Origin of the sequence: Flavobacterium chungangensis (assembly GCF_042654045.1) — a bacterium.
Lineage (GTDB): Bacteria > Bacteroidota > Bacteroidia > Flavobacteriales > Flavobacteriaceae > Flavobacterium > Flavobacterium chungangensis.
Genome location: NZ_JBHSFY010000012.1, coordinates 153741 through 211249 on the forward strand (window position 1 = coordinate 153741; position 57509 = coordinate 211249).

The 57509-nt window shown below is 33.9% G+C and carries 44 protein-coding genes and 1 rRNA gene (1 of these 45 only partly in view); 19 read left to right on the forward strand and 26 right to left on the reverse strand.

Features of this window, described 5'->3' with window-relative positions:
• A protein-coding gene (locus ACFO3N_RS18265; protein ID WP_379800129.1) for an MBL fold metallo-hydrolase crosses the window boundary here: on the forward strand, positions 1-202 show its final stretch. The gene continues 638 nt to the left of window position 1, outside the view; 202 of the gene's 840 nt are visible here — the last part of the coding sequence; the start codon falls outside the window, past its left edge; it ends in the stop codon at positions 200-202.
• Positions 203-439: 237 nt separating this feature from the next.
• Here ACFO3N_RS18265 and ACFO3N_RS18270 read toward each other — a convergent pair whose 3' ends face one another.
• A complete protein-coding gene (locus ACFO3N_RS18270; RefSeq protein ID WP_379800131.1) occupies positions 440-1612 on the reverse strand; it encodes a rhodanese-like domain-containing protein in 1173 nt (390 codons plus the stop codon).
• Between the two features lie 455 nt (positions 1613-2067).
• Here ACFO3N_RS18270 and ACFO3N_RS18275 point away from each other — a divergent pair, with 455 nt between their 5' ends.
• Positions 2068-2766 carry a DJ-1/PfpI family protein gene (locus ACFO3N_RS18275; protein WP_379800133.1) on the forward strand — a complete coding sequence of 233 codons (699 nt, stop codon included), beginning with the start codon at positions 2068-2070 and terminating at the stop codon, positions 2764-2766.
• A gap of 38 nt (positions 2767-2804) precedes the next feature.
• On the opposite strand, the gene ACFO3N_RS18280 is transcribed toward ACFO3N_RS18275, so the two are convergent.
• The gene (locus tag ACFO3N_RS18280) at positions 2805-3650 is read right to left on the reverse strand and encodes an AraC family transcriptional regulator (protein WP_379800136.1); all 846 of its coding nucleotides are present in this window, start codon (positions 3648-3650) and stop codon (positions 2805-2807) included.
• 922 nt (positions 3651-4572) lie between these two features.
• Here ACFO3N_RS18280 and cuyB point away from each other — a divergent pair.
• Together cuyB and ACFO3N_RS18290 are read left to right on the forward strand one after the other, a co-directional pair.
• Positions 4573-5988 carry a cysteate racemase gene (gene cuyB / locus ACFO3N_RS18285; protein WP_379800139.1) on the forward strand — a complete coding sequence of 472 codons (1416 nt, stop codon included), beginning with the start codon at positions 4573-4575 and terminating at the stop codon, positions 5986-5988.
• Between the two features lie 780 nt (positions 5989-6768).
• The gene (locus ACFO3N_RS18290; protein WP_243234129.1) at positions 6769-7146 is read left to right on the forward strand and encodes a nuclear transport factor 2 family protein; all 378 of its coding nucleotides are present in this window, start codon (positions 6769-6771) and stop codon (positions 7144-7146) included.
• 847 nt (positions 7147-7993) lie between these two features.
• Here the strand turns inward: ACFO3N_RS18290 and ACFO3N_RS18295 are convergent.
• Positions 7994-10171 carry a TonB-dependent receptor gene (locus tag ACFO3N_RS18295; protein ID WP_379800142.1) on the reverse strand — a complete coding sequence of 726 codons (2178 nt, stop codon included), beginning with the start codon at positions 10169-10171 and terminating at the stop codon, positions 7994-7996.
• Positions 10172-10247: 76 nt separating this feature from the next.
• The gene (locus ACFO3N_RS18300) at positions 10248-10571 is read right to left on the reverse strand and encodes a DUF6660 family protein (protein WP_379800144.1); all 324 of its coding nucleotides are present in this window, start codon (positions 10569-10571) and stop codon (positions 10248-10250) included.
• A gap of 757 nt (positions 10572-11328) precedes the next feature.
• On the opposite strand from ACFO3N_RS18300, the gene ACFO3N_RS18305 reads away from it, so the two are divergent.
• Positions 11329-11667 (forward strand): helix-turn-helix domain-containing protein, encoded by a 339-nt coding sequence (locus ACFO3N_RS18305; protein WP_379800146.1) that lies wholly within the window; start codon positions 11329-11331, stop codon positions 11665-11667.
• 175 nt (positions 11668-11842) lie between these two features.
• Positions 11843-12226, forward strand: a complete 384-nt coding sequence (locus tag ACFO3N_RS18310; RefSeq protein WP_379800148.1) for a hypothetical protein — start codon at positions 11843-11845, stop codon at positions 12224-12226.
• A gap of 94 nt (positions 12227-12320) precedes the next feature.
• Here the strand turns inward: ACFO3N_RS18310 and ACFO3N_RS18315 are convergent, their stop codons facing one another.
• Positions 12321-12533 (reverse strand): OmpA family protein, encoded by a 213-nt coding sequence (locus tag ACFO3N_RS18315; protein ID WP_379800214.1) that lies wholly within the window; start codon positions 12531-12533, stop codon positions 12321-12323.
• Between the two features lie 231 nt (positions 12534-12764).
• Between ACFO3N_RS18315 and ACFO3N_RS18320 the strand changes: the two genes are divergently transcribed.
• Positions 12765-13793 carry a rod shape-determining protein gene (locus ACFO3N_RS18320; RefSeq protein ID WP_379800150.1) on the forward strand — a complete coding sequence of 343 codons (1029 nt, stop codon included), beginning with the start codon at positions 12765-12767 and terminating at the stop codon, positions 13791-13793.
• 554 nt (positions 13794-14347) lie between these two features.
• Here ACFO3N_RS18320 and ACFO3N_RS18325 read toward each other — a convergent pair.
• Positions 14348-16024: a tetratricopeptide repeat protein gene (locus ACFO3N_RS18325; protein WP_379800152.1), complete on the reverse strand. Its 1677-nt coding sequence runs from the start codon at positions 16022-16024 to the stop codon at positions 14348-14350.
• A 500-nt stretch (positions 16025-16524) separates the two neighbouring features.
• Here ACFO3N_RS18325 and ACFO3N_RS18330 point away from each other — a divergent pair, with 500 nt between their 5' ends.
• The 4 genes from ACFO3N_RS18330 to ACFO3N_RS18345 all read left to right on the forward strand — a co-directional run bounded on the left by ACFO3N_RS18330 (position 16525) and on the right by ACFO3N_RS18345 (position 27332).
• Positions 16525-17406, forward strand: a complete 882-nt coding sequence (locus tag ACFO3N_RS18330) for a tail fiber protein (RefSeq protein ID WP_379800154.1) — start codon at positions 16525-16527, stop codon at positions 17404-17406.
• Between the two features lie 10 nt (positions 17407-17416).
• A complete protein-coding gene (locus tag ACFO3N_RS18335) occupies positions 17417-25975 on the forward strand; it encodes a LamG-like jellyroll fold domain-containing protein (RefSeq protein ID WP_379800157.1) in 8559 nt (2852 codons plus the stop codon).
• 68 nt (positions 25976-26043) lie between these two features.
• Positions 26044-26949 (forward strand): hypothetical protein, encoded by a 906-nt coding sequence (locus tag ACFO3N_RS18340; RefSeq protein WP_379800159.1) that lies wholly within the window; start codon positions 26044-26046, stop codon positions 26947-26949.
• A gap of 2 nt (positions 26950-26951) precedes the next feature.
• Positions 26952-27332: a hypothetical protein gene (locus ACFO3N_RS18345; protein WP_379800161.1), complete on the forward strand. Its 381-nt coding sequence runs from the start codon at positions 26952-26954 to the stop codon at positions 27330-27332.
• 77 nt (positions 27333-27409) lie between these two features.
• Here the strand turns inward: ACFO3N_RS18345 and ACFO3N_RS18350 are convergent, their stop codons facing one another.
• Positions 27410-27877: a GNAT family N-acetyltransferase gene (locus ACFO3N_RS18350; protein WP_379800163.1), complete on the reverse strand. Its 468-nt coding sequence runs from the start codon at positions 27875-27877 to the stop codon at positions 27410-27412.
• Positions 27878-28127: 250 nt separating this feature from the next.
• Here ACFO3N_RS18350 and ACFO3N_RS18355 point away from each other — a divergent pair, with 250 nt between their 5' ends.
• A complete protein-coding gene (locus ACFO3N_RS18355) occupies positions 28128-28580 on the forward strand; it encodes a PLP-dependent aminotransferase family protein (protein WP_379800165.1) in 453 nt (150 codons plus the stop codon).
• Positions 28581-28748: 168 nt separating this feature from the next.
• Here ACFO3N_RS18355 and ACFO3N_RS18360 read toward each other — a convergent pair whose 3' ends face one another.
• Positions 28749-28940, reverse strand: coding sequence for a cold-shock protein (locus ACFO3N_RS18360; RefSeq protein WP_095930400.1), 192 nt, complete (start codon positions 28938-28940; stop codon positions 28749-28751).
• A 285-nt stretch (positions 28941-29225) separates the two neighbouring features.
• Here ACFO3N_RS18360 and ACFO3N_RS18365 point away from each other — a divergent pair, with 285 nt between their 5' ends.
• Entirely contained in the window at positions 29226-30170 is a 945-nt protein-coding gene (locus ACFO3N_RS18365; RefSeq protein ID WP_379800167.1) for an alpha/beta fold hydrolase, read from the forward strand.
• Positions 30171-30328: 158 nt separating this feature from the next.
• On the opposite strand, the gene ACFO3N_RS18370 is transcribed toward ACFO3N_RS18365, so the two are convergent.
• Positions 30329-30634 (reverse strand): hypothetical protein, encoded by a 306-nt coding sequence (locus tag ACFO3N_RS18370; RefSeq protein WP_379800169.1) that lies wholly within the window; start codon positions 30632-30634, stop codon positions 30329-30331.
• A gap of 369 nt (positions 30635-31003) precedes the next feature.
• Between ACFO3N_RS18370 and ACFO3N_RS18375 the strand changes: the two genes are divergently transcribed.
• Positions 31004-31723 carry a hypothetical protein gene (locus ACFO3N_RS18375; protein ID WP_379800171.1) on the forward strand — a complete coding sequence of 240 codons (720 nt, stop codon included), beginning with the start codon at positions 31004-31006 and terminating at the stop codon, positions 31721-31723.
• Between the two features lie 130 nt (positions 31724-31853).
• On the opposite strand, the gene ACFO3N_RS18380 is transcribed toward ACFO3N_RS18375, so the two are convergent.
• From ACFO3N_RS18380 to ACFO3N_RS18445, 14 genes are all read right to left on the reverse strand, one after another.
• Positions 31854-32672 carry an alpha/beta fold hydrolase gene (locus tag ACFO3N_RS18380; RefSeq protein ID WP_379800173.1) on the reverse strand — a complete coding sequence of 273 codons (819 nt, stop codon included), beginning with the start codon at positions 32670-32672 and terminating at the stop codon, positions 31854-31856.
• A 234-nt stretch (positions 32673-32906) separates the two neighbouring features.
• Positions 32907-35273 (reverse strand): FdhF/YdeP family oxidoreductase, encoded by a 2367-nt coding sequence (locus ACFO3N_RS18385; RefSeq protein ID WP_379800175.1) that lies wholly within the window; start codon positions 35271-35273, stop codon positions 32907-32909.
• A gap of 18 nt (positions 35274-35291) precedes the next feature.
• Positions 35292-36164 (reverse strand): formate dehydrogenase accessory sulfurtransferase FdhD, encoded by an 873-nt coding sequence (gene fdhD / locus ACFO3N_RS18390; protein ID WP_379800177.1) that lies wholly within the window; start codon positions 36162-36164, stop codon positions 35292-35294.
• Positions 36165-36279: 115 nt separating this feature from the next.
• Positions 36280-36795 carry a DsbA family protein gene (locus ACFO3N_RS18395; protein ID WP_379800179.1) on the reverse strand — a complete coding sequence of 172 codons (516 nt, stop codon included), beginning with the start codon at positions 36793-36795 and terminating at the stop codon, positions 36280-36282.
• A gap of 13 nt (positions 36796-36808) precedes the next feature.
• Positions 36809-37261, reverse strand: a complete 453-nt coding sequence (locus ACFO3N_RS18400) for a redoxin domain-containing protein (protein WP_379800181.1) — start codon at positions 37259-37261, stop codon at positions 36809-36811.
• Complete coding sequence (locus ACFO3N_RS18405) at positions 37245-37964, reverse strand: YoaK family protein (RefSeq protein ID WP_379800183.1); 720 nt, start codon at positions 37962-37964, stop codon at positions 37245-37247. The genes ACFO3N_RS18400 and ACFO3N_RS18405 overlap by 17 nt, the downstream gene beginning before the upstream one ends.
• Before the next feature lie 11 nt (positions 37965-37975).
• Positions 37976-39016 carry a cupin domain-containing protein gene (locus ACFO3N_RS18410; protein ID WP_208110891.1) on the reverse strand — a complete coding sequence of 347 codons (1041 nt, stop codon included), beginning with the start codon at positions 39014-39016 and terminating at the stop codon, positions 37976-37978.
• A gap of 244 nt (positions 39017-39260) precedes the next feature.
• Entirely contained in the window at positions 39261-39812 is a 552-nt protein-coding gene (locus ACFO3N_RS18415; protein WP_379800185.1) for a putative antibiotic biosynthesis monooxygenase, read from the reverse strand.
• Between the two features lie 45 nt (positions 39813-39857).
• On the reverse strand, positions 39858-40826 hold the full coding sequence (locus ACFO3N_RS18420; protein WP_379800187.1) for an NAD(P)H-quinone oxidoreductase: 969 nt from the start codon (positions 40824-40826) through the stop codon (positions 39858-39860).
• A gap of 11 nt (positions 40827-40837) precedes the next feature.
• Complete coding sequence (locus ACFO3N_RS18425; protein ID WP_379800189.1) at positions 40838-41269, reverse strand: lipocalin-like domain-containing protein; 432 nt, start codon at positions 41267-41269, stop codon at positions 40838-40840.
• Between the two features lie 50 nt (positions 41270-41319).
• A complete protein-coding gene (locus tag ACFO3N_RS18430) occupies positions 41320-41877 on the reverse strand; it encodes a hypothetical protein (RefSeq protein WP_111289319.1) in 558 nt (185 codons plus the stop codon).
• A gap of 421 nt (positions 41878-42298) precedes the next feature.
• Complete coding sequence (locus ACFO3N_RS18435) at positions 42299-44506, reverse strand: ATP-binding protein (RefSeq protein WP_379800191.1); 2208 nt, start codon at positions 44504-44506, stop codon at positions 42299-42301.
• A 78-nt stretch (positions 44507-44584) separates the two neighbouring features.
• Positions 44585-45280: a LytR/AlgR family response regulator transcription factor gene (locus tag ACFO3N_RS18440; RefSeq protein WP_111289323.1), complete on the reverse strand. Its 696-nt coding sequence runs from the start codon at positions 45278-45280 to the stop codon at positions 44585-44587.
• Between the two features lie 46 nt (positions 45281-45326).
• A complete protein-coding gene (locus tag ACFO3N_RS18445) occupies positions 45327-45800 on the reverse strand; it encodes a Dps family protein (RefSeq protein ID WP_250836272.1) in 474 nt (157 codons plus the stop codon).
• A gap of 286 nt (positions 45801-46086) precedes the next feature.
• Between ACFO3N_RS18445 and ACFO3N_RS18450 the strand changes: the two genes are divergently transcribed.
• Positions 46087-49344, forward strand: coding sequence for an AsmA family protein (locus ACFO3N_RS18450; protein ID WP_379800194.1), 3258 nt, complete (start codon positions 46087-46089; stop codon positions 49342-49344).
• A gap of 44 nt (positions 49345-49388) precedes the next feature.
• Here ACFO3N_RS18450 and ACFO3N_RS18455 read toward each other — a convergent pair whose 3' ends face one another.
• On the reverse strand, positions 49389-49994 hold the full coding sequence (locus tag ACFO3N_RS18455) for an NAD(P)-binding domain-containing protein (protein WP_379800196.1): 606 nt from the start codon (positions 49992-49994) through the stop codon (positions 49389-49391).
• A 187-nt stretch (positions 49995-50181) separates the two neighbouring features.
• A complete protein-coding gene (locus tag ACFO3N_RS18460) occupies positions 50182-51468 on the reverse strand; it encodes a hypothetical protein (RefSeq protein WP_379800198.1) in 1287 nt (428 codons plus the stop codon).
• A 307-nt stretch (positions 51469-51775) separates the two neighbouring features.
• Between ACFO3N_RS18460 and ACFO3N_RS18465 the strand changes: the two genes are divergently transcribed.
• Complete coding sequence (locus tag ACFO3N_RS18465; protein WP_379800200.1) at positions 51776-52417, forward strand: hypothetical protein; 642 nt, start codon at positions 51776-51778, stop codon at positions 52415-52417.
• A 259-nt stretch (positions 52418-52676) separates the two neighbouring features.
• Here ACFO3N_RS18465 and ACFO3N_RS18470 read toward each other — a convergent pair whose 3' ends face one another.
• A complete protein-coding gene (locus ACFO3N_RS18470) occupies positions 52677-54083 on the reverse strand; it encodes an alkaline phosphatase (protein ID WP_379800202.1) in 1407 nt (468 codons plus the stop codon).
• Between the two features lie 136 nt (positions 54084-54219).
• Here ACFO3N_RS18470 and ACFO3N_RS18475 point away from each other — a divergent pair, with 136 nt between their 5' ends.
• From ACFO3N_RS18475 to ACFO3N_RS18485, 3 genes are all read left to right on the forward strand, one after another.
• Positions 54220-55656, forward strand: coding sequence for a DUF3108 domain-containing protein (locus ACFO3N_RS18475; protein WP_379800204.1), 1437 nt, complete (start codon positions 54220-54222; stop codon positions 55654-55656).
• Between the two features lie 427 nt (positions 55657-56083).
• Positions 56084-56740, forward strand: coding sequence for an outer membrane beta-barrel protein (locus ACFO3N_RS18480; RefSeq protein ID WP_379800207.1), 657 nt, complete (start codon positions 56084-56086; stop codon positions 56738-56740).
• 657 nt (positions 56741-57397) lie between these two features.
• A 16S ribosomal RNA gene (locus ACFO3N_RS18485) occupies positions 57398-57509 on the forward strand; the annotation flags it as partial.

Genomic DNA, 57509 nt, shown 5'->3' on the forward strand with positions numbered 1-57509 from the left:
TCCAATTATTATGAATGAAGATCAGACAATGAATTTGTTACGTGAAAGCGGTAAGGCAAAAGTTATAGCAGTGCACATGGATGCACTGGATCATTGCCGCACAACAAGAAGTTCTTTAAGCAAGAAAGCAGACGAATTCAAGATAGGTAAAGACAAATTAATAATCCCTCAAGATACCGAAGTGGTGACACTTTCTAATTAAGACCAATTCCATTTTTTTATAGAAGGAAATCAAATCAACAGATTAAATTTTCCAATCTCGCTGCAAAATTTCTTTATAGAATCAGATTAAACAACAAACCCACTAAAATATAGTGGGTTTGTTGATTTTTAGCACTTCTGCAATAGTTTGATCTTCATTAATTGCATTATTAATGAAAGTTTTTAATGTATTGTTTAAGCTTGTTTTTATAAATGTAAAGTATAATTACAGCTTTTGTTAATCCAGTAAGCTCTTTAATTCTATTTTTTGATAATCATAAATCCCTTCTTTAAGCTGATTAATGCCGCCAACAAGTATCTGGAAATCCTTAATCCCGAATTCTTTTAAACGCTTGGCAAACTCATACACATCTTCCTTCATCATCATGTCATAAAGGACAATATTTTTGCCGTTGTAGGCAGTCATTTTTTCTTTACTAAGTGTCTGTAATGGTATGCTGACAGCATTTTTTAGCTTTCCAACGTTTTTCCAGCCATCTTTGGAAGTGCTGTTGTATTCAGGCTCTGTTCTAATATCTATGATAATAGTATTTTTCTTTTTGGAAAGGTTCGCTAATTCTTCAGGCAGAATCATCTGATACTTCGTTTTCAAAAAAGGCCGATCATTGGCTGGAATAGTTCTGGTTAAATTCTCAATGCCAAAAAGCAGCACACTCGTTTTATATCCATTTTCAATTAAATAATTGGCGGCAATTGGACTTAACGTACCTTCATTATCAATTACCAGAATAGTTTTGTTTTTGTCCAGCAACTTTAAATGGTCTTTTATTTTGTTGTAAGGCAAATGAAGAGCAGATTTGATAATTCCAAATGAATTTGCCCTCTCAATATTCGCCTTTCCATAATACAAACTATCTGGTCTTACATCCACGATCTGGCAGTTTTTGTCTTTAAGGGCTTTCGTAAAATCAGACGGGGATGTTAATTTGTATTTTAGGCTGTTGGTGTAATACTTATTTTTATACGGCATTTCGCTTTCAGAAAGGGTATTGAAGTATGATAATCCGCCGTTGATATTTACTACATGTAAAAAGGAACTATCACGGAGTTGTTTGGCTAAATACCTAGATCTTTTACTATGACTGCAATAAAGATAAATCGTGTCATTCTTATGCTTTAAATATTCAGGGTAATGCTTGGCAAAATCAGCAAAATCAGTTTCTATGGCTCCTTTTATTTTACCCTGATTGTAGGGTGCAGCTTTAATGCTGTCGTTTCTTTCGGCTTCAGAGCGTATGTCGTAATAAAAAAGTTTAGGGTTTTGATCCAGCTTTTTAAAGAAGTCATTCCATGAAATAGTCTGATAACGTACATTGTCCGACTTGAAATCCTGGGCATAAAAACAAAAATTTAAAAGAGACAAAATAGTTGTAAGAAGGTATTTACTCATTTTTATCATTTAGATGCGATTATATTCTGATGTTAAATTGTGACATGGATCTTTTTAAAAAGCAGAAGCTAAAAGTCCTTATTAAGGAAAGCAAAGTTGATGGAATTAGAACGAATGGCCAAAAAAGAAAGAAGCAGGAAATATAGATAAACATTCCAGTTAACTTTGATAATAGAGCTTTTTGTATTGGTATTTACACTAATTGTTTTATGCTTTAATATTTGGCTTTAGTTTTTTAGCGCAAGTAATAATTCGGCTTTACATAGTATTCTTTTGAAGTCTATTATAAGCGATTTGCGGCGCAGCATCAAAGTGCAATTAAAGATGCCAAAAGTGTAATTTTTAAAGAAAGAGCTGTGTATACTTTTGCAGCGGCGCACAAATAGCTTAGCCGGCATAAGATATTGCGTCTACACTGAATTATTATATAAAATTAAAAATTTCACATGAAAATAATGCAAACTGCGCTTGCAGTCCTTTCACTTTTCTTTTGTGCACTAAATAGCAATGCACAAAATGGTAATTTCAAAATTCCAAATGATCGTAAGATAAATATAGGAGTTTTAGTATATGATGGAGTAGAGATAGTAGATACGGGAGGTCCAATTGATGTTTTTGTTAAGGCCAATAATATAACTGGGAAATACAAAATATACACTGTATCAGCTACAGAAAAAAAGAAAATAATTATGGATGGAGGAACAGTAAACCTAGTGTCTCAATTTACGATTTTTGATGCTCCTCAATCAGATATCCTGATTATCCCCGGGACATCTCCGGAGATTGTCAGAACTATATCCAAAGACAAAAATATGATGGATTGGATTGTAAAGCAAAATGAAAAGACCCAAATTACAATGTCAGTTTGTACCGGAGGTCTTATACTAGCCAATACGGGTCTGCTTGACGGACGTGCGGCAACTACACACCATTGGTCCTTGGATGAGTTGAGATCACATCCAAAAATAAAAGTAAAGCAAGAGGCAAGATTTGTAGCAGATGGTAAGTTTTTGACCGGTGCAGGAGTTACTTCTGGAATTGATACGGCACTTGAGGCAGTAGAATTGATACATGGTAAAGACTTTGCAGACGAAATTGCTCAAGGAATGGTCTACGATCGTTACAATGATATGGATTTTTTATTAAAAAAATAAGACTCAATCAACTACTGATGAATTCAATTTGTCAGTAGTTATTCTATTTTATTATCAGAATGTTTTCTATGAAACTCCTTGGGAGTTTTACCGGTATGTTTCTTGAAGAACCGGTTGAAGTAACTGTCAGTCTCAAATCCGAGCTGCCACGCAATTTCCTTGACTGATGCCTCTGACCAGTACAGCAGTCTTTTTGCTTCCAGTAATAAGTGGTCATCTATAAGCTGTTTGGGAGTCTTAAAAGTTGAAGATTTTACTAAATTGGCTAATACACGTGTACTTACATTAAGTGTATCGGCGTAGAATTTTACCTGATGCTGTTTTATGAAATTTTCCTTTAAAAGCAATCTAAAGCTATCGTAGCTTCCATTTTTATTCTGCTCAAAAACGGGATATGTTTCTGAAAGATTATTACAGTGGACTATAATGACATGCAGTAATGCTTTAATTAATTCATAATCCTTATTTACTTTTGAACCTTCCCTTGCCATAATCCTGATGATTTCATCGAGTTGAATAAGTTCATCTGAAGAAATATTGATAAATGGTCTGGAAAATACTTTGCTTACTTTTTGTAAAAATTTAGGCTGTTGATCTGAAATGAAATTTGTAGAGAATGCTATCGAAACTATTTTGCAGCCACTCATGTCCGGATGCGTGTGAACCTGGTCTATGTCCAGCATTAAAATTGCTGGAGATGAAACTAGTTCATGCTTGAAATCAGAAAGATGGGCAACCTTGCCCTCGTATAAAAAACTCAGGATATAATAGTCGTGACTGTGAGCATTTAGATCAGAATGCATAAATTGATGCAGATCCTCTTTTTCAAGGAATACAAAATCATTTTTTAAGTTGATGTTATATCTAGGTAAGATATTATCCATTATTTTAAGTTTTCAATTCAGCTAATTAAGGATTTGCTATTTTCTGCATAAAATTCGTTTGAGATACACAATTTTTTTCTTACTGCATTTTTTTGTCATGAAATTGATAGTTTGCGATTTTCAAATTTAGCATTTCTTCGCCAATTTCACAAAATCACTTTTAAAATCTGCATTCTCTTGAATATTTTTTTTGATTCTCTATTTGATTGCATGTTAAATAATTTGAAATAGAATTAATAATATAAGCTGAAATCTTTAAATCTTAAGGTAAGAGGTTACTCAATTCAGGTAGATTTTTTGTTTTCTATAATTTAGTTTTTTTAAAATCGAAGAAAAAATACTCCGGTACCTTCGGTCGGAAACTTTGTGCAGAAAGCAGACAGAATCCTCTAGGATCAATAGTAGAAGAAGGAAAATATAAAATTTCGCAAACTGTTAGTTGATTCTACGAAACCCACAGTTAGAATGGAAAGCCTTTAAAATATAGAATTATGCACGAAGTTTAATACCAATTTCCAAAAGACAGACGAAATGACTATTTTGGATTTAGAATTGCTAAAAAAATAAAAAGAAAAGCAGTTCATTGAAAGTTATTATAGAAAGCTGTGCTAATATTTCCTGACTTACCACTCACAATCTAAACTTAATTATCATAGAATAATAAAAAAAAGCTTCAGATTTCTCTGAAACTTTACTTATAACGGCAAGCATTCAAATATCTAACCACTTTATTAAAGATTTTTATATGATTACTATATTAGCATGTTGATCTTTACTGATTTGAAAAGCTAAGAAAAACTAAAAAATTAACAGAGAGCGGATCTGCTACAGAATGAATTGCAGAATTTCTACCTCTTGCAGAAAGAGGGCATAAATAAAATTATAAATGACTAACTTTACATTTTAGAATTATTATTTAGCAATGGAAAAAATAGCTGTAATTGGAGGACTTGGAACGCTTTCTGGAGGAGATTTGTTTTTTAAACTTCTTAAAAATAAAGAAGTTCTCAGAAATCAGTTAGATTACTATTTTATATTTGAACAACAGCCTTACAATCAAATTAATATGCCGCTGAATGACGAGGCAGATATCAAATCTAGAAAATATTATACTTATAATGTCTGTAAAAATTTTGAAAAAACAGATGTTACAAAAATTCTTCTTCCATGTTTTGCAAGTCATTCTTTCATTGAAGAATTACAAAAAGAAATTGAAATTCCAATTGTCAATATTTTTAATGCTTTAGAGAATCATATTACGACAAAATTTAAAAAAGATACAAAAATTGGGGTACTTACTTCTAATTTTGTAAAAAATCTTCCTATAGATAAAAAATATTTATCTGGATTTCATTTGGTCTTTCCAGATAAACAAGATTTAATAATGGAAGCGATTTATGGAGAAATAGGTATTAAAAATGGATATTTAGATGGTGTTTCGCTTGAGCAGATTACTACCGTCTGTTTGAATCTTTTAGATCAAGGATGTGAAGTTATTCTTCCGATGATTACTGAAATTTCACTTGTTTCAGAACAACTTTGGAAAAGAGGAATACCTGTTATTGATGTAAATCAAATTTATGCAGATTATGCTCTTGGAACTACAAAAAGAAATCTTAAAAAGATTTTTAAATTAGGAATTATGGGTGGTGTAGGACCTGCTGCAACTGTTGATTTCATGAATAAGATCATTGAAAGTACTCCAGCAGAGAAGGATCAGGATCACATAAAAATGATTGTGGAGCAAAATCCGCAGATTCCAGACCGTACTGCAAATTTGGTTCGTAAAGAGACTGATCCAACCATTGCAATGTATTCAACCTGTAAAAGACTAGAAGCTGAGGGAGCAGATGCTATTGCAATTCCTTGCAATACAGCGCATGCATTTGTTGAAAGTATTCAAGAACATTTAAAGATTCCAATTATAAATATGCTCAAAATAACTGCTGAGTTTATTTTAGACAAATTTGGTAGTAAAGCAAAAGTCGGTTTGCTGGCAACATCTGGAACAATTCAAAGTCATGTTTATCATGAAATATTTAAAGAGTTTAATTTCAAAGTAGTTGTACCAGATGAAATGCATCAGCAATTTGTAATGGAAAGTATTTATGGAGATCATGGAGTAAAAGCAGGCTTCCAAAAAGGGGTATGTAAAGATAATATAATGAAAGCGGCTGATCATCTTATTGATAATAATGTAGATATTGTAATTCTGGGGTGTACCGAACTCCCCTTGATGTTCAAAAATGAAACAGAAATAATTAGAGGCAGCAAGCGTATTCCATTGGTAGATCCGACATTAATATTGGCAAAAAAAATAGTCAACATTGTTTTTTAATCTTGGATTTCCAAAAAAGCCTGTTAATAAAGATCAACAAAAATACCTTAGAGCAGGATAGGAAATTAGTGGACAATAGTATATTAAACTGATCGATGGCCATAATTTTTTTAATGATCTGTTTAAAGATCGGATAGAAAAAACGCATAAAGGCGTTTCAGATCCTGAGGCTGAAAAAGAGTATCCTAATTCTGAAAAAAAAAGTATTGGATCATTATGTTTTCCTCTCAAAAATTATCTTTTACGCAATCCGTACTTCAAAATTAAAAAGCAGTGAAGGAATAATTTTCAATGTATCAACAACGTATAAAGAAATCGAAGTCTGAAAATTTTGATAGCTACGAAGAGCATATTTTTACTGATTTTTACGTCATTAAAAAGTCAGATGGATTTTTTGATGAACCTATTTTTTTTATGGATAAATAAATTCTGCAAAAAAGATTTTAGGGGAGTCTAACTCGAAAATATAACTGTTTAAATGATTTTCCAAAGGCTTACATTACTAATAAAAATTATGGAAGCTGTTTAAATTATTTTACTACTGAGTCTTATACTATTTATAATTCAAAAAATAATTTTCAATTTCTGTGACCTATTTAAAGGTAATAATCACCTCAGAATAAGACAATTTTACTGTGATTGAAAAATATTTATGGATTTTTTTTACTGATATTTAATATTTCTAACCATTTGGTAAGTACCTGACTAAAAGGTGTGTATAGGTAGGGTTGACGTTTTTTTCAATAACTTCGTGTAAATAATATTTAAAAATAAAAGAACATGTCACAAGAAGAAAAAAACAAACAGATTGCTATTACAGCTTATCAAAAAATTTTCGGTGATTTAGATACTACTGGAGTAGATGAATATGTGAGTAAGAATTTCGTGCAGCACAATCCGACTATATCTGATGGCCAAGAAGGAGTTAAAAGTCTTGTTGAGATGCTTATATCTCAAGGAGTGCCAAAACAAAAAATAGATTTCAAACACATTGTTGTAGATGACGATATTGTAATTCTTCATTCTCGCTACGAGATGTCTGGAAAAGAATGGAGATTTATAGATATCTATCGTATTGAAAATGGAAAATTAGCGGAACATTGGGATGCTATGATGCAGATGCCCGATAATCGCGCTAATAGTAATCCACTGTTTTAAATTAAAATAGTTATAGATTACATAATTACATTTAAAAAAAATACTAGTTTTATTTCGTGCTCTTTCAAAATAATGCTTTCTAAGAGCATTACGAATTATTAGAAGAAATTTAGAATTTAATTAATGGTTAATCAGGATATTTGGACATCCAATTTGAAATTAAGCTGATAGTCTCATTTGCTTTGGGGATAGCTTTTTAATGGGTAATACTATTATATACTCCAATTTATTATTTAATTGTAATAATATACAGTGCTCTTTTTGGAAAAATTATATATTCAGTTTACTTAAAAAAAGATTCTTTACGGCGATCATTTTGTTGATTTTTTGAGGTGGAAAAGATATAGGGGACACATTTTATACTTATTTCTGGATTAGCTTGAATCTGCTCTCGCAATCCAAATCCATTTTTTGAGAGTAAAGATAATTCAGTATTTCACAGCAGAAAGAGTAAAAAGTATTTTAAAAGAAGAGTTTGGATTAACTGAGATCCCTGATGATTTTGAGAATTTAAAAAAGTATGTCCAGCAATCCATTTTATTTTGCAATCAAAATCAGAGTGCATTTATAAATAAATATTTTAACTCCAAATCAAGAAAATTTATAAAATCAAACTAAACCTAAAAAAAAGTAGAAAAAAGTAAATCGGAACAAAAGTAATTCTGTTCCGATTTAACTAATTTTATATTACTAATCAGGTCAATCTTTTTCAGGACAAATCAGTTCGAAAACTATGTGCCGTTTTTCTATAGCACGTTTCATCTATAAATTTTACCGTTATTTTTAATTCGAATAGCTTAAGAAAAAAAAAGTTTATGATGAACAGATGTAGTTTTAAAAAAAAAAATTAAATTTTTATTTTAATCCCGGCATTTACAACAAATCCATCCAGCGGCGCATAAATATCTTTAAAAACAGGATTTGAAATAGTTCCTGTGTATATGCTTCCAAATTTGGTTTGTCTGGTATCCGTAAAATTCTCAAAGTTTGCGTAGACTGAAAAATTATCCCAAAGTTTTTCCACCATGAAACCAAAAATCCAGTAATCTCTTCCAGTTGTACCATCGCTTAATTTTTGTGGGCTGTAATAATATGCTTCTAATCCGACTTTCCATTTTTCTTCAACTTCATACATCAAAACATTGTTTAATCTGTGTTTAGCTGTTAAAGGATTTTGAGATTTTATTCCGTTATTATCTATGGAAGCATCAGTATAGGTATAACCTAGAAATAATTTAAAGTCTTTATAGCCTAATTTTAAATTTGTTTCAGTTCCTTTTGTGTCCAGATAACCATTGACATTTACAAATTGATAAACCTTATCAGGAAGTGAATTTAAGATCAAAGGATTGTCAACATTGGTATAGAAGAACAACTGATTCCATGATAAGGAAAGATTTTCTGTAATTTTAGTTTTGTAATTTACATCAAAGTTAAAACCGTAACTTCTTTCCAGTTTGTTAAAATCGCTGTTAATCGGAAGTACATTTCGATACTGGATACGCTCGCTTTCTTCTGTAAAAATAGTTGGTGTTTTGTAACCTAAACCGCCGCCGATTCTGGATGTAAATTTAGAATTAATTTTAAACAAAGCAGAAACCCTAGGAAGCAGCGAAAATCCATAATCAAGTACATAATCGCCTCTAAGGCCTGTTTCAATTTCCAGCCATTCTTTTGCTTTAACAGTGTTTTGAATAAAAGCTCCATATGTAATCTGGTTATAATTTCTTAAAGGAAAAGTGGTCTGGCTGTTTTCTGTAAAACTGTCGGTGTATAAATTTCCTCCAGCAACCCATTCTGCAATATCGCCGTTTTTAGAATAGCTTATTTCTGAAAAAGTACTGTTCTGCAAGCCGTCAAAAACATAGTCAGGAATTGTGATAACACGGCTGAAATTATTAAAACTGTTTTTGATGGTTAGAGATTCTCTCTCATTAAATTTATGAGTCAGGGCAAACTGCGTGCTTAATCTCTGGGTTTTATTTTTTTCGAAGTAACTGCCAGGATAACTGCTTTCATCTTTAATATAGTCGATATTTCCGCCGATACGGTTTTCAAAAACAGTATTAATACCAAAGTTAAGTTTGGTATTTTCATTAAAATTGACAAATAATTTTGGATTAAAATTAAAGCGTTCAAATTTAGGAATAGCGGTTAATTGTATATCTGCGGGATCATAGGGAGCATTTCGATCATGAGAAGCAAAAACAGTCAATCCGATTTTGTTAAACTGCTGTGAATAGAAACCATTAATATCCAAACCAAGGGCAGAAGTTCCATTGATTAGAAATCGGAACTCTCTTTCTTCGGTTGGAGTTTTAGAAACAAGATTCACTAAACCAGCAATTGCACCGCCGCCATAAAGAGTCGAAGCCGAACCTTTAATTATTTCAACCTGTTTTAAATCTAATGGGGGAGTCTGCAACAATCCCAGTCCGCTTGACGCACCTGAATAAATGGGAAAACCATCTTTTAAGATTTGTGTATATCGGCCGTCTAATCCCTGAATTCTGATAGACGAGTTACCAGAAGTGGCTGAAGTCTGCTGGGTCTGAATTCCAGTACTTTCGTTAAGCATCATACGAATGTCTCCCGGTTTCATATTGGCCTTTTCTTCCAGTTCTTCTCCGGCAATAAATTCTACTCTGGTCGGAATATTAGTGATTGTTCGATTTCCTCTGGTTGAAGTAACAACGATTTCTTCCATTTCTTCAGCGTCTTCCTCTTGGCTCTGCAATGCAATTTCTATAAAATTAGAGATGGAAGGCACTTTAAAAACTGTTTTATTTGGAGCGTAACCTTCAAGAGAAATTGATAAAGTATAATTTCCATCTTTTAGATTTTCGATAGTGATATTTCCATCATTATCTGATTTGAAAACCGAGCTTGTTTCTTCAATTTTTGCAGATGCTCCTTTTAGAGGTTCGTTAGTTTCAGTATTTTTAAGATGAAATTTGACAGTTTTCTGTGCTTGTGCAGTGCCAATAAACGCAACTGCCACAATTAATAAAATATATTTAAACATTTATGATTTCTTAATATTAATAATAAATAATAGACCCGCATAATGGGATTAATGCAGGGGATAATAAACTTTTATATTAAGAAATTTTAGGAGGCTGCCAGATTTTGCAGATAAAAGAAGAATATACAAATTTGTTGTATGATGGTGTCTGAGAAACTTCATCCAGAGTAAATTCTAATTTTTCATTGATAATTACAGAATTAAAATTTATTGTAAAACCGACGCAGGTTCCGCAGGAATAAAATGGCGAACATTTTCCGCTACATTGATTACCGCAGTCATGAGAATTATCCTCGCAGTTTTTCTCCGTACCGCATTCTGAATGTTTAGCAAACGCGGAGCATGGCACTGTCGAAAGAAACAGTACAATGCACGATAATATTGTTACCCATATTTTCACAAGTCAAATTTATAAATATTTTATTTAATAATTTAATACTATCTATTTTTGCAGGTTAAATAAATACTCTTCGGAATAAATCTTAAATGAATTGTGTCCGCTTCGGGAAAAAGTATTGCTTAGAACTAATAGGTTTGGATCATTATATAAGCTTAAAACGGTCGACCAACATTTTTAGGTCTTCGAGCAAAAAGTTGGAATTCAATCCTTCCAAGGACAGATGAACGGAAAAAACTTTTATTTAATATTTTTGTTTTTTTACTCAGTAGCTATTTATTAGGGATAAATTAGATTTATTTGTACCTTATTTGTACCATATCATTTGTAAAGTATTGGTTTATATATGTTGTTAGTTTTGAAGAAGAAAACTAACTCCTTAAAATTGTAAAATAGTCTACATTATGGACATATTATGTCCATGAAAATTCCAAATATCAATCATACCTTTGGAAAGATAATTAATTGATGCAATTATTTGATTACGAATTAAAAAATGGTAAAAAAGGATACTTTCTTGTTTTGCCAGATTATTGCATATACATTTTATTTAAATGATGATTGTTATGGATGAAAATATTACGAAAGAAGATTTAAGACAGTTTGGACTTCTTATCAAGATATCTTCGGTCCATAACTATCATAAATGCCTTCACGAGTTGGATGAGTATGGCTATCTGTGGTATGAGCCTTCTTTTAAGAAAAAAAGAGGCACCCAGATTTATTTTTTTGATTTTGAAATATCTAAAACACAACTTTTATGAAGCCATTTGCCTTTGAAGATCTGCCTAATATATTGGGTACTCTTATGATGCGCATGGAGAGCATTGAGCGTATGGTTAAGGAGATCAGGGATAAAAGGACTCCTGAAGATTTTGATCCGGGGCTGCTGAACATTCTGGAGGCTTCAAAACTGATTAATCTTTCTGTGGCGACCATTTATTCCAAAGTGTGCCGAAATGAGATTCCGGTCAATAAGCAGGGCAAGAAGCTGTACTTTATAAAGTCAGAGCTTTTGGAGTGGATAAAGTCCGGAAGGGTAAAGACGATTTCAGAACTGCGTTCGGAAGTGGAGCAGCGGCTAAAAAGCAGGGATTGATTTTCCCTGCTTTTTTTATGGGTTTAGTTTTTAATTCCAGGCGGCCTTTGATATATTGGATTTTGATGGAGCAGCATAATTCTGCATTTGATGTTAATGTTAGGATTTGGAACAGTCGGATGCTGTTTTATGTTCCGTTTTGCGGCTAATTTTGCTGTTTTAAATTGCAGAAAACATGACAGCGGAACAAGAACTGGAAGTGGATGCCTATGTGCTGGCATCTTCTGGGCTGCGTATAACATCACGCGGCTATAAGGCATTGAAAACATTATTTGAGCATGGGAATCTCCTGTACTGGTGCATCGGAAAAAATGACACTCTGGAGCTGGCAAAGGTTCTTATCCATTTAAAATTTCCGTATAATCATGTTTCGGGAGGGCTGGAAGTGCTTCCGGAACATAAAAGAGATTTTTATTATCTGGTCATGCACCGTCATGCACAGGTTAGAAAACGGCAGTATCCCAATACTCATTTAAGCGTGGGCAAGTCTGACAGATACAGTGATGGAAGGCCTGGATGGGCCGAGAAGATAATGGCCAATAGAGAATCGGAACAATAGCATTCTGATTCCCATTTTTTTATGGAAGGTGCATATATGTCTGCATTGGAGAACCGGAAAAATTATCTTATAAAAAGGCTTCAGAATTTATCTGTCAACTAATGGAAGAGTAACTCTTTTTGTTCAGCGGTCTATTTTCTGCTGGAGTATTTGGAACCAAAGATTCGCTTTCACCTCTCGAAAATAAGTGCATGTGATTAGATTCAATTCCTTTATTCTGTAAATAATCTGAAACCGCTTGCGCTCTTTTCATTCCAATTTCAAGATTGCGCTCTTCCGTTCCTATATTAAAAGCATATCCTGTAATAGGGAAATTTTTTCACGCCTTTTGTTAAAGCGAATCTCTTTTACATTTGTAGGTAAGCCAACTGTGTTAAAATATTATTTCAAGTAAAAGATTAATTATTGTTTTTTAAAAATCTGAAAATCATTATATTAATATTGTTATGAATATGATTTATATATAAATTGAACCATTGTGTTTTAAGATAAAAGAGAATAAAACTCCCGTAGCGTCGTTTTTTAATAAAACGATACTATGGGTTTATTTGATTTTATGATAGTGGAAATCGCTATGGATTTGGGAACAGCCAACACTTTAATAATTCACGGAGGAAAGATTGTAGTCGACAGTCCTTCAATAGTGGCAAGAGATATCAGGAACGGAAAAATTATTGCCGCGGGTAAGGAAGCCAGTTTAATGCAGGGCAAGACCCACGAGAATATTAAAACTATACGGCCGCTTAAGGACGGGGTCATTGCGGATTTTGATGCTTCGGAAAAAATGATTAGCTGGTTTATCAATAATATACCTGAGATAAAGAAAAATCTTTTTAAGCCTGCACTGCGTATGGTGGTGTGTATTCCAAGCGGCATTACGGAAGTTGAAATGAGAGCCGTAAAAGAGTCCTGCGAAAGGATGAACGGAAAAGAAGTCTTCTTAATTCATGAGCCGATGGCAGCTGCTATAGGAATGGGGCTGGATGTCATGCAGCCCAAAGGGAACATCATTGTGGATATCGGCGGAGGCACCACAGAAATTGCTGTAATTGCGCTTGGAGGAATCATCTGCGACAAATCCATAAAAATTGCGGGAGATGTTTTTACCGGAGATATACTCTATTATATGAGGACGCATCATAATCTCTATATAGGTGAAGCCACCGCTGAACAGATAAAAATAGAAGTGGGGGCAGCAATTGAAGATCTTGAAGATGCTCCAGCTGATATGATGGTGCGCGGAAGGGATCTGCTTACCGGAAAACCCAAAGAGGTGCAGATCACTTCAAGAGAAATTGCAAGAGCTTTAGACAAATCAATACTGCGAATTGAAGATGCCATTATGGTTACGCTTTCAGTGACGCCTCCTGAGCTGGCAGCAGATATTTATAATACAGGACTGTATCTTGCAGGCGGAGGAGCAATGCTGCGCGGTCTTGATAAAAGAATTTCCCAGAAAACAGACCTGCCGGTTTATATTGCAGAAGATCCCCTGCGTGCAGTGGTAAGAGGCACGGGGATCGTTTTGAAAAATATAGGCAAATATAAAAGCGTACTGGTTAAGTAGATGCTGCATATTAATCTATCCGAAGAGAATGTCTTGCTATTCGAGAAATAGATTTAAAGCTATTATTTATTTCAAATATGTGTATTTCCACTTGTTTTTAATGGGAAAATTGGAAGCGTAAAAATAGTATTTTGTTTTGTTTTGCAGGATGTTCCTTTTTTTTATAAAACATTGTGCCATCATCTTGCTTAATAATCTTCAATTGCATAGAAATTTTAAGTGGTGTTTGATGATTTTAATACTATTTATTTTATATTTGCCTCAACTGCTAGATTAAAATGTTCTCTGAAAAGCTATATATTTTTCCAAATTATCGGACACATGACAAATGATGTTTTTTGTAAGATTATATTTTTTAAAATTTGTACCTTATTTGTACCTCGACATTGCTTAAGCCTTATTAAATAAGAAAAGTTAATTTCTGTATTGGCAAGTAGAAGGCGCAAAGAAACGCAAAATAAAAATAACAAAAAGAGCTAAAATGTTGGTAAATAATATTTTAGTTCTTTTTTTATTGATTTTTTTTGAATATCTGTTTGGCTCAGATCGTTATGTCATTTGTATTCTATGATCTCAAATAATAAATCATATCTCTCGCCTAATTTTTTCTTCAATCGTTGTTTGCTTTTTTTGATGGCATCGACTGTAACTCCCAATAAGTTAGATATTTCGGAGTTGTTAAGATCTAATTTTTGCAGCATTATAATCTTAAGATTAGATTCTTTTAATTCTGGAAAATTTTTGACTACATAATTATAAAATTCACCATGCTGTTTTATAAACTCTTTTTTGAAGTTTTTCCAGTTTTCATCTGTCATCAAATGGGAGTCTAATATTTTGTCAAGTTTTGTTTTTTCTTCTTCAGACTGTACCGCTACAGAGTTTCTAATTTCTTCAAGTTCAGTTTCTAGAATAGATATCTGCTTGTTTTTGTTTTTAAGATATTCGTCGAAGGTTTCAATATTATAACTAGCATCACTAAGCTTCTGTTCAAAAAAAAGTCTGTCTTTTTCAAGTGTTATTTTCTTTGTTTTTAATTTTTTGTTCAATGAGGTGTAAGTAACCAGACTTAGCACAATAGTAAGGATTAGAATTAGAATAATTAGGCTTTTTGTTTTTTCGCCTTTCTCTAATTGCAATCGAATTTTCTCATTATCAGTTTCATATTTCTTTTTTTGAATAAGCCAATGAGATTGCTGTAGTACCGTATTGCCATTGGTATTAAGAAGATATTCTTCAATTTGTTTAAGCTGTCGTCTTAGTAAAAGTTCTTTCTGAGGATCTTTACCTCCTAGAACAATAAGTTTTAACTCTATTACTTCTTTTAAAGAACTTCTGTAGTACGACTTTGAGCTTGCAATTTTTCCCGCTTTTTCTAAGATCTCCTCGAGTTCTGCAGTGTCTTTGAGTTTTAAGAGAATTTTAGCCAATATAATAGAAGCATACATCTCATTCTTTTCAATTTTAAATTTTTGAGAATAGAGAATATCTTGTTTTAAAAAGCGCACAGCATCTTTTAAATTTCCTTTTTCTTGGTAAATAAGCGCTTTGTCTCCTAAAATTTTTGCATACCTGATACTGTCGCCTATTTTTAATGCCATAGCTTCTGCATTATTAAAATAATACATGGCATTTGATAAATCTTTGTTTCTGAAATAACTGCTACCAATTGCGTTTAAAACTCCCGCAGATTCTGAAGAAGGGTTTTGCATATACTGCAGCGCTTTTTTATAATAACTTATAGCAGATTTATCTTCGACCGTAGACATTATCCAGCCAAAGAATTTAAAAGTCTCTTCGGGCAAAATCATTTCCGAAGGACCAATCTGATTGCTTTCGTCCATCGTTTTTAGAACGATCGGGATAAGTTTATCAATCTGGCAGTAAAAATATAAGTACTTAGAATAATTTACCTGCGTCCAGATTATAAGACTTAAATCATTGCTTTTTTTAGCTTCTTGAATAGATTTTAAGTAATAATATTCGCTTCTGCTGTTTATTTTATCGAAGAATAAAGAAAAGCCATTTGCAAGTAAGGCACTGTATAAAATCTGTTCGTTTTTGTGTGAAGAATTTTTTAAAAAAGACAGTCGTTTTTGTAGTTCTACAGTGTCTTTTTTAGAATTATTTTCTTTGATAATGATAGCTTCGATTTTCTTAATTGACTCTGCACTAGACGATGATAGTTTTTGAGCGTGCAATTGGGTACAAAAAACAAAGGTGTATAACACAAAAAATAAAACAATTTTTTTTGTACAGAAAATCATTTGGGAATGGGGACTTATTATAGGCTGCTAAACTAAAAAAAATAAACGTTTTACTAAAAAAAAGTTAAAGAGAAAATCATGTTTTTTTGAACTAATGCCTTGAAAATCTTAAATATAAAATTTTTCTTATAAGTTCTAAAAATCTGGTAAGTATTGTACCAATTTAAAGAAAAAACTTTTTCAATGTTTGCCTAATTCTTTGAAAGAAATTTCAATATAATCTTACCGAAAAGAAATCATTGTTTTGTATGGCAGCTCAAGCCTTTTTTTTGCTTTGAAATCTCTTTGCAAATAGTAAATAGAAAAGGATATTTTTTAAATGGCTAAATATTAATGATTTAAAAATTAAAGCCTATTAATTTGTCCTCTTTTTGTCTCTCCCTATTATTTAAGGAATTTTATTTTTTAAAATAAATTCGCTCCTTAACCAACCCCTTAAAATTTTAATTTTTTAAATGATATCTATGAAAACAAAATTACTCTTAATGTTATGTCTTTTTTGCGCATCTATTTCAAATTATGCCCAAAGTTCTGCTTCGCAGTCCGGAATTGCAGTACAGGGAATTGCCAGAGATGCAAACAATACAGCCTTAACAAATCAGACAATTAATCTTACGTTTACGCTGTATTATTTAGACGCTTCAAGTATCGAGCAGTTGATCAACAAAGTTACCAGAAATGTGACTACTGATGCGTTTGGAGTATTCTCTGATGTAATAGATCCAACAGCAGTGAATAACAGCGTAATTGCCAACAATACTGCTTATCTTAGAATTGAGAAAGGTTCAGAAGTTATATCTGACGAAAAACTTCGTCATGTGCCGTATGCAATTGCTGCCAACAACGGTGTTCCAACAGGTTCAATTATGCCTTTTATAGGAACTGTTGCTCCAGAAGGATGGGTGCTTTGCAACGGAGCCGCTCTTCCTACAACTGCTAAAGCTCTGATTGCGTTGGTCGGAAGTAATGCGCCAAACCTACAAGGTATGTTTTTAAGAGGTACTGGAACAAGTCCTGTAAATAATCAACCTGGACCGGCTTTAAAAGGAACACAAAACGATGAAATTAAGAGCCACTCACACGCAAAAGGTTCATTAAGTACCGATACAGCTGGTAACCATAACCACGCAGATGGAATTTTTGATAAAGTTATGAGTATTACTGGAAATAATACTGTTAATGCAGTAGATGGTGATAGTCAATTAGTTCAACCGGATCTTGGTTATGCAAGAACAATGCCAACTACTGGTAATCATACACATAACATAACTGGTTCAACAGCAGATACTGGAGGAACAGAAACTAGACCTGTTAGTTACGGTGTAAATTACATCATTAAATTATAAAGCTGTAATTATGAAAAAAATAATTGCAGTTCTCGGAATGTTTGTTCTGGGAGCGGGACTTTATGCTCAAAACAATAAAGGAGCTAAAGTTGTACCCGTTTCGCAGGCCATTCAAAAAAATGGATTCAACATACAGGTTGGACTTCCATTTTTAGGGCAAAATAAGACTGGACCAAGGAAAACAAACCCTGCAGATATTCGCTTTCCATGGAGTACACTGTATTTGTATCACACATTTGCAGAAGAATCTTTTAGTGTTTCAAAAGGTTTTTATGGTGATAAGGTTTTAATTGCTTGGAATTTAAGAGCCAATGAAAATTTGGTAAAAAGCATTAAGATTTACAGAAGGGTCTACACAGAAACCGGAAATCTTCCTTACAATTTAGTAGTCAGTCTTTCTCCAACAGAAACAAATTATGAAGATAAATATGTAGAAGGGGGAGTTTTGTATGAATATATGGTAGAAGCGCAGGGAATTGCTGCAACTCCAATTCTTTACAGTACTTATATTACCGGAATTGGATACAGAAATCCTACGGCGGTTGTAACAGGAAACATCAGTTATAAAGGCGGAAATCCGGTTAAAGATGTTGTGGTTACCGCAACTCCAAATGGCAGCGGCGCTGTTAAAGGAAGTGGTCTAAATGTTCCTGCTTCTGGTTTTGTAGATTTAAGCGGCTTGAGTACATTAATTTCAAATTCGGCTACTTTTGAGGCTTGGGTAAAACCATCTAGCGCTTATACAAGTGATTCTGAAACAGCGATTCGATTGTTTAACATTTCAAGTTCGACAAGCGCAGATAATCTTGATGTTACTGTAAAATTAAACGCGGTAAGCAAATCTATTGATGTTACTATAGGCGACAGAAAATATACATTGAGAAATTATTTTCCTTCGGGTAATTTAAACTCAAGAGGAAATGATCTGCTTGTACCTGTTTCAGAATTTAATAGATCTTTTGTTCATTTTTCTGTTGTAATCAATGATAATCAAGTTCCGTTGTTATACGTTAACGGAAGACAGATTACACAAGCTTATGTAACAGAAGCTGACAGTAAATTAAGAGGTCTTGATGCGTCTTATACTGCGCCTTATTTTAGTGCTGTAATTCCAACGGGCACCGTAAGACTTTCTGGCGTAACTTGGGATAATGCTAAAGTGGGCGGTGGAAAATCTAGTTATATTGATGAAATCAGAATTTGGAAAGCCGCATTAGAATCGTCTGTTATTAGAACAGATTATTCAAGATTTATAAGCGGAAACGACTCTCGTTTGGTTACGTACTTGAGAGCCAATGAAAAAGCAGGAAGATTTGCGTATGATTTGTCTCGAAGCGGTTTTAATTATAATGAAAATCACGGTAAGCTTTGGGATGCCAATACAGCACAAGGCAATAGAGTATTATGGGCAACAGAAGCAGATAATTACCCAACAACTTCTCAATTGGGTGTTTTAGGAGTAACAGACAGTAAAGGTAATTACCAAATTAGTGCCATTCAGTATTCTGGTACAGGAGAATCTTATAACATTACTCCAATGTACGGCCAGCATAAATTTGAACCTAACCAGCAATTGGTTTATTTAGGTTTGGGTTCTGAGGTGGTTAATAAAATTGATTTTGTCGATCAGTCTTCGTTCAGCTTCAAAGGTGTTGTAGCTTTTGATACAAGAGGCGTTTTTCCATCTTATGTTTCTGTAGACGGCAAATCTGCCCAAAACGAAAATGATGCATGGGTTGGCGGAGGAGCTAATATTCTGGATGAAGGTTATAATTACTATGAAATAAATGGTGAAAAATTTCCTAAAGCTAAATATTGGAAAAATGATGCGGGAACTCCAAATGATAAATCAGACGATTATTTAGATCGTTATGCTTCAATTTACACAACTGGAGCAAATGTATATATTGACGGAAACATCGTTCTGGATGCCAATAACATTCCGGTTGTTACAGACGATAATGGTTATTTTGATGTAAGCGTTCCTATTGGTAAACATTATATTACAATCAAAAAAGACGGACATCAGTTTGTTTATAACGGGCGTTTTCCTGCTGCGACAACTGAGTTTAAAGAGTTTTTTGAAGATGCGAATGAGCCAGTTTACTTTGTAGACAACACTAAAGTAACCGTAGTAGGTAAAGTAGTTGGTGGTTCTGTTGAAGCCGAAAAGCCTATTGGTTTTGGTGGTGAAGGCGTAATGACCAAAACGATAATCGATTCTGGAATCACAAAAAATCTTGAAGTAAGCGCTAAAAATAATATTGGTAAAGCAGATTTTACATTAGGATATGCACCAGTTGGAGCCAATGTGACCAATTATACCAAATTTAATTATACGACTAACACGGCTTCAGGAGAATATAGAGTTGCAGTAATGCCTTTAAAATATAATTTGGAAGCAAATGATTTGGTCATTAAAAGCAATTCGGGCATTTCGTTACTAAAAGCAGGAACTACAGAAACATTTGATTTTTCTGAAATACCGGTTACTAAAACACCTGAATTTAAGTATAAAGAAAATAATGTAGATAAAACCTTAACAGGAACGCCGTATCATTACGAGAAAAGCTTTACGTACAGATCAACTCCTGTATTGCAGGTTATCGAACAAACTTCTGATAAAACGATCGATGTTGCAGGAACAAAAGTATCTACAGAAAACTTTGCAAAACCAATTTACACGCAGTTTATGGCGTACAAAATTGTAATGAATCGTTTTGAACGTTACACCAATAATGATTCAGGAACAGCCGTTGAAGTAAAAGTTCCTGTAAAGGATGGTGAATTGGTGAAAACAAATAATCTTGCTTTACAAGATTCTGAAACCATTACAGCAGATGGAAGTACTTTAACATACGCTTTTAAAGCAGGTGTCCCTTCAATTACACCTCCATTTGAAATCAAAAACAGTTTAAAATACCGATTAAACGAAGTAGATTATCCTGTTGAGAACTTTAATGATATCGGAATCATTTTAGGAGGTGCATCAGATGGCAGCCAAACTTTTGTTACGGAGGCTCCAGATGTTCCTGCCATCATTTTAAGAGACCCACCTGGTTCAAATAGTTTTGCGACTATAGAAAAAGGAGAAAGTATTTCTTTTACCTCTGAAGCATCTTTGTCACATCAGGAAGGATTTACACAAAACGTTAGTGTTCATGCAGGATTGCATTTTGAAGTTAGCGGCGGTATAGTTCCGACACCAGTAGTAGAGGCAACAGCAACAAATAATGTAGATGTTGGAGTTGGACTTAACAATACTTCTAATGATGGTAAAAGCGTCACAAGTACTTTTACTTTCAGCAAGGCAATATCAACTAGTGACGCAACAGATTATGTAGGTTCAGATGGTGATTTATACATCGGAAACTCTAAAAATATGTTTTATGGTACTTTTGATAATATTGAAGCATCTAAAAAAATACCTGTAAAAACGGTAAACGGAGTCACAGTAGAATTGGGAGCTAATGAATATATAAACTTAGGAACTGCTATTGATCCTATTTATGTAAGCAAGCAAAAAGCATTGATTTTAAATGATCAAAACAGTCCTACATTTTTTGTATACTCGCAAAAACATATTTTGAGTACATTAATTCCAGAATATGAGCAATTTATTACTGCAAATCTAAATGGACCAAATCCTGATTCAGAAGAAAATAAAAGGAAAAGGGATCAGTATACTGAAAAAATTAGGTTGTGGAGAAAGATAATACTGGAAAACGAAAAGAATAAATATATTGCAAAAAACTCACCTGAGACATACAAAGCAGGTTTAGCCGGAGTTGTAACCAAGTTTAAAAATGAAATAAGCAGCGTTTATGATAAGGTAAATGATCCAGTTGCTAAACAAAAACTAACAAATCAACTTAATCAATCCAATACAATTAAAAATTTATTGGAATCTAATTTCCTAAAAAATGTTTCATTTGATGCAGGTTTGGGGTCTTATACACAAAGTGTAGAAACAAGTATTGTAGCAGCAGAGCCTACATCTTATAATCTTGTTATAGATCAATCTGTAGCTGCAGAGCTTGGATTCCTTTTTAATAGAGTAGGAGTTGTTAGTAAGACAAACTCTTTCTTTCAACAGGATATTAATTCTACATTATCAGAAGAAAAAGCAACTACTACAAACATAAGTTACACGATTAAAGATAATGATAAAGCCAACTTTTTAAGTGTAAACGTAATCGATGCATTCGATGGTAATGGTCCGATATTTATTAATCAAGGAGGTAGAACTTCTTGTCCTTATGAAGATGCAGAATTAACTCATTTCTATAATAAAAGTGAGTACAGTGCCACCGCACCTGTGATTAATGAACTGCCAGAAGATAAACGTGAAAAGTTAAGTTTTGCTACTCAAAAAGTAGAAGTTCCGGTACTTGCCGTAACAGATAACGATATTACAAATGTAGTTGAAACTAAAAATGCTGAGTTTGAATTAAAGCTTCAAAACAACAGTGTTTCGGGTTCTGATGCTGATTTCTTATTAGTTGTAGATAATACGACTAATCCGAATAATGCCTTAATTAATATTGAACCAAACGGAACAATTGTACATGTGCCTTATGGAAAAGAAGTTATTTATAAACTGACTTTAGGAAAATCTATTTCAGATATTTATGAATATAAAGACATCAAAATCAGACTGCAGTCATTATGTGACGGAGAAGATGTAAGTTCTGAAGTGTTTATTTCGGCAAGTTTCGTTCCATCATGTTCAAGCGTAACGGTAAACGCGCCGCTGAATAATTGGGTTTATAATAGAGAAAAAGCTTTTAATACAGACGGTACAACAAAACCGTTGGCAATAAACTTGAATGGATACAATACCAAGTTTAAGAGCTTCAAAAAAATTGATTTGGAGTATAAATTAGCGACAAGTCCAAATTGGATTCGCCTTCATACGTATTATGGTACTCCAGAATTTTATAATGAAGCAGTAAGCAATAATGAAACTCAAATTTCATCTATTGGTGCTGCAACAAGCTTAACGTATAATTTTGATATTGCTGCTTTACAATTAGCAAATGGAAATTATCAAATTAGAGCCAGAAGTACTTGTAGCAATAATACCGAGTTTATATCTGAAGTTATTTCTGGATTGGTCGATTTAAGTGCGCCTCAGTTATTTGGCACGCCTCTGCCTACAAATGGTATTTTGAGTGCGGGCGAAGACTTGAAAGTAAGCTTTAATGAAAAAATTTTCTACAACCCTGCGGTTAGCACAATTGAGATAAAAGGGCAGACGAATCAGTTAAAAATTGATCACAACGTAAGTTTACGTTTCGAAGGAAGCAACAATACGGCAGTCATCAATAGTCCTCAAATGAGTGCTGGAAATTTAAGTTTTGAATTCTGGATGAATAACGAAACGAAAAGTTCAAGCGCTTCGATTATCTCTCAGGACGGAGGTTTAAACATTGGGTTGAACAGCGGAAATATTTCTTTCTCATTAGGAGATGTTACTGTTCAAGGTGGTTTTAAAAATGATAATTTATTCCACCATTATGCTTTTACATACAACAGCAGTAACGGTGATTATCGAATTTTTGAAGATGATGTCGAAATTGGTGCTAAAAGTGGTAAAGCCAACGCACAATTTGCCAATAACAATGCTTTGGTAATTGGAGGCAATACATTTGTTGGAAACATGCACGATCTTCGTTTATGGAACAAAACATTAACCAGAGAAGAATCGTACGCAAAAATGTACGCTAAATTAATGGGTAACGAAGCTAATCTGGTTGGCTATTGGCCAATGAATGAAGGAAGAGACGCTTTGGCTAAAGATCTAGCAAGATTTAAACATGCGACTGTAAATACGTCATGGGATATCAAACCAAAAGGAACTTCTTACGACTTTAGCAACGGACAATATCTGGCGATGGACCATGTAAATTTTGTTCAAATAACCAAAGAAATGGACGCTACGATGGAGTTTTGGATTAAAACTGGAACTTCACAAGAAGCTACTATTTTCTCAAACGGAAAAGGCGATGGTTCTGATGTTGTTCAAAGCAACGGACTTTCTAATAAATGGTCTGTTGATATGAATAATTCTGGAAATCTTTTGTTAAACAGCGAAGGCAAATCGTATGTTTTAACTACAAAAGGACTTTCTGATAACGGATGGCATCATGTAACGCTATTGTTTAACAGAACGGGATCGCTAAGAACGTATGTAGATACACAATTAGTATCTTCTAACCAAATGACGGCTATTGGAGGTTTCTCTGGAAATAAAATATGGCTTGGAGCGAGAGGAGCTCGTGACCTTGCAGGAAAAGAAACCGTTGATCGTACTTTTACGGGTAAAATAGACGAATTCCGTTTGTGGAATACACTTCGTAATGTCGAACAAATCAATAGAGACAGTTATAATGAAGTTGATGTTGAAAGCATTGGTTTATTACTGTACTCACGAATGAATGTTCCAGATCCGGTTACAGCAAACGGACCGAGATATTATCATGCAGACGCCAATCAGACTGTAGTCGTGAACAATGCCCTTTTAAGCAGCGGAAATGTAAATTATTCTAATGATACACCGGCAATAAAACCAGAACGTCAGCTGGTTAAATTTGTAACCACAAATGTTATTAAAGACGGCGAAATGATTATTGCGCCAGTTATTACAGATTGGGCATCATTAGAAGGACAAATCTTAGATATTACAGTTCATAGAATGTTTGACAGCGCCAACAATATGCAGGAATCTCCTGTTACTTGGACAGCTTATGTAAATCGTAACGAGGTGAGTTGGTTTGCCGAAGGATATAATGAAATTGTAGATCTTACTAAGAATAGTGGCGAAACCAAAAGTTTTGAGATTACATTGGTAAACAAAGGAGGAAAACAACAGCCTTACGTAATTGGCAATGTGCCAAGCTGGTTAAGTTTAAGTAAAACATCTGGAAGTATTGATCCTAATAGTAAAACTATCATCAAAGCAACTGTTGATCAAGATTTTGCTGTTGGAGAATACCTTGAAAATTTATACTTGCAAACTGATTTTGGTTTTGATCAAAAACTACAGATCAAATTAAGAGTATTAGCTCCAGAACCTAACTGGTCAGTAGATCCGACTCATTTTGATTACAGTATGAATATTATCGGAAAAGTAAAAGTAGATGGTGTACTTTCTGCCGATTCTTATGATAAGATTGCTGCTTTTTATAATGACGAAACAAGAGGATCTGCAAAACTGGTTTACAATGAAGCTTATAAGGAATATTTTGCCTTTTTAACCATTTACAGTAATACAAATTCTGGTGAAAATCTGAAATTTAAAATATGGGATGCTTCTCAAGGTAAAATTTTAGAAGCTTCAGTAGAGACTAATCCGTCTATTACTTTTATGAATAATGAAGTCTTAGGAACTTTAAGCAAACCTTACATTTTTGCTAATTCAGGTTTAATAGAGCAAGAAATTAGACTAAACAAAGGATGGACTTGGATTTCTTTAAATACCAATGATGCTAATTTTTCAGATCTAAATGCATTGACGAAGAATCTAAAATTAGAAACTTCAAACCGTATTTTAAGCCATTCTCCTGCTTTATTGGAAACTTATTTTAAAGATAGTTCAAACCCTGCAAATAGTGGCTGGTCTGGAACTATCAGTGCAAATGGAGGACTTTCTTCTTCTAAAATGTATAAAATAAATATAACCGAAGAACAGACTTTAAAAGTAAAAGGAAAAAGTGTAGATGTTGCAACATGGAGTTTCCCTATTAAAGAAAACTGGAACTGGCTTGCTTATCCTTTAGGATCAAATCAGACTACCAATGAGGCTTTGGCTTATTTTGATGCTGCAGATGGGGATGTTATCAAATCGCAGAATTTGTTTGCTATTTACGACCCAGTCATTGGATGGAACGGAACCTTAAAATATTTAGAAGCTGGTAAAGGTTACATGATTAAATCAAGTAAAGTTCAAACTTTTAAATATCCTGATAATTTAGAAAAAAGCAAAACAGGAAAATCGGTTTCAAACCATGAGCAGGAAACAATCGCATCAGAGTTTACACAATATTCTCAAAACATGAATGCTGTTGTTTTACTTCCAGAAGGATATGATGAATTGTTTGTTTATGATACTAAAGGTGTCTTAAAAGGAAAAACCAGAAATCAGATGGTCGATGGAAAAGAGTTGAGTTTCATAACCATTTTTGGTGACGATACCGAAGAATTTTCATTTACGCTTGGAGATGGATTTAATAAAAAAGAAACTTCTAAAGCATTCACTTTTAAAGGAAACGAAGTACTAGGTACAATTGCGAATCCCGTAATTTTAGAAGATGTGTCGAAAACAGAAAACAGTATTTATCCGAATCCATTTGGAACAATTCTGAATCTGGAACTTAATGCTTCTAAAATGCAGGAAGTAAATGTGCAGCTTTATTCTATAAATGGTCAATTGGTATTCAGCCAAAGAGCTGTTATTGAAAATGGTCTCAATCTGATTTCAATTTCTCCATACATCGCTCAAGGAGTATATATTATTGAGGTTGCAGTTGATGGAAAACTAATAAGAACTAAAGTTATTAAAAACTAAGCAAACACTAAATTGAGCTCCTAAAACAGCTGTAAAGGTTTGTTTTAGGAGTTTATAATTAATTAAAAATGAAAAATTATATCCATATAACACTATTGTTTTTTATACTAAGCAGTACTGTATTTGGCCAAGCGCCAAACTGGTCTGTAAATGAAAATAAATTTCAATATACCATGTCGTTTGAAGGTTTTCTGACTGTTGATGGAAAAACATTAACAAGCCCTAGCGACAAACTGGCTGCTTTTGTTGACGGAGAATGCCGCGGTATTGCTAGTCCGATTTATGTTGCAAGCGAAAAAAAGTACATGGTTTATTTGACTGTTTTTTCGAATACAGATAATGAGGTAGTAAGTTTCAAAATTTACGATGCCGCAAACAATGCTGTCAAAAATGTTGAAAAGACAAAAATATTTGAAAACAACAAACATTATGGTGACTTGTTCCAGTCCTATAGTTTTGCAAGTCCTTCATTAAAAACAGAATCTGAAATTATAAATTTTGATTTTAAGGATTTAAAAACGTCTAAAACGATTACAGGATCACAGATAACAATGTATGTATCTAAAGGAGTCAACGTATCGGCATTAAATGCGGTGTTTGAATTAAGTCCAGGAGCCAAGTTATTTATCGGAACTGCTAATAAAATTTCAGGATCAAACAATATCGATTTTACAAATCCCGTGCAGTTTCAAGTACTTTCTGAAGATCAGTCGGTAATAAAGCAATGGACAGTAACGGTTAAATTAGGCAGTGCGACGTTTTATAAAAAAGATGCTGTATGTTATGCTGGTGGCGTTATTAAAGTTTTGTACGATGAAAATAATGTTCAAGCCGATTTAGCGAAAAACGGTGTCAAAGTTGCAAGCCAGAGCATTCAAAACGGCCAGGCTGTTTTTGATAATTTAGAAGTTGGTAAATATACTGTGAGTATAGGCAGTACGAATAAAGAAATAGTAATAAATCAAAAACAATAATAATGAAAATTAAGCAATACTATATTTTAGCACTAGTACTATTTCTGTTTTTGAGCTGCTCTGAACATGAAGAAACACCTATCTATACTAAAGGTATTTCTTTTGTACATGCTGATGGAACAAAACTGTCTGAAAACGAATGCATCAGTCCCAATGTAAAGTATGGAATAAGGATTGAAACTAATTTCGTTGATATAAACAGACCTTTTATAGTAGATTATTCTGTAAATGGAACGGTGTATACAATGACTTTTACAACAAGTACTTCTTTGACTAACCCAGTGGTACTAGCTAATGGCAATAACACGGCACAAATTATAGGAAGCAACTATAAAGCGGTTCTTAAATATGTTGACCAAGGAGATTATGAATTAGTAGAGTAAACCAATAGGGTTTTATTTTAAATAACATTGTAAAAAAATCAAGATCAAAAAAGATCTTGATTTTTTTTTATTCTATTTTATATTTTAAAGTGTTTATTTTTTAATGCTTTAATATTTAGTTTTTTTGATAGATATATCCTTCGATGCCCTTTTGGAAAATCTTTAATTTCACCAATTGGCTCATATCCGTTTTTTAAATAGAAATTTTCTGCTTGAAAGTCAAATGTATCTAGCATTGAGATTTCGGCTCCTTTTTCTTTTGCTGTTTTTTCAGCATATTGTAAAAGTAAAGTTCCGATCCCTCTTTTTCTATAACTTTCCTCTACCCACAAAACTTTTATTTCAAGGTCATTCCAATATCCAAGTTCTGCTAATATTCCGCCAATCTCAGTTCCTTTTTCATTTTTGACTGTAAATTCTAATGGAGTGTAAATATGATTAGTTGCTGCAACTTTACTTAAATTGTATTCAATAATTCCGTCGATTATTTTTTTTGTGCTTTTCCTATCACAATTTTCAACAGTAAATTCAAAAGTTTTTTCCATTTATGAAAGATTTTATTTAATTGCTATTTTTCTATCGGCTACAATCGAATCTAAATTATTTTAGAATCACTAATTGTCATTAAAAAAGAAAAGCTAATATATTATTTTTGAAAATATTTTTGATCATTGTCAGAAGAATGTTGGAAAAACAGCTTAACTTATTTCTTTTTATGACGGTGCCCAACTCGGCCATGCGCTTACTGCTGAAGCTAATGATCTTACTTTATCTGATGTTTCAAATCTTACCGATGTGTTTTATATAGGTGGGACAAAAAACGGTGCTCTTGTCGGCGAAGCTATTGTATTTAAGAATTCACAGCTGTGCAGTGAGTTTGACTATGTTCTCAAACAACGTGGTGCGCTTCTGGCAAAAGGAAGGGTGTTAGGAATCCAGTTCTATGAACTCTTCAAGGAAGATTTGTATTTTGTTCTGGCTGAAAAAGCAAATAAGTATGCTGCGCAGATTGCCGAAGCGATTAAAGAGGCTGGTTATGAATTTTTAACCGAATCTGCCACCAACCAGATTTTTCCAATTATGCCTAAAACTGTGATTTCCTCGCTACATGAAAAGTTTGCATTTTATGTCTGGAAAGAGATTGACGAGAGCAGAGCAGCAGTAAGTTTAATCACTTCTTGGGCAACGGATCAGAAAAGCGTGGATGAAATTATAGAGGATATTAAAAACAGCAGCATTCCGGAATAGCAGCTTCGTCGTATGCTTAAAAAAAGGTTTGCCAGTAACACTTTAAGCGAAAAAGTTGCAGTCATAAATGAAATTCCTGTGGACCACATAATAGTTATTAGGAATCATTTAAATAAAAAAGCACCTGTTTTTGGACAGGTGCTTTATAAACTTGTACTATAGTATATATTATGCTACGATTACGTTTACTGCGTTTGGACCTTTTCGGCCTTCTTGGATGTCATATCGAACTGAATCGTTTTCACGGATGTTTTCCGATAGACCTGAGGCATGGACAAAAATTTCGTTTCCTCCATCATTAGGAGTTATAAATCCGAATCCTTTTTCCTCATTGAAAAATTTTACTGTACCTTCTTGCATATTAAATATTTAATTTGGTCAAATGTACTCTATTAAATAATAGCAGCTTAGGAAATAATTTTAAATTATGTTTTAATTAACTTTAAATAAAAACAATTGCATATTTATGAATAGTTACTGATAACGAATTTTTTAAATAAATTGGGTAGGCAGTAGCATTAATTTGGTTTGAAAAAGAGAAAAAAGATTTTTGCTAGGATTAAATTTAATATTTTAATGTATTAAAATATTAAAAATCATTATTTTAGTTGGAAAGAACTATTCAGATAATCCAATTGTAAACTAATGAAAAATAAAGTAAATCTGGCACTCATTCTTCTGGTTCTGTTTTTAGGCAGATCATTTGCACAGACCCATTATGATACTCTATCAATCGGCAGAATAAAACAGGTAATCTCATATAAAGGAAATAATGATTTGCCTTTAATCTTATTTTTACATGGCGGTCCGGGCAGTTCTAGAATGAACCAAGCTGATGTTTTCTCGGGCAAACTTCAAAATCACTTTACAGTTGTGCAATGGGACCAAAGGGAAACGGGCAGGACACTTGCTTTAAACCGATCGTCTGTACCTATTACATTGGAATTAATGGAAAATGATACTTATGAACTCCTACAGCTTCTTTTGAAAAAATTCAATAAAAAGAAACTCTATCTTGTTGGGGAATCGTGGGGAACGGTTCTTGGTTTTAAAATGGCTGAAAAACATCCGGAGCTACTGAATGCTTATATCGCTTTTAGTCCTGTAGTGAATCAGAGCAGAAGTGAACAATTACTGCTTAGCAAACTGAAAGCAGATGCAAAAGAAAAAAGAAATCTGACAGCTGAAAAAGAGCTCAATACAGTTACAATTCCTTTTAAAAAATACGAATCGTTATATTATTCCAGAAAATGGATGTTTAGTTACGATGGAAAGCCATTAGCAGATAAAGACACCACTGCTGTGAAAGAGTATCTTAAAAGCTGGTCGGAAATATGGTTACCTACCTGGAATAAGGCCGTCACTCAAAATCTTCCAAAAGAACTTCCAAAAATTAATTGTCCGGTTTATTTTTTCATCGGGAAGAAAGATTTCCAGACTAATCATGTCATTGCAGAAGACTATTTTAAACATCTCAAAGCGCCAAAGAAGAAAATATTCCTGTTTGAAGATGCTGGACATTCTGTACTTATGGAAAAGCCTGAAGAAATTCAAAAAATAATTATCGAACAAATCCTAGATAAAAATTAAAAGCTGACCATAAATAAAAATAGGAACCCATTCTGATACTGAACTAAATAAATAATAAAAAACAGGATGCTAAAATGGTGTGCGATAATTGTTTAATATACTTGAGTATAGATTTCTCCACCGATAATTCTGTCGTTTTTTATTTTTATCCCTTCTGTTTAATAATAGGTTGATTCTACATACGGATCGTAGATATCTGCATCCCATTGATTATCATTAAACTCATCCAAAAGTTCATCTTCAGATTCTGGATCAATTATGCTTTCGTAGTCGCTTATGTCGTGGGCTGCATGCAAAAACTCGCAGTCAAAGTCCGGTTCATCTTCACTTTTATGGTATAAATCGCCTAAAAGCTTTGAATTTTGTATGTGCTGAATTGCTGTATTTGTGAAATTCATGTCAGATTGTGTGCCGGATTGAGAAACTGATATAACAACCGGAAGGATTGCTGTTGCTTTTTTCATAATGTAATTCATTTTGTTTTCTATAAATTGTATATGCCAAAAATAATGTGCACTTCAATCTTTTTAGTTATACAATTCTGCTGTGGAGTTATATAATATCTTATCGATTACTAGAATTTTTATTTGTTTGCATAGCATAAGAGAGCAGGGGATAACGTTAATACTAGATATATTCTATGCGGTTAAATGTAAATCGTGTGGTATTTTTTTTTGTATTTTCGTGAGGATTGGATAATTTACGAAGAGTTTCAAACTGCGAAAATAGTACGCTGTAAATCTTAAGTGAATTTTTTTTGCAGTATAAGAAAAGTATGGCTTGGTTTTAATTTTAAAAGTTTTTGATTTTGAGTTTTTTAACACTATTACGAAATGATTTATAATAAAGAAAATTTTCCAAAAGTATCTTCTGAACGTCATATCTCAGCTACTCTGTTAATGTATTTGATGTTTGGATTATTGTGCCTGGCAATGCTTTCTTTATTTATTGGAATACCTTTGAGTATGCAGCTGGAGCATAACAGTCCTTTGTCTCAAGGAGAGCTAATCTTTGACCTTATATATTTTCCTCTACTGCTTTGGGCGATATGGATTTTATTTAAGAATTATCAGCGTCAGAAACAGAAGAAGGTCATTTCAATTTCTGTGGATCGTTATGGCATGCACCAACACCAGTATAATGGCAATGTTGAAAGTGTTTTATATAAGGATCTGGAAAAGAGCAAGGAAGCTTACGTAAGTGATATCGATAGAAAAATAGGAACAAAATATTCGCCTAGCTATATTTTTGGATTTAAGAACGGGAAGCAGATTCCCATTCATTTTTCCAGAGCTGACAACGGAATGACTTATATTCCTAAAAATAAATATCTGCTGATTGGTCATTTTCTGCAGGGCGTCGTTTTATTTTGCCCGCACATTAAGATTTCCCCGACTGTCTATGCGGACTATTTTATTAATCCTCAAACTTTTGAATTTAATAGAAAAGCCCAGACAATTACATATTTGTTAGTTCTTATTATTCTGATCGCGATACTACTTTTAATCGATTTATTTATAAAATATACTAAAGGGTTTTCGATATTATTCTAAAGTAAAATGCTTGATTTCTTGCATTGAATAGTAATGATGGGGTTTTCTCAAACGATGTCTTTTTGTGCTATAAAAAAGGCCATTAAACATTACATCTAATGGCCTTTTATTCTTGTTTTACTTGTGATTCTTATTTTTTGATAAACTCTAAAATATCTTTATTGATAGTTTCTGCCTCTGTTGTAGGCATACCATGAGGAAATCCAGGATAAGAAATTAATTTTCCATTTTTCAAAAGAGCAGCAGCTTTAGGTGCCTGATTATATGGAACGATCTGATCATCTTCTCCGTGAAGAACCAATACAGGTATGTCTAAACTTTTTAAATCTTCAGTAAAATCGGATTCAGAGAAAGCTTTAATACCTTCATAGTGAGCCAGTACAGAACCCATCATTCCCTGACGCCACCAATTGTGTTTAATTCCTTCTTGAATTGTTTTTCCTTCGCGGTTCCATCCGTAAAAAGCGATTGGGAAATCATAGAAATATTGTGCTCTGTTAAATCCGGTTCCTTCTCTGATTTCATCAAAAACAGACAATGGGACACCATCAGGATTTGCCTCATTTTTGATCATGATTGGCGTAACAGCACTAATAATAATGGCTTTAGATACACGTCCTTTTCCATATTTTGCTGCGTAGCGAATTACTTCGCCTCCGCCAGTTGAGTGGCCAATATGAATCGCATCTTTTAAGTCAAGTGCAGCGGTCAATTCTGCTACGTCTGCAGCATAGGTTTCCATATTGTTGCCTTCAGAACTTTGACCAGAACGACCGTGTCCGCGTCTGTCATGAGCAATAACTCTATATCCTTGTTTTAAGAAGAACATCATTTGCGCATCCCAGTCGTCTGCTGATAAAGGCCATCCGTGGTGAAAAACGATAGGTTGTCCTGTTCCCCAATCTTTATAATAAATTTCTGTTCCGTCTTTTACTGTAATTGTGCTCATTTTTTTGGTTTTAAGATTAATAAAATTAAGAGTATCCTAATTTTGATATTGTCGTTAAATTCTAAGTTTTTATCATTTTTTATTTGACTTAGATTTCTTTGACAAATTTATAGAGGAAGAGAAGAGCAGTCGATTAACCTAGATTAAGTAATGAATTGTAACAGCGCTATTACTATTTTTAATCTAAATAAATGCCTCAAAAGTCTTCGCTAACTTATTTTTATTTGAAAAGAATTATATGTGTTTTATCTTTTCGTAAATGGCAGGATCGTGTTTTTTTACTTTTATTTTCACGTATTTAGATGCCGGCATATTGCTTTCTTTCACCACATTATTTACAGAAACCAAAACATTGGTTTCCGGAAAATAAGTGACCGTATTTCGCTCTGGAATTTGATAAGAAACGATAAGGAATAAAGGCGCAATTCTTTCAATGCCATCATTATAATTAAAGAGATCTACTTTGTCTCCCGCTTTAAATCCTGCTTTATCGATATCATTTTGATTCATAAAAATAACACGTCGTTCATTTTTTATTCCCCTGTAGCGGTCATCCATACCATAAATAGTAGTATTAAACTGGTCATGCGTACGAGTTGTGGCCATCATATATTCATCTGGTTTCAATTCATTATCCGGAATTTCTGTTAAAGTAAATGCCGCACGATCAGCAGATTCTTTAGCCGTAAATTGACCATGGCGAGGAGCATTAGGCAAATAAAAACCGCCCTTTTCGCGAACTCTACTATTGTAATTTTCAAAACCTGGAATGCAATTTTCTATAGCTTCTCTCACATCATCATAACTGTCGTGGTATCGCTTCCAGTTGATAACTGATTTTTCTCCAAGAACCGCCATCGCCATTCGGCAGACAATTTGAGTTTCGTTTATCAATTGATTTGATATAGGTTTAAGCACGCCTTTTGAAGACTGCACCACGCCCATAGAATTTTCTGTACTAATAATCTGCACTTCGCCGTTAACGATATCCATATCACTTCGGGAAAGTGTAGGAAGGATAAGAGATTCTTTTCCGTGTATCAAATGGCCTCTATTGAGTTTTGTCGAGACACACACCAGCAGTTTCAGTTTTCGAAATGCTTCTGCGGTATAAGTCGTATCTGGTGCCGCCGATAGAAAATTACCGCCCATGCAGAACATAAATTTTACTTTCTCGTCATGAATCGCTTTTATCGTTCCAACTACATCATAACCATGATTTCTCGGCGGATTAAATCCAAAGTAATTTTCAAGACGATCTAATTGCTCATTTGTAGGTTTTTCATCAATAAGCATGGTTCTGTTTCCTTGAACATTACTGTGTCCGCGAACGGGACACACTCCTGCGCCGGGTTTACCAATACTTCCTTTAATCAATAAAATATTGACAATCTCTCGGATCATATCGACACCATTTGGCTGCTGTGTAAGTCCCATTCCCCAGCAAACGATAATTCTTTTTTTGAAAGCCAATATTTCCGCAGCTTCGATAATTAAATCTTTTGGAACTCCAGATAGAAAGGCAAGATGATCTAAGTCTAAATTTTCAAATTGTTTCTCAAAATTTTCAAAACCAGTTGTTTTGTCTTTGATAAATTCATGATCAAAAACTTCACCTGGATTTTTCTTTTCCAATTCAATTAGCAAAAGTTCAATAGCTTTTAAAAGTGCCATATCACCATTTATTTTTATAGGAAGAAAAAGATCTGTAAGTTTTCCACCTGATCCAATTATCCCTTTTATAGCCTGCGGATTGTGGAATCCCATTAAGCCAGCTTCGGGTAACGGATTAACCGCAATAATTTTTGCGCCATTTTTTTTGCCTTTTTCTAAAGCACTCAGCATTCTCGGAGCATTTGTTCCTGGATTTTGTCCGATTATTACAATCACATCGGTATCATAAAAATCTTCTAAAGTAACCGTTCCTTTTCCAATTCCGATTGTAGTTTTCAAAGCCGTTCCAGAGGTTTCGTGACACATATTGGAACAATCCGGCATATTGTTGGTTCCGAATTCTTTTGCAAAAAGCTGATAAAGAAAGGAAGCTTCATTACTGGTTCTTCCCGAAGTGTAAAAGGCCGCTTCATTTGGAGATTCAAGCGCATTTAAATGTGAGGCAATTTTTTTAAAAGCTTCATTCCAACTTATGGGCTGATAATGTGTACCGCCAATAGGTAAATACATCGGTTCGGTCAATCTTCCCATTTTTCCAATTTGGTAATCGTCTAATTTTGAAAGACTGTAAACAGAGTTTTCTTTAAAGAAAGCAGCATCAACTTTTTTGGTTGTAGCTTCTTCAGCCAAGGCTTTTGCTCCATTTTCACAATATTCGCCCAATGGAGATCGATCATCATCAGGATCTGGCCATGCACAGCTGGAACAGTCAAAACCGCCCATTTGATTCATTTTAAACAAAGCTTTTCCACCTCTTAGAATGGTTTTATCTTCTATAAGATCGCTTACTGCAGCCATAACCGCAGGAACGCCAGCAGCCCATTTTTCTACTTTTGTTAATTTAAGTTTCGAAAGCTGGTACGGATTTTCTGCTTCAGGTAATTTATGGGTTAAATCATCTGTTTTTTGTTGTTGATCTTTCTTCATTGTATTATGGTTTAATGGCTATTGTGTGACGATTACGGTTTGTTCTGATGAGTTGTATATATTCAATCGATTTTCTTTTAGAAATCCTAAAAGTGTAATATTAAACTCTGCCGCAAGTTCTACGGCCAAACTGGATGGAGCGCCAATAGAAGCAATAATAGAAATTCCAGCCATTGCCGCTTTTTGGATTAGCTCAAAACTTGCTCTTCCGCTTAGAAGCAAAATATGTTCATTTAGTGGCAGTGATTGATCAGCAAGAGATCTTCCAATTAATTTATCTAATGCATTATGTCTTCCAACATCTTCAGTTAAAAGAATCAAATCGCCTTGAATATTAAACAGCCCTGAGGCATGAAGACCGCCAGTGGATTCAAAATCGCTTTGAGCAATTCTTAATTTTTCGGGTAATTGATAAAAAATAGATGCATGAATCTGGATTTGCGGTCTCATTAAATTTCCAAATGGGCTTACCGTTTTTATAGATTGAATAGAACTTTTTCCGCACACGCCACAACTTGAAGTCGTATAGAAATTTCGATCCGTCTGCATCAAATTTGGAGTAAAACCTTCTTTAAGATCAACCTGAACAATGTTTTGTTTTTGTGACAAGCAATTCATTTTTATTGCAAAAGCATCTTGAATATCTTCAAAAGAAGTAATAATTCCTTCTGTAAACAGAAAACCAATTGCGAGATCAATATCATTGCCCGGAGTTCGCATGGTAACCGAAATATTCTTTTGAATTCTCTCTGAATTAGAACCGTAAGAAAGCCTGATTTCAAGAGGTTCTTCAACAGAAAGCGTATCTAAAAACGATGAGGTTCCATTATTTTCTATTCTTTGAACACTTACGTGCTTGATGGAAACTAATTCCGTATAATTTATTTCCATGATATTGTAATTGAAGTTGTTACGTAAATTTAATTAAAAATAGGTTCAAAAAATATACTTTCATTCATTAATTGAGAGCATAATATTCGATTTTTATATTTAATTTTCGAACTATTTATTTCACGATTTCACTCATCAGTTGCAAGAGATCTTCTGCGCCTGCGTTAAATTTTCTACCATTGACAAAAAAAGAAGGTGTGCCATTTACACCGCTTAAAATGCCACTTTCAAAATCGGAATCTACTTTTGCGGCAAGCTCAGATTTTTTAATATCGACATTGAATTGATGTGGGTCTAGCTCCAATTTCTCTACTAATTCTAATAAAAAAGGTTCACTTAGAATTCTCTGATTTTCGTAGATAGCATCATGCATTTCCCAGAACTTTCCCTGCAATGCTGTGGCTTCTGCCACAATTGCTGCTGGACGGGCGTATTGGTGCATTTCTGATAACGGAAAATTTCTAAAAACAAATTTTATCTGTTTGCCGTATTTCTTCATCATTTCTTTAAGAACTGGATAAGCAGCACCGCAATAGGGACATTGATAATCTCCGTATTCTACGATTACTATACTGGCATCTTTTTTTCCTTGTATATGATCAGTTTTACTGACCGCTGGTTTTAGTGACATAATTAATTGGTTTTTATAGTTTTTCTAAAGCTTCAAGAATTCCATCTGCTCCTGGGTTTATAGCCATTGGCGAGATATAACTCCATTGTATAATTCCTTCTTTGTCAATTACAAAAAGGGCTCGATTGCATTCGCCTTCTTTCTCATTGTATACGCCATATTTTTTTGAAGTGTCTCCTTTTGGTTCAAAATCAGCCAATAAAGGAAAATGCAGATTTCTTGATTGAGAAAAGGCCATGTGACACCATTTACTATCTACAGAAATACCGAAAATTGTAGCATCATATTTATTGAAATAGTTCTGCATTTCGTTGTAAAGTGCCATTTGGTCGCTGCAAACTGGACTCCAGTCGGCAGGATAAAAAGCTAAAATCACGTTTTTTCCTTTAAATTCTGATAAAGTGATTTTTTGATCGGGTGTTGCAAATAAGGTAAAATCTGGGGCAACGTCATTTTTCTTCAGCATAAGATTTATTTTTAAGGTTAAAGTCAGTAATTGGCAGCAAAAATGCACAAGCAAGTAGTAATGAAGCAGGCAAAATAAGCGTCCAATTTTTCAATAACGGAAGTATAATTGGTACGACAGACGCCCCTAGCAAAAAGCCAATCCATAATAGTAAAAGTCGAAGAGCGTTGAGTTTATAAAACTTTCGACTGCTTTTATTGCGAGATAGACTTAACATGGCTGTATTTCTAGCCAGACTATTCAATGTTCCCGTCACGAAATCGGTATTTATTTTTTGACTTCCAACAGACGTTACAATGGTATTCATAACACCAGTTGAAAAAAGAATGATAGGTATCGACAATCCGTTGTTTATCGTATAATAATTGGATGCCATTGTATAGACAATCAATATCCCTGAAACGATATAAAATGGCAGTGTCTGAATTTTGGATTCTCTCCACAACGAAATACAGGTTCCAGCATATATTCCGAAGACAAAACAGCCAATTACCGTTATAGACGAAAGAAGTACATTGAGTTTGCCACTGGATAAAGCGATTCCCAATTGTGTGCTGTTTCCGCTTATAAAAGAGACATATACTTTCCATTTTAGGAAACCAGCAGCATCAAGAAAGCCTGCAATAAAGGCTAAAAATATGGCAAGTTTCTCCTGCGATCTAGTTTGTTCAGACGAATCTATGAACTGTGTTTGGACATCCACAATACTTATGATTACGGTTGAATAAACAGTTTGCTTTTAGGAAATTTTTCAATTTCGCCTTCTTCCAAACCAAAATTGGTTACCACCACATCTTTCGGATTTCCAGCAAGCCATTCACTTAAATCAATAGATTGATAAGTACCACTATTAAACCCAATTAAGATTTTACAAACTGTATTTCCAGTGTTTTTAATGTAATGTCCAGCACCCATTGGCACATAACCGACATCTCCAGCGTTGAATTGTTCGGTAACAACTGTGCTTTCTGCTAAGAAAACAGACATTTCGGCTTGACCAGAAATATAATATTGCCATTCATCAGCATTGGGATGCCAATGCATTTCTCTTAAAGCGCCTGGCTGTAATTCTATAATAGATCCCGCCATTGTGGTACTGATAGGAAATTCTTTGCTTGTTACCAATCTTTGCAAACCGCCACCTGGAATTATTCTAGGTTGTTGAGAATGCAAGGGATAACGGTGTAAATTGGTCAATTCGATATCTGATTCTTCAGGTCGGGAAGCGGCAGTAAATGATAATTCGTCAGGAACAATCCCGGCTGCGAAATAGGCTTCTTTTTGAGGTAATGCGGCCACTTCTTCCAAAGTAATTCCCAAGTTTTGAGCAACAATTTCTGGTGGCATGCAGGATACAAAATCGGTAACGCTGAAAGTATGATCTTCGGAAAAATTACCATTATCAAAGATTAAAATAAAATGACACTCTTCTGTTCCTGTTGCTTGAATTGAATGCCCGTATCCTTTTGGAAAATACCAAACATCGCCCGGTTCAAAATTATCAGTGTAGCTTTTACCATTTGGATGAATAATCGTGGTGCGCACAGTTCCAGAAATCACATAAGCCCATTCTGCTGCATTTGCGTGCCAGTGTAATTCGCGCATACTTCCCGGCTGTAATCTCATGGAAACTCCTGCGATGCCAATAGAAGCTGGAAAATCTTTTACGGAAGCTCCTCTTGTTGTTCCGCCGTCATTGGTGCGTGGTTCTTTTTTTTCTAGTTCGTATTTGAAACTTAATAATTCGGTAGTCATAATAATAGCTTTTTGATGATTAATTGTATTGGTTTTTAATTCTATTGTAAAGCTATTGAAGATATATGCTGAGTATAGTTTGAATTCGTTAAATGGGCAAAATGAGTCGTTGAATTTAGTAAGAGAAACTTTAGGAATAATTTGAAGCTTTCTGATTGTAGAGGATTTGTTTCTTTAGAGTTTAAAACAAAAAAATCACTGCAAACTACAGTGATTTTTGATTTTATAATGAGGGAAGTTTTAATTATTTATAAAGCCATTTTTTGATCAGTTTGGTATAATTAGGCATTACAACAAATACCATTAAAAAGACTATGATGCCCGAAATTATTAATCCATCAAAATAATGATTGGACGGTACTTTCAAAAATCTCACAAAGGGGAGTGCCAATAAAGGAATTAAAAGTGATAATGGATAAATAGCAGACCATGTTACAAGAAATTGTTTCCAGCGAACAGGAACTTTATTTCCTTCGTTTTCTGCATTAAAAAGAAAATCCAAACCTGATTTTATCTGGTAGTTGTCATTTTTTCTGAATAATGGATTCGCTTTTTTAATGAGCATTTTGCGGTCTTCCGATTCCATCCAGTATTTAAGGTTTTCAATAGTGTCAAATCGGATAATAACTGTGTAAACAAACGTTAAATGCGGAATTGGCCGTACGATCTGCAAATCGATAAAACCATTGGAGTGTTTGGTAATGGGAACAATTTCATCCAGCCATTTTTCATATTCCTGTTCTTTTCCATCCAAAATATGGTGCGTAATAACAACAGATGCGCCTTGATTTTCCATATTACTATTTATTTTTGGTTGAGGTTTAAGGTTTATTCGGACTAATTATCGAACTAAAATAATTTTACCCGTATGACTGCCATCTTCTAATAATCGATGCGCATCAGCAGCTTCGGTAAAGGGAAAGGTTTTAAAAATAATCGGTTTGAATTGTTTTGAGTCGATTAATGGCCAAACGTTTTTCTGCACTTCTTTTGCTAGCTGTTTTTTAAAATCATAGTCTCGGCTTCTTAAGGTGCTTCCGGTAATTGTTAAACGTTTAATCATTACTTTCCAAATATCAAGATCTACATGGCTACCGCTTACGGCATTAATATGAACTAATCTGCCTTCGGGTTTTAGGATGTTTACATTTTTACTTAAGTAATTACCGCCAATCATATCTAAGATGACATCGACTCCTTCTTCCTGCAAAACGGTTTCGAAATCTTGGGTTTTGTAATTGATATAAGATGCAGCGCCAAGATCGAGACATTTTTGGCCTTTTTCATCAGTTCCTACTGTTACAATTACACGAATGCCTAGCGAATGAGCGATCTGAATTCCCGTAATGCCAATGCCACTGTTACCGCCGTGAATCAAAAGAGTTTCACCAGATTTTAGGTTTCCTCTCTGAAAAACATTTGACCACACTGTAAAAACTGTTTCAGGTAAACTTGCTGCTTCAGCAAAAGTCAGTCCAGCTGGAATTGGCAGACATTGACCTTCCCGAACACTTACATATTCTGCATAACCACTGCCAGCGAGAATAGCACAGACTTGATCACCAATTTTTAAATCGGTAACATCTGGTCCGCATTTGACTACAATTCCAGAAACTTCCAAACCTGGAATTTCAGATGAAACTCCAGCTGGTGCAGGATAATTGCCTTGACGCTGGAAGATATCAGAGCGGTTTAAACCTGCTGCTTTAACTTCTATTAACACTTTGTCTCCACTTATTTCTGGAGTTGGATATTCCTGCAGTTTCAGTACATCTGGAGCTCCAAATTGAGTTATAACTATTGCTTTCATGTAGTTTGTGATTAGTGGTTTTTATTGGATTGTTCCATTCTTTTCCAAGTAAGTTTATGAATAACCCAACGTGAATTGTTTATAAATGGTTTCTCTGTTTCTAAATGAAGCAATCCATCTTTAAAAAGAACTTTTCTGCTTTGTGTTTCATTTCTCCAATTTTCAAAAAGTGAAACAGACATAGTATGGCTGACTATTTGTTTTTCATCATCAGTTTTGAAGGGACCAGAATAGGCGAGATAAGGAGGACTGTCTTTTGTATCAGAATGTTCAAAATCAGTATTCATTATTTGTGCTGACATATAGCCGTCACTGTTGTAAATAATAATGCCTTTTGGTTTGGTTCCCATCGGATTTGTAATTTTTCCTTCCCCTAAAGGTACTTCAATCAATTCAACTAATGTCCAAGAGCCGATTAGTATTTCAAACAAATTATTTTTCATAATACTCAAAATAATAAGAGCGCACATTGGTGCGCTCGATTTCTATACTATTAAAAAGGCTGATTGTATTTGCCAGTTAACGCTTTGTTTTCTATACTTTTAGCAAAATTTGGAGTTTCTTCATGATTGTGTGCATCAGAAGCAGCTTGTCTTGAAGCAGCAGCGCCAGCTAGATCTACTCCGTGTTCTTTTAAGTATTCAAACATTTCTGGTGTTGCAGTTGCATGAATCTCGTTGGTGTAAAGGCAAGTATTTTCATCAATTTTGGTTACTTTAAGTTCCCATAAAACCTGAACTTTAGTACGTCCGTTTTTAGTAATAGAATCTGAAATAGACAACATACGGCAATAATCTGGACGATGAACTGTCGCCACATAATGCTGCACCATTAAAGCATCGCCAATTGTTTCTACATTAATAGACATAGGTTCGCCTTCATAGGTGCTGGTAATTCCTGCACCAATATGCTGAGTTGAGCAACGTTGGTATTCTGCATCAGGAAGGTTTAAAAGCCAGTCTGCAATATTTACTTTTTCAATTGGAGCATTAATAACTGCAGTTACTGCTGAATGTGATAATGCGTTTTCTTTGGTTTGGATGATTTCCATGATTTCTTGGTTTTAAATGTTTAACTGAAGTAAATTTACCGCCTTACATTCGTGTAGCATTCCACTATTCATCGAATGGGCAAAAACACTCGTTTAAAGAGCGAAATCAATCGTTTGTTGTTATCATAGATCTGTATTTAATACGTTTCCCGAGGTTGAAACCTCGGGCTATGTTTTAAAATTGGAACGAAAAATCATCTCAATATGGGTAAACATAGCCAGTGGTTTCAACCACTGGGACACAACGATAATTACGCCTGCAATCATTAATGTATGATTATTTAAATGGGCATTTTATACAGCTATATTTTAAAATGAAAAAAAACAAAAAAGACCGCCTTTTACAGACAGTCTTTTAATTGAATAATATATAGTAAGATGGTTTTTCTTGAATGTAGAACGAGCTATTGTCTTATTTATTTCAGAGTGATTCTAAAAAAACTTTAGCCTCTAAGAGTGACAAGTTCAGAATCTTTTCGACATCATTTAAAATCTGCTGTAAAGTTGCATTTTGTTCTGTAGCCAATTCAAGAATATCGAGTTTTTCTTCTAAAAGTGGCAATAATCCCATTATAGCAGCACTTGATTGTAAGTCATGTGCTCTAAGTTTTACCATCTTAAAATCTTGATTTTCATAAGCCACGATAAGCTGTTTCAAATGTAGTGGCACATTATCAATAAACTGCTTGGTTACAGTTTGTTCAAACGCTTTATTACCACCGCTTACCGATTGCATGTACGAAAGATCAATATGTTGAAAAACAGGATTAGATTGTATAACGTTTGTTTCTTCCGAATTTGATTCTTTCAGTCCAAAAGCAGCAATCAGTTTAAAAAGTTCTTCCTCTTTTATAGGTTTTGAAATGTATTCGTTCATTCCTCGGCTCAAACATCTTTCTCTTTCGCCAGGTAGTGCATGTGCCGTCATGGCAATTATGGGAATATCTAGTTTTAAGATTTCTCTAATTTGCTGCACAGCCGTATATCCATCCATTTGAGGCATCTGTAAATCCATTAATACCAGATCACAATCTTTTTTGCTTAAATATTCTACTGCTTCCAAACCGTTAGAAGCTATTTCAAAATCAACATTCCATTGAGAAAGCAAATGTTTCATTAAACTTTGATTGATCGCGTTGTCATCTACAACTAAAACTCTCAAAGCGGTATTTGAGATATCTTTAAAGTGGTTAATATTGGCAATAGGTTTAGAATTGAGCTGTTCTTTAGCAATATCATACGGAATATAGAAGTTAAAGGTTGTTCCTTTTCCTTGTTCACTTTTTACTGCAATATCACCGTTTTGCAATAAAATCAGTTTTTTTACTATTGATAATCCTAGGCCAGTCCCACCGTAATTTCGAGTGGTAGAATCTTCACCTTGATTGAATCTTTCAAAGACTTCATTTAGCTTTTCTTTATCAATTCCAATTCCCGTGTCCGTAATTTTAAAGCCCACAATAACTTTATCTTCATGTTGGAGTTTGTTATAGACCTCAATGCTTACAGATCCTTGATGGGTAAATTTTATGGCATTTCCAATGAGGTTGACCAATATTTGAGTTAATCTGGTGGCATCACCAATTAAAGTATCAGGAATCGAATTATCGACTTTACTGGAAATCGTTAGTTTTTTTTCTTTTACACGTTCTGAAAAAAGCGTTTCAACCGAATCCAATAATCCGTTGATGCTGAATATTCCAGGCGTAATGCGCATCATTCCAGCCTCAATTTTAGATAAATCGAGTATGTCATTAATAATGGTCATTAAATTTTCGCCGGAACGCTGAATAGAACTCACAAATTCTGCGGAAGTTTCATCCAAAGGTCTTTTTTGTAATAAATTGGTAAAACCTAAAATACCGCTAAGCGGCGTTCTGATTTCATGACTCATATTAGCCAGAAAATTTTCTTTAGTCTGAGCAGCGATCGATGCTTTTTTTTCTGCAATATCCAATTCTTTGATCAGAAAATGTTGTCTTCTAAATTGGCGCATAATATGATATCCTATAACGGCACCACTCAAAACTAGTAAAACTAATAGTGAAATGTCATAAAGTTTTGCTCTTTGGCCCATTTCCAGACTTAGATTTCGCAACTCCACCATGCGCAATTGGCGCTTACGGTAAATCTTTGCTGTAATATCGGTAATCTCATTGGAAATTATTCTGGCTCTAGGATTGGCAATAGAGCTATCATCATCCATATTTCCTAAAGAATCAAAACGATGCAGGAGTTTTCCTTTTGTGACCATTTTATCCTGAGCCAAAACTCCGAGTCTTTGTATTAATCTTTCCTCTTCGGGATCGGCATTATCTACAGAAAGCGAATCGAGAAAATTTCTAATCTGTCTGATTTTTTGATCGATTCCTTCTAAATGTGTAGTGTCATTAGTAGCGATCGAAGCTCGAATTCTGCTTTCGACACCCAAAATATCGCGGTCAATTTCTCTTAAATGATTGCTGGAACGCAATTCGTTTAAAAGAGTATTATTATTTCGTATGAGTTCTTTAGTATTTTGAGCCGAATTAATTTGTACAGCAATCAATAATATACTGCATAAAATAAAACTGCTGATTATAAAATAACTAAAGCGTTTGTTACCCATTACGGTAGACGTATTTATCATATAAATAAGTGTAAATGAAATTGTATGATCTTAATTCAATAAGATAGCATTCTAGTTTACGCAGCAGAAAAAAGACATTTAGAATACATTCATCCTAGTGTTAAGCGCTTTTCTGTAAGCATCTGCAACAGGAATAAATTTTTTGTTAATCATAATGCCTCCGTCTTGTAAAGTGTCAATTTTACCAATAGAAACAATATAAGAACGATGTACTCTAATGAAATCATCTTTTGGCAGACGTTCTTCTGCAGTTTTCATTTTGCCGTGAATGGCAAACATTTTTTCTTTGGTGTAAAATTTTACATAATCTCCCATTGCTTCAGCATAAAAAATATCATCTAGCTTTAATCGTCTGGTAATATTAGAATCTCTAACGAATAAAAATTCTTCTTTACCAAATTGTATATTTTCTTTTCTGCTCTCAATGATAGACTGTGCTTTACTTACTGCCTGTAAAAATCGGGCAGGAGTAACTGGTTTTAGAATATAATCTGCAATATTCAATTCAAATGCCTCCAGCGCGTATTCTTTTTTAGAAGATGTAAAAATGATGATGATATCTTTACCTGAGAGATTTTTTGTCAGCTCAATTCCGGTCATCTCGGGCATTTCAATATCCAAAAAAATTAAATCTACCTGATTTTCCTGTAAATGATGATACGCTTCAATGGCGTTAGAATATTCATTTACAACAGTAAGATTCGGAATTTGTTTCGCCAAATGAGATAAAGTAGTTCTTGCAATATCATTGTCATCAACAATTAACGCTTTCATGGTATTTGGTTTTTGGTTTAGACAAATATACTTATTCCTTGTTATTTTATCTAAAGTAAGAGCGTATCATCCATGCCATTTCTTCATGAATTTCTATTAAACCAGTAATAAAATCGCTTGAACCATAATCTTTGTAATCATCAGCAAAAGGAGTAATGTTGCCACGAATAAATTCAATGATGCTTTCATGGTCTTGCAATAGATCTTTCATAAAACCTAAACCATCGTTTGTTCTTTCACTGTATTCTGTAAGATGTGTCAATTCAAGATAAGATTTTAAGGTTGCGGGTGCGTAGTGGCCAATTTTACGCATACGTTCAGCAACGCTGTCAATAATTTCATCTAGTTGTTTGTATTGATTTTCAAAGAAGATGTGATTCGCATGAAAATTATCGCCTGTAACATTCCAGTGTGCGTTTCTGGTTTTGGTGTAAAGTACAAATTCATCTGCTAACAGTTTTGCTAATTCGTTAGAAACAGCGTTTGTGTTTTTTTCTGTAATACCAATGGTTGCTTTCATAATCGTAAGTTTTTAAGTTATAAGCTCTGCAGCTTTGTTTTATAATGTAAAGGTCATCAGAAAATGCCTGTGGAGCATATGATTTTAGGTAAACAGGCAAAATGAGTCGTTGAAATCTAGAACTTGCTCTGTGAGTATAATTAAATTAACAAAATGTTCTTTTGAAAAGCCTGCCTGAGGAATCAATAAAATTTTTAATTGTTATTTTTGAGTTAATATCTCCATCAAGATTTTTTCTTGACAGCTAAATCTATATTTTTAAAATCTTAAAACGATACCCCAAAAAATGACTAAAAAGTTCCTAAAGAAAACGGCAATAAGTATTGCTACATTGTTTCTACTTTTAATAATTGTGCTTACAATTGTTCCGTATGTTTTTAAAGATGAAATAACGGCTAAATTAGAAAGTATAGCCAATGAGAAACTAGATGCCGAAGTACGTTTTGATCAGATAGGACTTTCCGTTTTTAAACATTTTCCGGCATTGACCATTTATGCAAAAAATGTCAGCGTGCTAAGCAAAAAGAAACAGTTTGAAGCAGCAAGTATTGTAAAGGCAGGAAGAGTGTCGGCAGGTCTGAATTTTTACAGTTTATTGAAGGGAAAGATTGTTTTAGATGCCGTATATCTTGATGAAGCAGATTTAAATCTTGAAATAGATTCTAAAGGAAACGCCAATTTTAATATTGTCAAACCTTCTAAATCTGTAGATACAGCAAAGACAGAATTCAATATTAAAAAGGTAGTTATAAAGCAAACTAATATATCATACAATGACAGAAGCGCACTTTTAAAATTTAAGGTTCAGGATTTGAACTATAAAGGCAAAGGTGATTTAAGTGCAGATTTATTTGATCTTGATTCTAATGTAAAAATTAAATCATTCGATTTTAGCTTAAACGGTGTCGATTATGTTCGAAATAAACCCGTCAATGCTGAAATTATCACTTACATAGACGCAAAAGCACTTAAGTTTAAATTTGAGCGTAATGTTATCCGCATTAAAAATTTTCCGTTCTCATTTAATGGCCATTTTGCATTTATAAAAGGAGGATATGATTTTGATTTGCGTATGCAGTCGAAAAACTCGACGTTAGAAGAAATGCTCTCCCTTGTGCCTCCAGCTTATGATAAGTGGCGTGAAGAGATGACCATAAGCGGTAATATTGATTTTAGGATTTTTGCGCGCGGAAGGTATATGCAAGACCTTTCAGAAAAGCCAATTGTTTCTGCTGATTTACAAATTAATAACGGAACAATTGCTTATAAAAGAATAAAAGATCCAGTAAAAGATATCAATATATCAGCCAAAGCACAGGTTAAAGACTTAGACATTAATAAATTAAAGTTTGATTTAGATAATCTGTCATTTAATCTGGATAACAAGAAAACGACAGTTAATTTCCATTCTGAAGGTTTTAAAAATCTAAAAATTAAAACGGCTGTAAAAGCCGATTTAGATTTGGCAAAATTAAAAGAGGCCTTGAATCTTAACCAGAATGATATTCGTGGAGATATTGCCTGGGATTTAAAAGCCGACGGTATTTTTTTAAGAGATTTAGGTTTTAGTCCGCGTTTAAATAAAGTAGATACGATCATTAAAAGCATTCCTAAATTTCAGCTGAATCTTAGTCTAAAAAATGGATATCTTCAAAACATAAAGAAAAAAGATGCAGTAAAAAATATTCACCTAAATCTAACGGTGACTGCAAAAGACAGTATTTTAAGAAACGTTTCGGCTAAAATAGAGAATTTAAATGCTGAAGCTCTTGGCAATTTTGTTCGAGGACGCTTTGAACTTCATAAGTTATATCCTTTTACTGTAGATACCGAATTGGAATCTAAAATTAATCTGGCAGAAGTGCACAAATTTTATCCTCTAGATAGTTTAGAAGTTAAAGGAGATTTAAATTTAAAAGTAAGCATGCATGGAATTTTAAACCGCAAACAGAAAATATATCCATCCTCAAAAGCAGTGGCAAGTATTAAGAATGGATATTTGAAATCACTCAAATTCCCTAATATGCCAGTTGAAAATATAAATCTAAATGCTACGGTCTCAAGTGATAGAGGTACCGGAGAAGATTTAGATGTAAAACTACAGCAAGCGGAATTTGTTTTAGCAGGATCTCCTTTTAAAGTGCAGGGGGAGGTTAGTAATCTTTACGATTTGGTTTACAACATAAAAACTCAGGGAACATTGGATGTTGGTAAATTAACTCAGATATTCCCCATTAAAGATTTGAGCATTTCAGGAGTTATCCAGACGAATCTTATTGCTAAAGGATCCAAAAAAGATATAGATGCGAAAAATTATGACAATATTAAAAACGGAGGTAAGCTAGAAGCACGAAATTTAGTGATTAAGAGCACCATGTTTCCTGAACCCTTTGAGATTTCTAAAGGAACATTTAAGTTTTTTAAAGATAAGATGCGCTTTGAAGAATTTAATGTCACTTATGGTAAATCTGATATTGTATTAAATGGATACATCCATAATATTTTAAGGTATGTTTTTAATAGAAAATATCTACGCGAGTCTAAGGAAAAGCTCAAGGCAGATATTAATCTATCGAGCAATCAGATTGATGCAAACGAGTTTTTTGATATGATTGCAAAGTATACAGACCAAAAAGCCGAAGAAGAAGTAGCTCAAAAAACAGATTCTATACCTGTAAATACAGTTCCTAAAAATAGCAATGCAAAGAATAAAAACTACGTAATTAGAATTCCTAGTAGCGCCGATTTAAAAATCGCAGCAAAAGTCAATAATCTTCAATTTGATACTTATAAGATTAAAGATTTTGTTGGAACTCTAGTGGTTAATGATCGTAAAGTTCAGGTAACAGAAGCCGCTTTTAATATGGCAGGAACTAAAATAGCCATGACTGGTGATTATAAAGCCCAGCATCGCCGTTTAGCGAAGTACAATGCGAATTTTAAAGCTAGCAATTTTGATATTCAACGTGCTTATGCCGAGATTCCGATTTTTGCCGAATTGGTAAGTATGGCTAAAGATGCTTACGGTTTGGTATCGGTTGATTACCAGTTAGGAGGAAGTATCGATCAGAATATGGATATTGACTTTAAATCTATTGAAGGGGAAGGAACGTTGACCTTAGAGGATATTAAATTTAAAAATTTCAAGATTTTAAACCACGTAGCCAAAAAAGCAGATGCTGCCGACTTGGAGAAAGCAACTTTTAATAAAATTGCCATTCATTCGGCCATAAAGAATAATGTAATGACGATAACGCCAACAACCATGAAAATGGCTGGTTTTAGGGCGAAGCTAGAAGGGCAAGTGACTATGGATGGTAAAATAAATGTCGGATTTCGTGTAGGGTTGCCTCCAATGGGACTTATAAATATTCCGATGAAAATTACTGGAACGGCAGATGATTTCGAAATTTCGACCGGTAAGTTTAAAGAAGACGCAACTTTTGCAGAAGAGAGTGAACTGAAAAATTTGCGTCCAGAACGCCGCAGACCTAGAGAGAAAGATTCTTTGAATACATCACATTCAAATGCTGAAAATCCTTAAGACAATAAGTATTCATTTCACCTTATAAATCTTCAAGGCAAAAATCAATTTGATTTGTAATGATGCTGATACCAGACATTCAATAAACTGTTCTTTTTGTGAAGGAGGACAGTTTTTTGAGATTTTAATCTTGAAGAAAGGTCAAAAGGATCAAACCCGAGGTCTTTTAAAAAAGTTTTGACAGTATTTTTTGAAGGTATATGGTCGCCTGCAAAATAGATTTCATCTTTGCTTTTGGTTACGAGCGACGTTTTTTGAGGCTGTAACATTACTGGACTAAAAAGCTTTACCACATAAGCCTTAGGCAGCAGTGAAGCTGTAATCTGAAAAGTAAGGGCGCTAGTAATGCTTGATACGAGAAGTTTTGGATTAAAAATCAGCCCGCTGGTATGAACAATGATTTTGCCCGTCATGTCCGGCAACATTCCAATAGTTTTCTCGAGATCTTCTCTCGGAACAAAAAGTATGATCACATCTCCCATAGCAGCTTCCTGAAGTGAAACCAGCTTAGCATTTCTTATGCTTTCGGTCGTTTGCTGTATGAAGGAGTTACCGCGAGGATGATGAATAAGAATTTCATAACCTGCAAATGAGGCTCTCTGTGCCAGTTCTAGTGTAAGACTTCCAATGCCAATAATTCCTATTTTCATACTTTTATCTTTTTAGTATTGCTTCTATTGAGAATATATACTAAAGTTATTACAAGAATTTGATTTACAGTACAGTATTTCTACCTGTTTTTAAAATTTTTGTAAGCAATGGAAGTTTTAGGTGCAAAAAAAAAGGAAACAGCTTGATAGATGTTTCCTTTTAAATTTCTAATATTTTAAAAAAAAATTATTTGCCACTTGATGCAGTAATTTTTCCTAGCTGAAGTCTAAAGTCAGGTCTTTTTGCATTATAAATGTCAACAAAAGTTTCTTTATTATCAGTTTGTGAGTACACATTTGAAAATATAGTATTGCCATACCAGTTTTCTAAATCAGAATTGTCGGCTTTATTTTCTGTAAAGATATTACCTGTACACTGGTTGAAAAACATTTCTTCAATTTTGATTTTCTTTAAGTTCTCACCATTTACTATTGTCTGGCTATCTAGTAAAACCGCTGGATTAAAACCAGAAATTACACTTCTTTTAAGCTCTAGAGCAGCGTTGTCAGCTACGTAAACAGCTTCTTTTATAAGACCAGCCTGAACGTCAGCTTTGATATTTTCACTATCATTTATAAGAGTAAGGTTTGATGCAGAAACGAAAGTAGATTTTCTTGTAAAGTCTGTTTCGCTTTTCTTTTCATAGGCTTTCACTTCCAAACATCTAGAACCATCTCTGTTACTTGACAAATAAGAAGATCTAACTGCCAATGAATTATAAAGACGACATTGCGTTCCTTGCGTCATTTTAAAATCATCGTTTATAGATTTATATGAAACCAATTGAGAAGCATTAAGATCTCCTCCATAAAAAGCAAATGAATCGCCTCCTGAGAAGCTCACCATAATATTCTCTAAAACCGTTTTATTTCCAGCTCCTGCAACAGTTAGTCCATTAAAACTATCTGCTCCTTTTACTTTTCGGCCTGCAAATTCAATACGAATAAATTTTAATACTCCAGAGCTGCTAGCTGCATTGTCTCCTCCATATGCAGTAAGAGAAGGGTCAAGATCCATGGTATAAGATCCAGCGCCACCAAATTTATTGATAGGTGCCTCTCCTAAGACTACAACACCACCCCAGTCGCCCGCTTTTTTCATGCTAGCGTTTGAAGTGAAGATGATAGGATCAGTTTCCTGTCCCTCTGCAATAATTTTGGCTCCTTTTGTTATAATAAGAGTTCCTTTGCTTGCAGCATCACCAATAATTACCGTACCTGGATCAATAGTCAGAACGGCGTTATTTGTTACATACACATTTCCTTGAAGAATGTACACGTTTTTTTTCATCAGTTTGGTGTTCTGTGTGATATTTCCAGCCAGTATTTGGTTGGCATCTTTAGACTCCGTTTTCTGCGGTTTGAATTCTGTCCAGTTGTCCAGCCAGTTCGCATATCCGATAATTCCCTTTTCCTGCTGTGCGTTAACGCCTGCGGCAAGTAGCAGACAGATCATTAGAGTAATTTTTTTCATAGTCTTGGGGCTATTTGTAATGGTATTTTTTTTGGCTCTTTTAAAATTGATTATAAAGTTTTCTTGCTTTTGTGATAGCTGGAGATAAATATCTGATCAGCGACTACAAGGAAATTTTAAATCTTTTTTCTGAAGACCTTCTAACAAAAATAAGCAAAAAGATCAGACTTTGCAGGGCTTTACTAATATTTAACATTTGTTGAAGCTAAGCTTAATGTACGTAAGGTCTTTCATCCTTCAATATTAATTAAAGTTTGATTTTTTTTAAGTTAAAAGCAATACATTTGATTTTATTCGAATTATAAAAATGGGACTAGATTACGACTATAGAATATACATCAAGAAAGAAAGGCTTAATAGAGCTTTACAATTCATTTATGAGCATTCAGAAAAAGAGAGAGCATCATTTGAAATAAGCAACAATCAGCTGTACAAAATTGACCGCTATGCTAATGGAGAAATATCCAAAACATTACTTGAAAACTTAGGAATAAATGAGAGGGTCGATACCTGTATTTTAGTAGAAGAAGATGATACGATAATAGAGTATTATCTGTATGATTTGACTCAAAATTATATACCCGATTCTGCTGATGAATCTGACTTTATTAATTTTTACAAAGGCGCAGAGGGGAAATGGTGGATAGGTAATGTTGAAATTTACATTAATGACTATTCTTCAAAAATAGAGGATTGTATCGAACTTCAATTTTGGGCTGTTACTAGTAGCATGAGTCGTCTTTTTGCTAAATCAAAATCAATTGACAAATACTTTAAAGAGTTTTGCAGAGCTACAGAAGCAGATTATGGTTGTATTTATATGGAAGACAGCGGATACAGACTTATATGGGCAAAGGGGAAAGAATACAGCCTGACAGTACCAATTCTTTGGAATAGTTTTGAAGAACATGGGTTTGTTAAAGTAATAGGTGACGTTTTAAAACTATAAAACATTTGAAAGATAAAGATTCAAAAGTAATCTTTGCCTGCATTTATATAAGATTGTAACGTTAAACAAAATTTAAATGGAAGTTGTAAATGAGAATTTAATGTTTCTAAGGAACAGGCATTGGCAAATCCTTTTACAGAAAAAAAATAAAATTGATCATTACAAAAGTTACAAAAAGCTTCAAATTTCTATGAAGCTTTTGTTTTTTATATTCTTTCGTTAATAAAGTTTGTATCAAACAATACTTTGATTTTTCTATTTAAGATTCTTTTTCAATAGAAGCTTGAAGCATTAGATAATGAAGATCTTTATTCTGTACAAAAGGCTTCAATAGTTCGCTTCCAGGACCGTACATGGCCAGTTCAACGTAATCTCCAGAATGGTCCATACTAATCCATCCTACATTATTATGCTTTTTCTGAATTTCTGAATAGGCTTTAAAAGGTAACTTTTTATAATTATACAGACCATCTTCCTGCTTTTCGAGGCCAGAATAGAAATCCTTTAAATGCTTCGCTTCATCATCTGTCAAGCTAATTTTATTGGTTTCTTTAACCCAATCCTTAATCTGCTGCAGATTGAAATCGGCATGAATAGAATTTAAAATGTACTCGTTGGTGTATTTATAGTCTGCAATGCTGTCAAAGTTTTCTTTTGCATTAGCGCCATAGATAAGTCCCGGATTTGCATTTCCGTGATCGGTTGTAATGATTACAAGGGTTTCTTTGTCTTTTTCGGCAAAATCTATAGCTGTTTTAACCGCCTCGTCAAAAGCGAGCTGGTCATGAATCAGCGCAGCAATATCATTGGCGTGCGCAGCCCAATCTACTTTTCCTCCTTCAATCAGTAATACAAAACCATTTTTATGGTCTTTCATCTGGTCAATTGCTGCAGCACTCATTTGAGCAAGTGTAGGTGTTTTTTGCAATTCTGGTATATTGTTTTGATCGATCGTGTAGGGAAGAGCTCCATTGGCGAAAATACCTAAAGTTTTCCCTCCTTTTTTAATGTTTTCTAGATCCGATTTTTCTTTTAGTACCTGATAGCCTTTTTTTTCATAGATTTTATAGATATCTTTTTTGTCTTTTCTTTTTGATGGATTGAAGAATTCGTCGCCTCCCCCCATCATAACATCAAATCCAAGTTCGGCATACATTTCGGCAATTTCATTTTCGGCATTTCTGCTATCCGAGTTCACACAGAACCCTGCTGGAGTGGCATGGGTAATGGTAACCGTAGTGACGCAACCCGTTTTTTTTCCTGCATTTTTAAACTTTTGCCAGATCGGAAGATATTTTTCGCCATTTAGACCAATATTCAACACACCATTTTTCACACGATGCCCGCTTCCAAAAGAAGAGCTCGCCGCCGCAGAATCTGTAACTGGAGAACTGGCAGAGGCTGTGTCCATTAAGGCTCTTGAGACTTTATTCTCTTTATAAAGATTGATCCACTCTGTATTTTTACCTAAAATATGTTGAGAGTAGAGATCTGCCATCTGAAGTGTTCCACAGCTCATTCCGTCGCTGATCAGGAAAATGATGTTCTTTGCTTTTTTTGCTTTCTTACTGATGGTCTCCACGTCATTTGCTAAGATAACGGAAGGGCCAAGGGTGAATAGCCCTGCTAGTGCTGAGGAGCCTTTTAAAAATCTGCGTCTGTTCATTAAGATAAATTTAGTAAAAGGTAAAATAAAGACATTTTAAAATTTAATGCAATAATGTTGCGTTAAATTATTGTTTTGTTTTGATCTGAAGATATTATAAGAATTAGATATTAGAGTAAAATTAAATGTGCTTCCTATGGAAAATTACCATGAAATCAGGTATTTTATTTTGTATATGATGTCTGTAAATTTGTTCCCAATCAAAATAATCACAATGAAAGCCAATATTCCAAATAGTATTACATCAAAAAAAGGTGTTTTTTTTAAAAATGAGAAATCCAGTTTGTTAAAACAGCTTTTTTATGTACTGTTTCTGCTTCCATTTATGGCAGTCGGACAAAAAGCACTTGTTCCTGGCGGTAAGGACATCAATACAAAGTATATTAAGCCAGAAAAATCACTCTACACTGTTTATTATGTTAAAGGCACAGAGTGGAAGAATATGGGAGCATTGACTTATGACATTACTTTGAATAATAACCAATTGACGTTGAATAATACTTTTGCCCCAAAAGACAACGGAGCTCCTACAACGCGTATTAGTACAGCAGATGCGCAAACGCTGAGAGCTATAAGTTATGCAGATGAGACTAAGAATGCAAAATTAAACCTGAACTTTGCTGAAATCATTACGGGTAATTACTATTCTAAGAAAACTAAAAAAGACAAAAAGTTAAAGCTTCAGCCTAAAGAAGAATATTTTGACTTCAATTGGTCTGATCATTTAATTACGACTTTACCATTAGATGTGGGGTATAAAGCACGTTTTCCGCAGTTTTATTATAATGATGGGTCAGATGTGCTTGTTGAATATTATACTATTAAAGAAGTAAAGAGTTTTGTTTACAATTCTCCGAGAACAGGTAAGCACGAGACATGGCTTGTTTCAGTTTTGGAAGAGAGCACTAACGCTACTTATAATTATGCCATCGATAAAAAAGATCATCGCCTATGGCAACGCGAAATGTCTATGGCTAACGGAATGTGGGAAATTACAGTTAACGAAGAGTTGGATTATCAGCCTATTAAAAACAAGTTTAACAAGGAAGAAGTTGCAAAGCAAATCTCCAATGGTAATAGTGTTATAATTGGGACAGCCTATGCCAGATCTGACTCAGGTAAAAGATTGGGCGGATTGGTGAATACGGCTAAGAAGCAATATGCACCAAGAGGTACAGAAATTACACTTTTTCCAAGTTCAGCTTATTATGAGGAATGGGTAGAGGTCAACAAGAAAATTCGCAAACAAAATAAGATGCCAGAAGTGCCTTTGAATAGTGATTTTGGGTATTCTATCAAAAAAACTAAAGTTTATGACGATCAAGGACATTTCGAGTTTATGGATTTAATGCCAGGGACTTATATTGTTATGGTTAGCTTTGACTTTACTAACTCCTACAATTATTCATACGTATCTGGATATACAAACTACTATAATTATTATGGATATCAAGGTTCTTCAACAAATTATGGTACAGCAAAACAATCTTATTCTGATAAAGCCAATATTGAGAAAAGGGTGACTATAGATAAGGATGGCGATAAAAAAGAGGTGAACTTGAAAGAGATTTAATTGAATAGCTAAGCAGTAAGGTAAGGAATTCCAGCTGAAAAGATTTTCTATTATATATGAATAGATAGAATTGAGGAAAGATTAAAAAAAAAGAAACAGATTGTAGTTGTGCTATAATCTGTTTCTTTTTTTTATGAATACATATCTTGTTTACAAAGTAAGGTAAGCAGAATATTATTCGATTAATTATAGAATGCATATGCTTTGTGGCAACGGTTGAGTCCTAGTTTAGGAAAAGTGAGTTAAAAAAAATGGTTTCATTTTATAATTTGCAACATGATAAAACTTGTTTTATTATGTTAAAATGTTTTTGTAAGATAACTTTGAGACGACTTAATAGATTAAGAAGATTATAAGTGCTACATCATGAAAAATCCCCGAATGTAGCCGCCATGCAAACAATAATTATAAATTAAATCTTGAAATTATGAAAAAGTATCATTTGTTAGTTGTCGTTTTTTTCTTTTCGCTGGGAATGTCAGCACAAAGCGCCCAGTCATTTTTGCTTAATTTGTATGGAGGGTATACCTTTTCTGATAGGGTAGACTTTGATTCCTCTTACGCAAAAGTAGAAGATGGTTTTGAATATGGTATAGGTTTGGAATATTTTATAATGGATAATGCTTCAGTAGAATTAAAGTATAACAGACTTGATACAAATATGCCTTTGTACACAAAGGTTGCTATAATTAATGGGGCTAACACTATTCCTGCAGGAACTCAGCTTAATGCTGGAGATGATAAAGGTGCCATCAATTATATATTAGCTGATTATACGTATTATTTTGGCTCAAGCTCCCAAAAGGCCCTTCCGTTTCTAGGAGCAGGTTTAGGAGTTGCTATTTTAGAAACGCCAAAGAGCGGTAACGGAACTTATTTTGCATGGGAAATTAAGGCTGGTGTAAAAGTAAAAACGAATTCACCATTATCAATTAATCTAAATGCATATCTGCAATCAATGTCGGCTGCCGTAGGATATGATTATTACTGGGACTACTATTGGGGGCCAGTAGCAGTTACTGATTATGCTTCAACATTTCAATTTGGACTTGGCGCCGTACTTAGTTACGATTTCAGCAAATAGTAATTGCTTCACTAAATTGTTTAAAACAGCTTGAGAATTTCTCAAGCTTTTTTATTTATATTAGTTAAGTGTTGCTGGTGCGACATATTCAAGTGATTTAATAATGAATTTATAGTAGTTGCAGGAAAGTCTTTTCTGTAAAGACAAAGAAAATAGCTTTTTCCAAGCTGTATATTTGATAAAAACGGATTTTATCAGGTTCTATATTTGCTTAAAAAGCTTTAAAGTAAGAAAAAACTTTATTTTTGTAAAGAAATTTTTAAATTTAAATATTGTGTTATCAGTTAGTTAGGAAAAATATAGAAAAAAGTTAGAAAAAAAACTCATTCAGAATGCTTGGAAATCTAAATAAAGGTTCTACTTTTGCACCCCGCAACACGGAAAGTTCATTGGGAGATTGGAAGAGAAATTAAAGAAAACGGGATTGAAAAAATCTCAAAAAAAAAACTTTAAATTTTTCTTGCAGGAAACAAAAAGAAGTTTTAGTTTTGCACCCGCTTTGAGATACAGGCGAAAACAAAAGAAGACACGTTCGTAGGCATATTGAATTGACAGCCGTTTTAAGAGAGATCTTAAAACAAAAAGAATAAGAGCAGTAGAGTCGGAAGATTCGAAAAGAACCGATAGAAAGAGCATCGAATAATAATATTAAAATATACGATGAAGAGTTTGATCCTGGCTCAGGATGAACGCTAGCGGCAGGCTTAACACATGCAAGTCGAGGGGTAGAGGCTTTCGGGCCTTGAGACCGGCGCACGGGTGCGTAACG

What these genes read in the sequence shown, in the direction of transcription:
- ACFO3N_RS18445 (WP_250836272.1), bottom strand. Translation starts at nt 45,800, where the DNA reads ATGAAAGCAACCATTGGTATTACAGAAAAAAACACAAACGCTGTTTCT.
- ACFO3N_RS18340 (WP_379800159.1), top strand. Translation starts at nt 26,044, where the DNA reads ATGAAAAATTATATCCATATAACACTATTGTTTTTTATACTAAGCAGT.
- ACFO3N_RS18420 (WP_379800187.1), bottom strand. Translation starts at nt 40,826, where the DNA reads ATGAAAGCAATAGTTATAACTCAATTTGGAGCTCCAGATGTACTGAAA.
- ACFO3N_RS18335 (WP_379800157.1), top strand. Translation starts at nt 17,417, where the DNA reads ATGAAAAAAATAATTGCAGTTCTCGGAATGTTTGTTCTGGGAGCGGGA.
- ACFO3N_RS18480 (WP_379800207.1), top strand. Translation starts at nt 56,084, where the DNA reads ATGAAAAAGTATCATTTGTTAGTTGTCGTTTTTTTCTTTTCGCTGGGA.
- ACFO3N_RS18275 (WP_379800133.1), top strand. Translation starts at nt 2,068, where the DNA reads ATGCAAACTGCGCTTGCAGTCCTTTCACTTTTCTTTTGTGCACTAAAT.
- ACFO3N_RS18465 (WP_379800200.1), top strand. Translation starts at nt 51,776, where the DNA reads ATGGGACTAGATTACGACTATAGAATATACATCAAGAAAGAAAGGCTT.
- ACFO3N_RS18415 (WP_379800185.1), bottom strand. Translation starts at nt 39,812, where the DNA reads ATGGAAAATCAAGGCGCATCTGTTGTTATTACGCACCATATTTTGGAT.
- ACFO3N_RS18395 (WP_379800179.1), bottom strand. Translation starts at nt 36,795, where the DNA reads ATGTCACTAAAACCAGCGGTCAGTAAAACTGATCATATACAAGGAAAA.
- ACFO3N_RS18310 (WP_379800148.1), top strand. Translation starts at nt 11,843, where the DNA reads ATGACAGCGGAACAAGAACTGGAAGTGGATGCCTATGTGCTGGCATCT.
- ACFO3N_RS18345 (WP_379800161.1), top strand. Translation starts at nt 26,952, where the DNA reads ATGAAAATTAAGCAATACTATATTTTAGCACTAGTACTATTTCTGTTT.
- ACFO3N_RS18385 (WP_379800175.1), bottom strand. Translation starts at nt 35,273, where the DNA reads ATGAAGAAAGATCAACAACAAAAAACAGATGATTTAACCCATAAATTA.
- ACFO3N_RS18425 (WP_379800189.1), bottom strand. Translation starts at nt 41,269, where the DNA reads ATGAAAAATAATTTGTTTGAAATACTAATCGGCTCTTGGACATTAGTT.
- ACFO3N_RS18290 (WP_243234129.1), top strand. Translation starts at nt 6,769, where the DNA reads ATGTCACAAGAAGAAAAAAACAAACAGATTGCTATTACAGCTTATCAA.
- ACFO3N_RS18430 (WP_111289319.1), bottom strand. Translation starts at nt 41,877, where the DNA reads ATGGAAATCATCCAAACCAAAGAAAACGCATTATCACATTCAGCAGTA.
- ACFO3N_RS18460 (WP_379800198.1), bottom strand. Translation starts at nt 51,468, where the DNA reads ATGAAAAAAATTACTCTAATGATCTGTCTGCTACTTGCCGCAGGCGTT.
- ACFO3N_RS18410 (WP_208110891.1), bottom strand. Translation starts at nt 39,016, where the DNA reads ATGACTACCGAATTATTAAGTTTCAAATACGAACTAGAAAAAAAAGAA.
- ACFO3N_RS18440 (WP_111289323.1), bottom strand. Translation starts at nt 45,280, where the DNA reads ATGAAAGCGTTAATTGTTGATGACAATGATATTGCAAGAACTACTTTA.
- ACFO3N_RS18280 (WP_379800136.1), bottom strand. Translation starts at nt 3,650, where the DNA reads ATGGATAATATCTTACCTAGATATAACATCAACTTAAAAAATGATTTT.
- fdhD (WP_379800177.1), bottom strand. Translation starts at nt 36,164, where the DNA reads ATGGAAATAAATTATACGGAATTAGTTTCCATCAAGCACGTAAGTGTT.
- ACFO3N_RS18360 (WP_095930400.1), bottom strand. Translation starts at nt 28,940, where the DNA reads ATGCAAGAAGGTACAGTAAAATTTTTCAATGAGGAAAAAGGATTCGGA.
- ACFO3N_RS18475 (WP_379800204.1), top strand. Translation starts at nt 54,220, where the DNA reads ATGGAAAATTACCATGAAATCAGGTATTTTATTTTGTATATGATGTCT.
- ACFO3N_RS18270 (WP_379800131.1), bottom strand. Translation starts at nt 1,612, where the DNA reads ATGAGTAAATACCTTCTTACAACTATTTTGTCTCTTTTAAATTTTTGT.
- ACFO3N_RS18350 (WP_379800163.1), bottom strand. Translation starts at nt 27,877, where the DNA reads ATGGAAAAAACTTTTGAATTTACTGTTGAAAATTGTGATAGGAAAAGC.
- ACFO3N_RS18305 (WP_379800146.1), top strand. Translation starts at nt 11,329, where the DNA reads ATGAAGCCATTTGCCTTTGAAGATCTGCCTAATATATTGGGTACTCTT.
- ACFO3N_RS18365 (WP_379800167.1), top strand. Translation starts at nt 29,226, where the DNA reads ATGAAAAATAAAGTAAATCTGGCACTCATTCTTCTGGTTCTGTTTTTA.
- ACFO3N_RS18330 (WP_379800154.1), top strand. Translation starts at nt 16,525, where the DNA reads ATGAAAACAAAATTACTCTTAATGTTATGTCTTTTTTGCGCATCTATT.
- ACFO3N_RS18400 (WP_379800181.1), bottom strand. Translation starts at nt 37,261, where the DNA reads ATGCTGAAGAAAAATGACGTTGCCCCAGATTTTACCTTATTTGCAACA.
- ACFO3N_RS18380 (WP_379800173.1), bottom strand. Translation starts at nt 32,672, where the DNA reads ATGAGCACAATTACAGTAAAAGACGGAACAGAAATTTATTATAAAGAT.
- ACFO3N_RS18470 (WP_379800202.1), bottom strand. Translation starts at nt 54,083, where the DNA reads ATGAACAGACGCAGATTTTTAAAAGGCTCCTCAGCACTAGCAGGGCTA.
- ACFO3N_RS18320 (WP_379800150.1), top strand. Translation starts at nt 12,765, where the DNA reads ATGGGTTTATTTGATTTTATGATAGTGGAAATCGCTATGGATTTGGGA.
- ACFO3N_RS18455 (WP_379800196.1), bottom strand. Translation starts at nt 49,994, where the DNA reads ATGAAAATAGGAATTATTGGCATTGGAAGTCTTACACTAGAACTGGCA.
- ACFO3N_RS18295 (WP_379800142.1), bottom strand. Translation starts at nt 10,171, where the DNA reads ATGTTTAAATATATTTTATTAATTGTGGCAGTTGCGTTTATTGGCACT.
- ACFO3N_RS18450 (WP_379800194.1), top strand. Translation starts at nt 46,087, where the DNA reads ATGACTAAAAAGTTCCTAAAGAAAACGGCAATAAGTATTGCTACATTG.
- ACFO3N_RS18375 (WP_379800171.1), top strand. Translation starts at nt 31,004, where the DNA reads ATGATTTATAATAAAGAAAATTTTCCAAAAGTATCTTCTGAACGTCAT.
- ACFO3N_RS18435 (WP_379800191.1), bottom strand. Translation starts at nt 44,506, where the DNA reads ATGATAAATACGTCTACCGTAATGGGTAACAAACGCTTTAGTTATTTT.
- cuyB (WP_379800139.1), top strand. Translation starts at nt 4,573, where the DNA reads ATGGAAAAAATAGCTGTAATTGGAGGACTTGGAACGCTTTCTGGAGGA.
- ACFO3N_RS18370 (WP_379800169.1), bottom strand. Translation starts at nt 30,634, where the DNA reads ATGAAAAAAGCAACAGCAATCCTTCCGGTTGTTATATCAGTTTCTCAA.